Source organism: Aeromicrobium sp. CnD17-E (genome assembly GCF_024124745.1).
Classification (GTDB): Bacteria; Actinomycetota; Actinomycetes; order Propionibacteriales; family Nocardioidaceae; genus Aeromicrobium.
In genome coordinates this window covers 1-55,480 of the sequence record NZ_JAMXRU010000010.1, presented here as the reverse complement: position 1 = coordinate 55,480, position 55,480 = coordinate 1, and the positions used below count along the sequence as shown (strand labels likewise).

64 protein-coding genes and 1 tRNA gene (1 of these 65 cut by a window edge) are annotated in these 55,480 nt (G+C 70.8%); 50 read left to right on the top strand and 15 right to left on the bottom strand.

From position 1 onward, the window contains the following. From NH339_RS04185 to NH339_RS04115, 15 genes are all read left to right on the top strand, one after another. Positions 1–587, top strand: partial view of a copper transporter gene (locus NH339_RS04185; RefSeq protein WP_253022845.1) — the 3' portion only. The gene continues 262 nt to the left of window position 1, outside the view; only the last 587 of its 849 coding nucleotides appear in the window; its start codon lies beyond the left edge, outside the window; the stop codon is at positions 585–587. Between the two features lie 146 nt (positions 588–733). Next, entirely contained in the window at positions 734–2,440 is a 1,707-nt protein-coding gene (locus NH339_RS04180; protein ID WP_253022843.1) for a CTP synthase, read from the top strand. After that, on the top strand, positions 2,437–3,045 hold the full coding sequence (locus NH339_RS04175; protein WP_253022841.1) for an NUDIX hydrolase: 609 nt from the start codon (positions 2,437–2,439) through the stop codon (positions 3,043–3,045). Before NH339_RS04180 ends, NH339_RS04175 begins: the two co-directional genes overlap by 4 nt. A 10-nt stretch (positions 3,046–3,055) precedes the next feature. Beyond that, complete coding sequence (gene xerD / locus NH339_RS04170; RefSeq protein ID WP_253022839.1) at positions 3,056–3,991, top strand: site-specific tyrosine recombinase XerD; 936 nt, start codon at positions 3,056–3,058, stop codon at positions 3,989–3,991. Positions 3,992–4,111: 120 nt separating this feature from the next. Next, positions 4,112–4,960: a ParA family protein gene (locus NH339_RS04165; RefSeq protein ID WP_067859124.1), complete on the top strand. Its 849-nt coding sequence runs from the start codon at positions 4,112–4,114 to the stop codon at positions 4,958–4,960. Further along, positions 4,945–5,313, top strand: coding sequence for a hypothetical protein (locus tag NH339_RS04160; protein WP_253022837.1), 369 nt, complete (start codon positions 4,945–4,947; stop codon positions 5,311–5,313). The genes NH339_RS04165 and NH339_RS04160 overlap by 16 nt, the downstream gene beginning before the upstream one ends. After that, complete coding sequence (locus NH339_RS04155) at positions 5,310–6,170, top strand: ScpA family protein (RefSeq protein WP_253022835.1); 861 nt, start codon at positions 5,310–5,312, stop codon at positions 6,168–6,170. The genes NH339_RS04160 and NH339_RS04155 overlap by 4 nt, the downstream gene beginning before the upstream one ends. Then, positions 6,163–6,987 (top strand): SMC-Scp complex subunit ScpB, encoded by an 825-nt coding sequence (scpB, locus tag NH339_RS04150; RefSeq protein ID WP_308207027.1) that lies wholly within the window; start codon positions 6,163–6,165, stop codon positions 6,985–6,987. Before NH339_RS04155 ends, scpB begins: the two co-directional genes overlap by 8 nt. Further along, a complete protein-coding gene (locus NH339_RS04145) occupies positions 6,984–7,718 on the top strand; it encodes a pseudouridine synthase (RefSeq protein ID WP_253022832.1) in 735 nt (244 codons plus the stop codon). Before scpB ends, NH339_RS04145 begins: the two co-directional genes overlap by 4 nt. After that, a complete protein-coding gene (locus NH339_RS04140) occupies positions 7,715–8,767 on the top strand; it encodes a prephenate dehydrogenase (RefSeq protein WP_253022830.1) in 1,053 nt (350 codons plus the stop codon). The genes NH339_RS04145 and NH339_RS04140 overlap by 4 nt, the downstream gene beginning before the upstream one ends. Before the next feature lie 35 nt (positions 8,768–8,802). Further along, a complete protein-coding gene (cmk, locus tag NH339_RS04135) occupies positions 8,803–9,474 on the top strand; it encodes a (d)CMP kinase (RefSeq protein WP_253022828.1) in 672 nt (223 codons plus the stop codon). Next, on the top strand, positions 9,471–10,193 hold the full coding sequence (locus NH339_RS04130; protein WP_253022826.1) for a 1-acyl-sn-glycerol-3-phosphate acyltransferase: 723 nt from the start codon (positions 9,471–9,473) through the stop codon (positions 10,191–10,193). Before cmk ends, NH339_RS04130 begins: the two co-directional genes overlap by 4 nt. Then, complete coding sequence (der, locus tag NH339_RS04125) at positions 10,186–11,532, top strand: ribosome biogenesis GTPase Der (protein WP_067859104.1); 1,347 nt, start codon at positions 10,186–10,188, stop codon at positions 11,530–11,532. The genes NH339_RS04130 and der overlap by 8 nt, the downstream gene beginning before the upstream one ends. A 111-nt stretch (positions 11,533–11,643) precedes the next feature. Then, complete coding sequence (locus NH339_RS04120; RefSeq protein WP_253022878.1) at positions 11,644–12,465, top strand: pseudouridine synthase; 822 nt, start codon at positions 11,644–11,646, stop codon at positions 12,463–12,465. 50 nt (positions 12,466–12,515) lie between these two features. Further along, positions 12,516–12,592, top strand: a tRNA-Pro gene (locus NH339_RS04115). Positions 12,593–12,605: 13 nt separating this feature from the next. On the opposite strand, the gene xerC is transcribed toward NH339_RS04115, so the two are convergent. Then, positions 12,606–13,793: a tyrosine recombinase XerC gene (gene xerC / locus NH339_RS04110; protein ID WP_253022824.1), complete on the bottom strand. Its 1,188-nt coding sequence runs from the start codon at positions 13,791–13,793 to the stop codon at positions 12,606–12,608. A 98-nt stretch (positions 13,794–13,891) separates the two neighbouring features. Further along, positions 13,892–14,434, bottom strand: coding sequence for a helix-turn-helix domain-containing protein (locus NH339_RS04105; RefSeq protein ID WP_253022822.1), 543 nt, complete (start codon positions 14,432–14,434; stop codon positions 13,892–13,894). A gap of 109 nt (positions 14,435–14,543) precedes the next feature. Here NH339_RS04105 and NH339_RS18990 point away from each other — a divergent pair, with 109 nt between their 5' ends. From NH339_RS18990 to NH339_RS04080, 6 genes are all read left to right on the top strand, one after another. Further along, positions 14,544–14,741 carry a helix-turn-helix transcriptional regulator gene (locus NH339_RS18990; RefSeq protein WP_374208193.1) on the top strand — a complete coding sequence of 66 codons (198 nt, stop codon included), beginning with the start codon at positions 14,544–14,546 and terminating at the stop codon, positions 14,739–14,741. Positions 14,742–14,746: 5 nt separating this feature from the next. Beyond that, positions 14,747–15,046, top strand: coding sequence for a hypothetical protein (locus tag NH339_RS04100; RefSeq protein WP_253022820.1), 300 nt, complete (start codon positions 14,747–14,749; stop codon positions 15,044–15,046). Between the two features lie 225 nt (positions 15,047–15,271). After that, a complete protein-coding gene (locus tag NH339_RS04095; RefSeq protein WP_253022818.1) occupies positions 15,272–15,571 on the top strand; it encodes a hypothetical protein in 300 nt (99 codons plus the stop codon). Between the two features lie 113 nt (positions 15,572–15,684). After that, positions 15,685–16,887, top strand: a complete 1,203-nt coding sequence (locus NH339_RS04090) for an AAA family ATPase (protein ID WP_253022816.1) — start codon at positions 15,685–15,687, stop codon at positions 16,885–16,887. Positions 16,888–17,025: 138 nt separating this feature from the next. After that, entirely contained in the window at positions 17,026–17,607 is a 582-nt protein-coding gene (locus tag NH339_RS04085; protein ID WP_253022814.1) for a hypothetical protein, read from the top strand. A gap of 88 nt (positions 17,608–17,695) precedes the next feature. Continuing rightward, positions 17,696–17,998 (top strand): hypothetical protein, encoded by a 303-nt coding sequence (locus NH339_RS04080; protein WP_253022812.1) that lies wholly within the window; start codon positions 17,696–17,698, stop codon positions 17,996–17,998. A 13-nt stretch (positions 17,999–18,011) separates the two neighbouring features. Here the strand turns inward: NH339_RS04080 and NH339_RS04075 are convergent, their stop codons facing one another. Together NH339_RS04075 and NH339_RS04070 are read right to left on the bottom strand one after the other, a co-directional pair. Further along, positions 18,012–18,470 carry a hypothetical protein gene (locus tag NH339_RS04075; RefSeq protein WP_253022809.1) on the bottom strand — a complete coding sequence of 153 codons (459 nt, stop codon included), beginning with the start codon at positions 18,468–18,470 and terminating at the stop codon, positions 18,012–18,014. Continuing rightward, entirely contained in the window at positions 18,467–18,913 is a 447-nt protein-coding gene (locus NH339_RS04070) for a DUF4423 domain-containing protein (RefSeq protein ID WP_253022807.1), read from the bottom strand. The genes NH339_RS04075 and NH339_RS04070 overlap by 4 nt, the downstream gene beginning before the upstream one ends. Positions 18,914–18,949: 36 nt before the next feature. Here NH339_RS04070 and NH339_RS04065 point away from each other — a divergent pair, with 36 nt between their 5' ends. The 7 genes from NH339_RS04065 to NH339_RS04040 are packed head-to-tail and all read left to right on the top strand — an operon-like array spanning position 18,950 to position 24,673. Next, the gene (locus tag NH339_RS04065) at positions 18,950–19,498 is read left to right on the top strand and encodes a hypothetical protein (protein WP_253022805.1); all 549 of its coding nucleotides are present in this window, start codon (positions 18,950–18,952) and stop codon (positions 19,496–19,498) included. Continuing rightward, entirely contained in the window at positions 19,495–19,836 is a 342-nt protein-coding gene (locus tag NH339_RS04060; protein WP_253022803.1) for a hypothetical protein, read from the top strand. The genes NH339_RS04065 and NH339_RS04060 overlap by 4 nt, the downstream gene beginning before the upstream one ends. After that, a complete protein-coding gene (locus NH339_RS18985; protein WP_374208191.1) occupies positions 19,784–20,293 on the top strand; it encodes a helix-turn-helix domain-containing protein in 510 nt (169 codons plus the stop codon). Before NH339_RS04060 ends, NH339_RS18985 begins: the two co-directional genes overlap by 53 nt. Further along, positions 20,290–20,580: a hypothetical protein gene (locus NH339_RS04055; RefSeq protein ID WP_253022801.1), complete on the top strand. Its 291-nt coding sequence runs from the start codon at positions 20,290–20,292 to the stop codon at positions 20,578–20,580. Before NH339_RS18985 ends, NH339_RS04055 begins: the two co-directional genes overlap by 4 nt. Then, a complete protein-coding gene (locus tag NH339_RS04050; RefSeq protein ID WP_253022799.1) occupies positions 20,577–21,260 on the top strand; it encodes a hypothetical protein in 684 nt (227 codons plus the stop codon). Before NH339_RS04055 ends, NH339_RS04050 begins: the two co-directional genes overlap by 4 nt. Before the next feature lie 22 nt (positions 21,261–21,282). Beyond that, on the top strand, positions 21,283–21,567 hold the full coding sequence (locus tag NH339_RS04045) for a hypothetical protein (RefSeq protein ID WP_253022797.1): 285 nt from the start codon (positions 21,283–21,285) through the stop codon (positions 21,565–21,567). After that, positions 21,560–24,673 carry a phage tail tape measure protein gene (locus tag NH339_RS04040; protein ID WP_253022795.1) on the top strand — a complete coding sequence of 1,038 codons (3,114 nt, stop codon included), beginning with the start codon at positions 21,560–21,562 and terminating at the stop codon, positions 24,671–24,673. The genes NH339_RS04045 and NH339_RS04040 overlap by 8 nt, the downstream gene beginning before the upstream one ends. A gap of 108 nt (positions 24,674–24,781) precedes the next feature. Here NH339_RS04040 and NH339_RS04035 read toward each other — a convergent pair whose 3' ends face one another. Beyond that, positions 24,782–25,198 (bottom strand): hypothetical protein, encoded by a 417-nt coding sequence (locus NH339_RS04035; RefSeq protein ID WP_253022793.1) that lies wholly within the window; start codon positions 25,196–25,198, stop codon positions 24,782–24,784. Between the two features lie 59 nt (positions 25,199–25,257). On the opposite strand from NH339_RS04035, the gene NH339_RS04030 reads away from it, so the two are divergent. From NH339_RS04030 to NH339_RS04015, 4 genes are all read left to right on the top strand, one after another. Continuing rightward, positions 25,258–25,959, top strand: coding sequence for a hypothetical protein (locus tag NH339_RS04030; protein ID WP_253022791.1), 702 nt, complete (start codon positions 25,258–25,260; stop codon positions 25,957–25,959). Between the two features lie 59 nt (positions 25,960–26,018). Continuing rightward, positions 26,019–26,375, top strand: coding sequence for a hypothetical protein (locus tag NH339_RS04025; protein ID WP_253022789.1), 357 nt, complete (start codon positions 26,019–26,021; stop codon positions 26,373–26,375). 178 nt (positions 26,376–26,553) lie between these two features. After that, positions 26,554–27,042, top strand: coding sequence for an ImmA/IrrE family metallo-endopeptidase (locus NH339_RS04020; RefSeq protein ID WP_253022786.1), 489 nt, complete (start codon positions 26,554–26,556; stop codon positions 27,040–27,042). Beyond that, entirely contained in the window at positions 27,039–28,079 is a 1,041-nt protein-coding gene (locus NH339_RS04015; protein ID WP_253022784.1) for a hypothetical protein, read from the top strand. Before NH339_RS04020 ends, NH339_RS04015 begins: the two co-directional genes overlap by 4 nt. Positions 28,080–28,584: 505 nt before the next feature. Here the strand turns inward: NH339_RS04015 and NH339_RS04010 are convergent. The 4 genes from NH339_RS04010 to NH339_RS03995 form a co-directional block, all read right to left on the bottom strand. Then, the gene (locus NH339_RS04010; RefSeq protein ID WP_253022782.1) at positions 28,585–28,854 is read right to left on the bottom strand and encodes a hypothetical protein; all 270 of its coding nucleotides are present in this window, start codon (positions 28,852–28,854) and stop codon (positions 28,585–28,587) included. Continuing rightward, complete coding sequence (locus NH339_RS04005) at positions 28,851–29,144, bottom strand: hypothetical protein (RefSeq protein WP_253022780.1); 294 nt, start codon at positions 29,142–29,144, stop codon at positions 28,851–28,853. Before NH339_RS04005 ends, NH339_RS04010 begins: the two co-directional genes overlap by 4 nt. Before the next feature lie 83 nt (positions 29,145–29,227). Further along, complete coding sequence (locus tag NH339_RS04000; RefSeq protein ID WP_253022778.1) at positions 29,228–29,545, bottom strand: helix-turn-helix domain-containing protein; 318 nt, start codon at positions 29,543–29,545, stop codon at positions 29,228–29,230. 568 nt (positions 29,546–30,113) lie between these two features. Beyond that, positions 30,114–30,782 carry a dimethylsulfonioproprionate lyase family protein gene (locus tag NH339_RS03995; RefSeq protein ID WP_253022776.1) on the bottom strand — a complete coding sequence of 223 codons (669 nt, stop codon included), beginning with the start codon at positions 30,780–30,782 and terminating at the stop codon, positions 30,114–30,116. Between the two features lie 526 nt (positions 30,783–31,308). On the opposite strand from NH339_RS03995, the gene NH339_RS03990 reads away from it, so the two are divergent. Then, on the top strand, positions 31,309–31,848 hold the full coding sequence (locus NH339_RS03990; RefSeq protein WP_253022774.1) for a hypothetical protein: 540 nt from the start codon (positions 31,309–31,311) through the stop codon (positions 31,846–31,848). A 93-nt stretch (positions 31,849–31,941) separates the two neighbouring features. Here NH339_RS03990 and NH339_RS03985 read toward each other — a convergent pair whose 3' ends face one another. The 4 genes from NH339_RS03985 to NH339_RS03970 all read right to left on the bottom strand — a co-directional run bounded on the left by NH339_RS03985 (position 31,942) and on the right by NH339_RS03970 (position 34,758). Continuing rightward, positions 31,942–32,565, bottom strand: coding sequence for a TetR/AcrR family transcriptional regulator (locus tag NH339_RS03985; protein WP_253022772.1), 624 nt, complete (start codon positions 32,563–32,565; stop codon positions 31,942–31,944). 3 nt (positions 32,566–32,568) lie between these two features. Continuing rightward, positions 32,569–32,973: a hypothetical protein gene (locus tag NH339_RS03980; protein ID WP_253022770.1), complete on the bottom strand. Its 405-nt coding sequence runs from the start codon at positions 32,971–32,973 to the stop codon at positions 32,569–32,571. A 49-nt stretch (positions 32,974–33,022) separates the two neighbouring features. Then, a complete protein-coding gene (locus NH339_RS03975; RefSeq protein ID WP_253022768.1) occupies positions 33,023–33,715 on the bottom strand; it encodes an NADPH-dependent F420 reductase in 693 nt (230 codons plus the stop codon). Positions 33,716–33,792: 77 nt separating this feature from the next. Further along, positions 33,793–34,758, bottom strand: a complete 966-nt coding sequence (locus tag NH339_RS03970) for an MsnO8 family LLM class oxidoreductase (RefSeq protein ID WP_253022765.1) — start codon at positions 34,756–34,758, stop codon at positions 33,793–33,795. A 174-nt stretch (positions 34,759–34,932) separates the two neighbouring features. Between NH339_RS03970 and NH339_RS03965 the strand changes: the two genes are divergently transcribed. The 6 genes from NH339_RS03965 (at position 34,933) to NH339_RS03940 (ending at position 41,324) form a co-directional block, all read left to right on the top strand. Continuing rightward, positions 34,933–35,619 carry a hypothetical protein gene (locus NH339_RS03965; RefSeq protein WP_253022763.1) on the top strand — a complete coding sequence of 229 codons (687 nt, stop codon included), beginning with the start codon at positions 34,933–34,935 and terminating at the stop codon, positions 35,617–35,619. A 116-nt stretch (positions 35,620–35,735) separates the two neighbouring features. Beyond that, the gene (locus NH339_RS03960) at positions 35,736–37,376 is read left to right on the top strand and encodes an alkaline phosphatase (protein ID WP_253022761.1); all 1,641 of its coding nucleotides are present in this window, start codon (positions 35,736–35,738) and stop codon (positions 37,374–37,376) included. 153 nt (positions 37,377–37,529) lie between these two features. Further along, the gene (gene tig / locus NH339_RS03955; RefSeq protein WP_253022759.1) at positions 37,530–38,903 is read left to right on the top strand and encodes a trigger factor; all 1,374 of its coding nucleotides are present in this window, start codon (positions 37,530–37,532) and stop codon (positions 38,901–38,903) included. 155 nt (positions 38,904–39,058) lie between these two features. Beyond that, on the top strand, positions 39,059–40,315 hold the full coding sequence (locus NH339_RS03950) for an alpha/beta hydrolase (RefSeq protein ID WP_253022757.1): 1,257 nt from the start codon (positions 39,059–39,061) through the stop codon (positions 40,313–40,315). 51 nt (positions 40,316–40,366) lie between these two features. Next, positions 40,367–40,843, top strand: a complete 477-nt coding sequence (locus NH339_RS03945) for an SRPBCC family protein (protein WP_253022755.1) — start codon at positions 40,367–40,369, stop codon at positions 40,841–40,843. Continuing rightward, positions 40,833–41,324, top strand: a complete 492-nt coding sequence (locus NH339_RS03940; protein ID WP_067859075.1) for an SRPBCC family protein — start codon at positions 40,833–40,835, stop codon at positions 41,322–41,324. Before NH339_RS03945 ends, NH339_RS03940 begins: the two co-directional genes overlap by 11 nt. Before the next feature lie 537 nt (positions 41,325–41,861). On the opposite strand, the gene NH339_RS03935 is transcribed toward NH339_RS03940, so the two are convergent. Next, positions 41,862–42,602, bottom strand: coding sequence for a GntR family transcriptional regulator (locus NH339_RS03935; RefSeq protein WP_067859072.1), 741 nt, complete (start codon positions 42,600–42,602; stop codon positions 41,862–41,864). A gap of 141 nt (positions 42,603–42,743) precedes the next feature. Here NH339_RS03935 and NH339_RS03930 point away from each other — a divergent pair, with 141 nt between their 5' ends. The 11 genes from NH339_RS03930 (at position 42,744) to NH339_RS03880 (ending at position 55,102) form a co-directional block, all read left to right on the top strand. Further along, complete coding sequence (locus tag NH339_RS03930; protein ID WP_253022753.1) at positions 42,744–43,637, top strand: TIM barrel protein; 894 nt, start codon at positions 42,744–42,746, stop codon at positions 43,635–43,637. Further along, positions 43,634–44,599, top strand: a complete 966-nt coding sequence (gene iolC / locus NH339_RS03925) for a 5-dehydro-2-deoxygluconokinase (protein WP_067859066.1) — start codon at positions 43,634–43,636, stop codon at positions 44,597–44,599. Before NH339_RS03930 ends, iolC begins: the two co-directional genes overlap by 4 nt. Continuing rightward, positions 44,596–45,510 carry an aldolase gene (locus NH339_RS03920; protein ID WP_253022751.1) on the top strand — a complete coding sequence of 305 codons (915 nt, stop codon included), beginning with the start codon at positions 44,596–44,598 and terminating at the stop codon, positions 45,508–45,510. The genes iolC and NH339_RS03920 overlap by 4 nt, the downstream gene beginning before the upstream one ends. Beyond that, positions 45,507–46,421, top strand: coding sequence for a 5-deoxy-glucuronate isomerase (iolB, locus tag NH339_RS03915; protein WP_374208195.1), 915 nt, complete (start codon positions 45,507–45,509; stop codon positions 46,419–46,421). Before NH339_RS03920 ends, iolB begins: the two co-directional genes overlap by 4 nt. Next, entirely contained in the window at positions 46,418–48,391 is a 1,974-nt protein-coding gene (gene iolD, locus NH339_RS03910) for a 3D-(3,5/4)-trihydroxycyclohexane-1,2-dione acylhydrolase (decyclizing) (protein WP_253022746.1), read from the top strand. Before iolB ends, iolD begins: the two co-directional genes overlap by 4 nt. Beyond that, positions 48,388–49,893: a CoA-acylating methylmalonate-semialdehyde dehydrogenase gene (locus NH339_RS03905; RefSeq protein ID WP_253022744.1), complete on the top strand. Its 1,506-nt coding sequence runs from the start codon at positions 48,388–48,390 to the stop codon at positions 49,891–49,893. Before iolD ends, NH339_RS03905 begins: the two co-directional genes overlap by 4 nt. A 33-nt stretch (positions 49,894–49,926) precedes the next feature. Further along, a complete protein-coding gene (locus tag NH339_RS03900) occupies positions 49,927–50,889 on the top strand; it encodes a sugar ABC transporter substrate-binding protein (RefSeq protein ID WP_253022742.1) in 963 nt (320 codons plus the stop codon). A 136-nt stretch (positions 50,890–51,025) separates the two neighbouring features. Next, positions 51,026–52,063, top strand: a complete 1,038-nt coding sequence (locus NH339_RS03895) for an ABC transporter permease (RefSeq protein WP_253022740.1) — start codon at positions 51,026–51,028, stop codon at positions 52,061–52,063. Further along, a complete protein-coding gene (locus NH339_RS03890; RefSeq protein ID WP_253022738.1) occupies positions 52,060–52,938 on the top strand; it encodes an ATP-binding cassette domain-containing protein in 879 nt (292 codons plus the stop codon). The genes NH339_RS03895 and NH339_RS03890 overlap by 4 nt, the downstream gene beginning before the upstream one ends. Further along, positions 52,935–54,113, top strand: coding sequence for a Gfo/Idh/MocA family protein (locus NH339_RS03885; RefSeq protein WP_253022736.1), 1,179 nt, complete (start codon positions 52,935–52,937; stop codon positions 54,111–54,113). Before NH339_RS03890 ends, NH339_RS03885 begins: the two co-directional genes overlap by 4 nt. Continuing rightward, complete coding sequence (locus NH339_RS03880) at positions 54,110–55,102, top strand: Gfo/Idh/MocA family oxidoreductase (RefSeq protein ID WP_253022734.1); 993 nt, start codon at positions 54,110–54,112, stop codon at positions 55,100–55,102. The genes NH339_RS03885 and NH339_RS03880 overlap by 4 nt, the downstream gene beginning before the upstream one ends. Before the next feature lie 3 nt (positions 55,103–55,105). On the opposite strand, the gene NH339_RS03875 is transcribed toward NH339_RS03880, so the two are convergent. Continuing rightward, positions 55,106–55,480: substrate-binding domain-containing protein (locus tag NH339_RS03875; RefSeq protein ID WP_253022732.1), on the bottom strand; the 375-nt coding region annotated here is incomplete at its 5' end.

Below are 55,480 nucleotides of genomic sequence, written 5' to 3'. Positions count from 1 at the left end.
CCGGCGTCCGTCGCAACCTGGAGAGGGCAGGTGCGACGATCACCGGCACGGTCGCGCTGACCGCCAAGCTCGTCGACCCGGCCAACCGTCAGTTCGCCGAGAGCGTCACCGAGGAGGCGGCCCCCGACTCCTCCGGCGAGGGCTACGCGCGCGTCGGTGCGGCGCTGGGTCGTTCGCTGCTCGGCCGCGCCGGCCGCGAGCTCGACCAGACCGCACGCACGACGGCGTCCGCCTTCGAGGAGGGCGGTCTGACCTCGGCCAGCGCCGCACCCGAGCGGTTCGCCGGCCAGGCCGTCGTGGTCGCGGGCCCGTCGCGACTCGGCGACTCCGCCGAGGTCGTCACCGGTCTGCTGCGCGCGCTCGCCGGCACCGGCGACGGCACGCTGCTGGCCGGTCCGTCGGCGTCCAGCCTCGACGGTGGCGCGGTCGACGTCGTCCGCCGCGAGGCCTCCCAGGTCTCGACCGTCGACGTGACCGACTCGGCCGCCGGCCGGGCCGTCACGGCTCTCGCCCTCGCCCGCGTGGCCGCCGGCGAGACCGGTGCGTGGGGCACCTCGCGCAGCCAGGACGGCTCCGTCCCGCGCTAGTCCGGCGCGTGGTCGCCGCGCCGCCCCGGCTGGTCATGGCCGCCGCGGCGAGGGGCTACACTGGAATCCCGTGGAGCAGTGACGACCACGGCGCCCGCCGTCGGTCCCGCTGAGCCGCATCCAGGCCCACGACCACGGGAGTCACCTTGCAGGGCAGCGCCGTCACCAAGCACGTCTTCGTCACCGGAGGCGTCGCCTCCTCCCTCGGCAAGGGGCTCACCGCCTCCTCGCTCGGCCGGCTGCTGAAGTCCCGGGGACTGCGGGTCACGATGCAGAAGCTCGACCCGTACCTCAACGTCGACCCCGGCACCATGAACCCGTTCCAGCACGGCGAGGTCTTCGTCACCGACGACGGCGCCGAGACCGACCTCGACATCGGCCACTACGAGCGCTTCCTCGACGAGGACCTCGTCGGGCGTGCGAACGTCACCACCGGCCAGGTGTACTCCGACGTGATCGCCCGCGAGCGTCGCGGCGACTACCTCGGCGACACCGTCCAGGTGATCCCGCACATCACCAACGAGATCAAGGACCGGATGCTCGCGATGGGCGGGCCCGACGTCGACGTCGTCATCCACGAGATCGGCGGCACGGTCGGCGACATCGAGAGCCAGCCGTTCCTGGAGTCGGCGCGCCAGGTCCGCCACGAGATCGGCCGGGGGCACGTGTTCTTCCTGCACGTCTCGCTCGTGCCCTACATCGGCCCGTCCGGCGAGCTGAAGACGAAGCCGACGCAGCACTCGGTCGCCGCGCTGCGCTCGATCGGCATCCAGCCCGACGCGATCGTCTGCCGCTCCGACCGCGAGATCCCCGAGTCGGTCAAGCGCAAGATCTCGCTGATGTGCGACGTCGACACCGAGGCCGTCGTCACCGCCAGCGACGCCGCGTCGATCTACGACATCCCGAAGGTCGTGCACCGCGAGGGCCTCGACGCCTACGTCGTGCGCCGTCTCGACCTGCCGTTCCGCGACGTCGACTGGACCGAGTGGGACGCCCTGCTGCGTCGCGTGCACCAGCCGGCCGACGAGGTCACGATCGCGCTCGTCGGCAAGTACGTCGACCTGCCCGACGCCTACCTCTCGGTGGCCGAGGCCCTGCGCGCCGGCGGGTTCGCGAACGACACCAAGGTCCACCTGCGGTGGGTGCCCTCCGACGAGTGCGGCACCGAGTCGGGGGCCGCGCGCCACCTGGCCGACGTCGACGGCATCTGCGTGCCGGGCGGCTTCGGCATCCGCGGCATCGAGGGCAAGGTCGGCGCCCTGCAGCACGCCCGTACGCGCGGCATCCCGACGCTCGGACTCTGCCTCGGCCTGCAGTGCATGGTCATCGAGCACGCTCGCCACGTCGCCGGCATCCCGGGCGCGAGCTCCACGGAGTTCGACCCCGACGCGAGCGACCCCGTGATCGCGACGATGGCCGAGCAGCACGCCTTCGTCGAGGGCGCTGGCGACCTCGGCGGCACCATGCGTCTCGGTCTCTACGAGGCCGCGCTGGCTCCGGGCAGCGTCGTCGCCGGCGTCTACGGCGCCGACAAGGTCGAGGAGCGGCACCGTCACCGCTACGAGGTGAACAACGGCTACCGCGACCGCCTCGAGGCGGCAGGGCTGGTGTTCAGCGGCACGTCGCCCGACGGGACGCTCGTGGAGTTCGTCGAGCTGCCCGCCGACGTGCACCCGTTCTACGTGGCCACGCAGGCCCACCCGGAGCTGCGCTCGCGGCCGACGCGCCCGCACCCGCTGTTCGCCGGCCTGGTCAAGGCAGCGCTCAAGCGTCAGCGCGAGACGCGGCTGCCGGTCGAGGTCCCGGCGACCGGTGCCGACGTGGTCGAGGGCGCCGACGCGCCGACGTCGTGAGCCCGCACCCCACGCTGCCCGGCGTCCTGGTCGACGAGGTCGCCGACCGGGCCGAGTCCTGGCCCGTCGCGTCCCACGAGCAGGTCTTCACCAGCGGCTACCTCGACGTCGAGGTCGACGCGATCGTCGACCCGAGCGGCGACGAGCACCGACGCGTCGTGGTGCGTCCGCAGGGTGCCGTGGGCGTGCTCGCCCTCGACGAGGACGACCGGCTGCTCCTCGTCGTGCAGTACCGGCACCCGGTCGGGGCACGCCTGGTCGAGCTGCCCGCGGGCACCCTCGACGTCGCGGGGGAGGAGCCGCAGGAGGCCGCCGCCCGCGAGCTGGCCGAGGAGGCCGACGTCGTCGCTGCCGACTGGGCGCCGCTGCTGTCGATCGTCTCGAGCGGCGGGTACTCCAGCGAGGTGTGCCAGGTCTACCGGGCGACCGGCCTGCGCCCGGTCCCCGAGGACGAGCGCACCGAGCGCCACGCCGAGGAGGCCGACATGGAGCAGTGGTGGGTCCCCTTCGAGTCCGTCGTCGACGCGGTGCTCGACGGGCGGGTCCGCGACGCGACGATGTGCGCCGCGGTGCTCGCCGAGGCGGCCCGCCGCGCCCGCGGCTGAGCCGGCGACGATGAGCGACGCCGGCGACCTCGACCGCGCCGTCCAGGACTACCTGGGCCACCTCGGCGTGGAGCGGGGTCTCGCCGCCAACACGCTCGGCAGCTACCGGCGCGACCTGCGCCGCTACCGCGAGCACCTGCACGGTGCCGGCGTGCACGACGTGGCTGACGTGGCGGAGACCGACGTGCTGGCCTTCCTCGCGGCGCTGCGCACGGGCGACGAGGAGCACGCGCCCCTCGGCGCCTCGAGCGCCGCGCGGGCGGTCGTCGCGGTGCGGGGGTTCCACAAGTTCTGCCTGCGCGAGCAGCTCGTCGCGACCGACGTGACGGCGGCCGTGAAGCCGCCCCGTCCCGCCTCGCGGCTGCCGAAGGCGCTGCCGCTCGACCAGGTCGAGGCGATCCTCGAGGCTGCCGGCGCGGCGGGGACGAGCCTGGCCAAGCGCGACCGCGCGCTGCTGGAGGTGCTGTACGGCACGGGGTCGCGGATCTCCGAGGCGGTCGGTCTCGACGTCGACGACCTCGACCTGGAGGAGGGCACGGCCCTGCTGCGCGGCAAGGGCGGCAAGCAGCGCATCGTGCCGGTGGGCTCCTACGCGGCGGCCGCGCTGGGCGACTACCTGACCGTCGCCCGACCGGGGCTCGTGTCGGCCACCGGACGCGGTGGGGCGGCCCTGTTCCTGAACGCCCGCGGAGGACGGCTGAGCCGCCAGAGCGCGTGGACGGTGCTGTCCCGGGCAGCGCGTGCCGCCGGGGTCGATGCCGACGTCTCGCCGCACACCCTGCGGCACAGCTTCGCGACCCACCTCCTCGACGGCGGTGCCGACGTCCGCGTCGTGCAGGAGCTGCTCGGGCACGCCTCGGTCACCACGACGCAGATCTACACGCTCGTGACGGTCGACCGGTTGCGCGAGGTCTACGCGACGTCGCACCCCCGCGCCGTCGACTGAGCAGGAGCGCCGGGAGAGCGGTCCCGACCGGCGGGGCCAGGCGCGCCGGGACGCCCGTCGAGCGCGGTACAGTGGCCCGACGATCGCCGGGCGGCGACCGGCCGCGGCGTAAGGAGACTGATGAGCGACGAACTCGGACCCACCGGACGCCCCGCGCCCGACTTCCCCGAGCCGTCACCGCGCCAGGGCGGCCGACCCGCGCAGATCATCGCGATGTGCAACCAGAAGGGCGGCGTCGGCAAGACGACGACCACCATCAACCTGGGTGCGGCGCTGGTCGAGGCGGGACGGCGGGTGCTGCTGCTCGACTTCGACCCGCAGGGCTCGCTGACGGTCGGGCTGGGCTTCAACGCCCACGACCTCGAGCAGTCGATCTACCACGTGCTGATGGACCGCGAGCTGACGCTCAAGGACATCGTCCTCGAGACGTCGGTGCCGGGCCTCGACCTCGTGCCCGCCAACATCGACCTCTCCGCTGCCGAGATGCGTCTCGTGACCGAGGTCGGCCGCGAGCAGGTGCTCGCCCGCGCGCTGCACCCCGTGCTGCACGACTACGACGTCGTGCTCATCGACTGCCAGCCGTCGCTGGGCCTGCTCACCGTGAACGCCCTGACGGCTGCCGACGGCGTGATCATCCCGCTGGAGTGCGAGTACTTCGCGCTGCGCGGCGTGGCGCTGCTCAAGGAGACGATCGAGAAGGTCCGCGACCGCACCAACTTCGACCTGCGCATCATCGGCCTGCTCGGCACGATGTACGACGGTCGCACGCTGCACGGCCGTGAGGTGCTGCAGACGCTGGTGCAGGGCTGGGGCGACCTCGTCTTCCACACCGTCATCCGACGCACCGTCAAGTTCTCCGACGCGACGGTCGCCGGCGTGCCGATCACCGAGTACGCCGCCAGCTCGCCGGGAGCCGACGCGTACCGCCAGCTCGCCCGGGAGGTGCTGCACCGATGCCCCGACGCGTGAGCATGCCCGGGGCGGACGAGCTGTTCCGTCCCACGGCGCCCTCCGCCCGCTCGCGCCGCCCCGCACCCGACCCGAGCGTCGAGCCGGACCAGGCCGAGCAGGAGCCCGCCGGGTCCGCTGCTCCCGCGGCACCGCGCGACAGCGGACGCATCAAGCACGACGAGAAGATGACGGTCTACGTCACGAGCGAGGAGCTGCTGGCGATCGAGCAGGCCCGGCTCCAGCTGCGCAGCAGCGTGCGGCGCAACGTCGACCGCGGACGCCTGGTGCGGGCCGCGATCGCCCTGGCGCTGGAGGACCTCGAGACCCGCGGCGACGACAGCGACCTCGCCCGGCGGCTCGGCTCGGCATGAGCCTGTCGGCCGACGACACGCAGGCCACGGAGGCGGACGGCTTCCGCGTCGACGTCGGGGTCTTCGACGGCCCCTTCGACCTCCTGCTGTCGCTCATCTCCAAGCACCAGCTCGACATCACCGAGGTGGCGCTGTCGACCGTGACGACGGAGTTCATCGCCTACGTCCGCGAGCTCGGTGGCGACCTGGAGCAGACGACGCAGTTCCTCGTCGTCGCCGCCACGCTCCTCGACCTCAAGACGGCCCGGCTGCTGCCGCAGGCCGACGTCGAGGACGAGGAGGACCTCGCCCTGCTGGAGGCGCGCGACCTGCTGTTCGCCCGGCTCATGCAGTACCGCGCCTTCAAGCAGGTGGCGAGCTTCCTCGCCGACCGCCTCGCGACGGAGGGGAAGCGCTACCCGCGCCAGGTGGGGCTCGAGCCGCGGTTCGCCGCGCTGCTGCCCGAGGTGGTCTTCTCGATCGGCCCCGACGAGCTGGCGGCTCTCGCCGCCCGGGCGCTGCAGCCGAGGCCCGAGCCCGTGCTGTCGCTCGCGCACCTGCACGCCCCGACCGTGAGCGTGCGGGAGCAGGCGCACCTCGTCGTCGACCGGCTGCGCCGCGAGCGCACCACCACCTTCCGCGCGCTGACCGCCGACGCTGACCTCATGACGACCGTGGCGCGCTTCCTCGCCCTGCTCGAGCTGTTCCGGGAGGGTGTCGTCGGCTTCGACCAGGCCAGCCCGCTCGGCGACCTGCACCTGCGCTGGACCGGCGGTGACGACGACGTCGACATCGACGTCGGCGACGAGTTCGACGGTCACACCGCCGACGACGGGATCACCCCCGCCCTGACCATCCCGGAGGACGACGATGCCTGACGCCACGCCCGACGCGAGCACCACCGAGGCGCCCGTCGACGAGACGGCACCCCCTGAACAGGAGACGGGCGGGCAGGAGACGGGCGACAAGGAAGGGCCCACGGACGGGTCGCTCCGTGGCCCGCACGAGCTGGAGCTCGAGCTGCTCGCGCTGCGGCCGGCGCTGGAGGCGGTGCTGATGGTCGCCGACCAGCCCCTCGACCACCTGACCCTCGCCCAGGCCGTGGGCCACCCGCCCGTGGAGGTGCAGGCCGCCCTCTCCGAGCTGGCGGCGGAGTACGCCGAGCAGGGACGCGGCTTCGAGCTGCGCCACGTCGGTGGCGGCTGGCGCTACTTCACGCGCGAGGCCTTCGCGCCGGCCGTCGAGCGGTTCGTGCTCGACGGGCAGCAGGCCCGGCTCACCCAGGCGGCGCTCGAGACGCTGGCCGTGGTCGCGTACCGCCAGCCCGTGAGCCGTTCGCGGATCTCGGCGATCCGCGGGGTCAACGTCGACGGCGTGGTGCGCACGCTGGTCACGCGCGGACTCCTGGAGGAGGCCGGCACCGACCCCGAGAGCGGGGCGCACCTGTACCGGACCAGCAGCTACTTCCTCGAGCGGATGGGGCTCGCGTCGCTCGCGGAGCTGCCCGACATCGCACCCATGCTGCCGGACATCGAGGACATGGAGGACGACCTCGTGCCCCCGGGCGTCTCCGACGACGCGACGGCCGAGGTCGCCGACGGACTCGACACCGACGACCCAGGATCGTCCGCTCCCGGCTCGTCCACCCCAGACTCGCCCATCCCGGGTCCGACCGAGGGGGAGGGGACCGCGTGAGCGACGCCGAGGGCATCCGCCTGCAGAAGGTGCTCGCCCAGGCCGGGGTCGGCAGCCGTCGCCGCTGCGAGGAGCTGATGGCGACCGGCCGGGTCGAGGTCAACGGCGAGGTCGTCACCCAGATGGGCATCCGGGTCGACCCGCACACCGACCTCGTGCGGGTCGACGGTCGGCGCATCCCGCCACCGTCGGACCACGCCTACCTCGTGCTCAACAAGCCGCGCGGTGTCGTCTCGTCGATGGCCGACGAGCAGGGTCGCCGCGACCTGACGGAGTTCGTGGCCGGACGCGACGAGCGCCTGTTCCACGTGGGCCGTCTCGACACCGACACCTCGGGCCTGCTGCTGCTCACCAACGACGGCGACCTCGCCCACCGGCTCGCGCACCCGTCGTACGAGTTCACCAAGACCTACGTCGCCCTCGTCGACGGTGCGGTCGGCGACGCGGTGGGCCGTCGGCTGCGCGACGGCATCGAGCTCGAGGACGGCCCGGCCGCCGTCGACCGCTTCGTCGTGAAGGACCGTTCCCGAGGTCGCTCGTTGGTCGAGCTCGACCTGCACATGGGGCGCAACCGGATCGTGCGACGCATGCTCGCTGCGGTCGGCCACCCGGTCGTGGAGCTGACACGCACGACCTTCGGCCCGATCCACCTCGGCGGCCTCGGGGTGGGACGCTCGCGCGAGCTGACCCGCGAGGAGCTGGGGGACCTGTTCGATAGCGTGTCCGCATGACGTCGCTGCCCCCGACCCTCGTCGTCGGGTGCGGCCTCATCGGCACCTCGGTGGCGCTCGCGCTGCGCGAGCACGGCATCGACGTCCACCTGAGCGACCGCGACCCCGAGCACGTCGCCGCCGCCGTCGAGCGGGGGGCAGGCAGTGCCGAGCCGGTGCACGACCCGGCGCTCGTGGTCGTCGCGGTGCCCCCACGGGCCACCGCCGCCGCCGTGCGGGAGGCGCTCGAGACCTACCCCGCCGCCGTCGTCACCGACGTCGCGAGCGTCAAGGGCAGCGTCGCGCGCGAGGTCGCCGGGGGAGCCGGCCTCGACCGCTACGTGGGCAGCCACCCGATGGCCGGGAGCGAGCGCTCCGGACCGCTGGCGGCCTCGGCGCGGCTGTTCGAGGGACGACCCTGGGTCATCACGCCCGCGGCCGGCGCCACCGACGCGGCCGTGCGGCTGGTCGAGGAGGTCGCCGTGATGCTGGGCGCCGTGCCCACCGTGATGGACGCCGACACGCACGACCGTGCCGTCGCGCTCGTGTCGCACGTGCCGCAGGTGCTGTCGACGCTGACCGCCGCACGCCTCGTGGACGCACCGCCCGCGCACCTCGCCCTCGCGGGCCAGGGGCTGCGCGACGTCACCCGGGTGGCCGGCAGCGACCCCGCGCTCTGGCGCGACATCATCACCACGAACGCCGCCGAGATCGGCGCCGTCCTCACGGCCGTGCGCGACGACCTCGACACCCTGATCGACGCGCTGCGCGACCGCGACGTGGTCGGCGGCGTGCTCGAGGCCGGTCGCGTCGGCACCCGAGCCATCCCCGGCAAGCACGGCGGCGAGCCCGTCGAGCTGGTCGTCGTCAACGTGCAGGTGCCCGACACCCCCGGGGCGCTGTCCCGGCTGTTCGCCCACGTGGGCGAGTCGGGCGTCAACATCGAGGACCTGCGCATCGACCACGAGCTCGGTCGCCCGGTGGGACTCGTCGAGATCGCGGTCGCCGCCGACCGTGCCGACGAGCTCGTCGCCCGGCTCACCGAACGCGCCTGGTCGGCCTACCGTTGATCCGTCCGTCCACCCCCTCCGAGGAGCCAGCACCTGTGAGCACCCCCTTCGTCGTCGCCGTCGACGGTCCGTCCGGATCGGGCAAGTCCAGCACCGCGCGGGGCGTGGCCACGCGCCTGTCGCTGGCCTACCTCGACACGGGCGCGATGTACCGCGCGGTCACGTGGGCGCTGCTGCAGCGTGGCACCGACCTCGGCGACCCCGCCGCCATCGCGCGTGACGCGGTCGACCTGCGGCTGGAGTCGGGCACCGACCCGCAGGCGCCCACCATCGCCGTCGACGGCACCGACGTCTCCGAGGCCGTCCGGGAGGACGACGTGAACGCGCACGTGAGCCCGGTGGCGGCAGTGCCGGAGGTGCGCAGCATGCTCGTCGACCAGCAGCGCGCGATCATCACCGAGGCCGCGGACGGCATCGTCGTGGAGGGTCGCGACATCGGGTCGACGGTGGCCCCTGACGCCCCGGTGAAGGTGTTCCTCGTCGCCGACGCGCAGGCGCGTGCCGCACGTCGCGCCGCGGAGCGGGGCGGGGCCGACGAGGCCGCGACCGCCGCGTCGCTGGCCGCCCGCGACGCCATCGACTCCACCCGCGCCACGTCGCCGCTGACCCGCGCCGACGGCGCCGTGCAGATCGACGGCACCCACCTGACCCTCGACGAGGTCGTCGACGCGGTGGTGCAGCTGGTCGAGGAGGCCCGGACGACGTGACCGAGCCCCTGGTCGGCGCCGGAGCCCCGGCGTACGCGCCGCGTGCCCTGCCGGAGGCAGGACTGCGGTCGCTGCGCCCGGCCGTGCGCCGCTACGTCGACCGACAGTGGGACGTGCGTCAGCGCGGCGCGCACCACGTGCCCGTCGCGGGCCCGGTCATCCTCGCCAGCAACCACGTGGGGTGGCTCGACGGCCCGCTGCTCATCCTGTGCGCCCCGCGCCACGCGCACGCGCTCGTCAAGCGGGAGGCCTTCGAGGGTCGCACGGCCCGGGTCCTGCGCCTCGCCGGACAGATCCCGGTGCGGCGGGAGGAGCGCGACGTCGGTGCCCTGCGCACGGCGGCCGGTGCGCTCGCGGCCGGCCAGTGCGTCGTCGTGTACCCGGAGGGCCAGCGCGGCGCGGGTGACGTGCGGCGGACCAAGGACGGCGTCGCCTGGCTCGCGATGGTCTCCGGCGCGCCCGTCGTGCCGGTGGCGCTGTTCGGCACGCGGGCACCGGGCGGGCACCCGGAGAGCAGGCCCGCGCGGGGCGCGCGCATCGACGTCGTCTACGGTGAACCCTTACGGATCGCGCCCGTTCCGTGGCCCCGCACCCGGGCCCACGTGGCCGAGGTCGGGCGCCGGATCACCGATCACCTGCGGCACCACGTCGAGTGGGCCGCGGACACCGGGCACCTGCAGCTGCCCGGCCCCCTGCCCGAAGGAACTGCCGATGTCTGAGTCCACCGCGCCGCGCGGCGACGCGCCCCTGCCCGTCCTGGCGGTCATCGGACGGCCCAACGTCGGCAAGTCGACGCTCGTCAACCGCATCATCGGCCGCCGCGAGGCCGTCGTCGAGGACGTCCCCGGCGTCACCCGCGACCGCGTGCCCTACGACGCGGAGTGGAACGGCAAGGCCTTCACCGTGGTCGACACCGGCGGCTGGGACCCCGACGCGCGCGGGCTCGCGGAGCGGATCGCCGCGCAGGCCGAGGTGGCCGTGCAGGCTGCCGACGCCGTCCTGTTCGTCGTCGACGCCACGGTCGGCATCACCGACGCCGACGAGGCGGTCGTGCGGATCCTGCGCGCGGCGAAGAAGCCCGTGGTCCTCGCGGCCAACAAGGTCGACGACCAACGGGGCGAGCTCGAGGCGGCGTCGCTCTGGAACCTGGGGCTCGGCGAGCCGTACCCCGTGTCCGCGCTGCACGGTCGCGGCAGCGGCGACATGCTCGACGCCGTCCTCGCCGCCCTGCCCGACGCGCCCGAGGAGCGGGAGTCCGAGATCGGCGGTCCGCGCCGGGTCGCCATCGTCGGCAAGCCCAACGTGGGCAAGTCGAGCCTGCTGAACCAGCTTGCGGGGGAGTACCGGGTCGTCGTCGACGACGCGTCCGGCACGACCGTCGACCCCGTCGACGAGCTCGTGGAGCTGGGCGGACGCGAGTGGCGGTTCATCGACACCGCCGGCATCCGCCGCCGGGTCCGCGAGGCCTCGGGGCACGAGTACTACGCGAGCCTGCGCACGTCGACGGCCATCGAGAGGGCCGAGGTGGCCGTCGTCATCGTCGACGCGAGCATGCCGTTCACCGAGCAGGACATCCGCATCGTGTCCTCGGTCGCCGAGACCGGCCGCGCCCTCGTCGTCGCGTTCAACAAGTGGGACAAGGTCGACGAGGAGCGCCGCTACTACCTGGAGCGCGAGATCGAGCGCGAGCTCGTGCAGGTGCAGTGGGCGCCGCGCATCAACATCGCCGCCCGCACCGGCTGGCACGTCGACCGGCTCGTGCGCGCGCTCGACGCCGCCCTCGAGGGCTGGGAGACGCGCATCGGCACGGGCGCGCTGAACTCCTTCCTCGGTCGGCTCGTCGCCGAGCACCCGCACCCCGTGCGGGGCGGCAAGCAGGCCAAGATCCTCTTCGGCACGCAGGCCTCGACCGCTCCGCCGACGTTCATCCTCTTCACGTCGGGGAAGCTGGAGGCGGGCTACGTGCGCTTCGTCGAGCGTCGGCTGCGCGAGGAGTTCGGCTTCGTCGGCACGCCGATCCACATCCAGCAGCGTCCGCGCGAGAAGCGCAAGCGCTGACGGGACGGGCTCGTGCCGCCGCGTTCGCCCCTGCCGCCCCGCCACGGGCTCGGCGCGGCCTGGGTGCGCACGCCCGACCACGACCGCACGCGGCCGTCGCCCGCCCCGACCATGGGCGCGTGGCTGCGCCAGAAGCTGCCCGAGCGGGTCGGCGTCGAGGAGCTGCTCGCCGAGGGTCGGTTCGTGCTCGACGACGGGACGCCGCTCACGGGTGAGGAGCCCTACCGTCCGCACACGTTCGTGTGGTTCCACCGCGCGCTGCGTGACGAGCCGGAGGTCCCGGGCACGATCGACGTGCTGCACGAGGACGAGCGGCTGCTGGTGGTCGACAAGCCGCCGTTCCTGGCCACGATCCCGCGCGGACGGCACGTGCGCCAGAGCGTCACCGTGCGGCTGCGCGACAGCCTCGACCTGCCCGAGCTGACGCCCGCGCACCGTCTGGACCGCGTGACGTCGGGCGTGCTGGTGCTGGTGAAGGAACGGCGGTGGCGCGGCGCCTACCAGCAGCTGTTCGCCGAGCGCGCGATGCGCAAGACGTACCTGGCGCTCGCGCCGTTCGACCCGTCCCTGGAGCTGCCGAGGACCGTGCGCGACCACGTGCGCAAGGACCGGGGGACCCTGCGCGCCGAGGTCGTGCCGGACGCCCCCGTGAACGCGGTGACGCACGTGGAGCTGCAGGAGGTCCGGGGCGACGAGGCCGTGTACCGGCTGCGCCCCGAGACCGGCCGCACCCACCAGCTGCGCCTGCACCTCTGCGGGCTCGGCGTGCCGATCGTCGGGGACCCGCTGTACCCCGACGTGCTCGACGTCGCGGTCGACGACATGACCACCCCGTTGCAGCTCCTGGCCCACGAGCTCGCCTTCACCGACCCCGTCGACGACGCTCCGCGTCGCTTCACGAGCCGCCGGACCCTGCCCCTCGCGAGCGCCTGAGGCCAGGTGGGGCCGCGGCGAGCGCGTACGGTAGGCTGGCTCAGGTTGTTCGGGCTGTAGCGCAGCTTGGTAGCGCACCTGACTGGGGGTCAGGGGGTCGCAGGTTCAAATCCTGTCAGCCCGACCAGAGAAATAGCAGGTCAGGGGCCGTTTCCGCTTGATGCGGAAGCGGCCTCTTCCTCGTTCTCACCCCCTTGTGCGTGCACTGTGCGTGCAGCGGCCCTCCTAGGCGGCACCAGAGCAGCCGCAGCATTCGCCGCGTCGTGCTCGGTGGACTGCAGCAGGTGGGAGTAGACGTCAGCTGTGACGGCGGTCGAGGAGTGACCCAGTCGCTTCGACACCACAGCGAGCGGTGTGCCGGCGGCGAGCTGCAGCGAGGCCTGCTGGTGCCGCTGCCCGTGGAACGTCATCTCAGGCAGACCAGCGCTCTTGCGGATCTTCTGGAAAAGGCGGGTGACGTACTGCAGCTTGAGCGGCCGGCCGTCCTCCATGGTGAACACGTGGCGGGAGTCGACGTACGCCTCGCCCCAGCTGGCCTTCTCGGCAGCCTGAGCGATCTGCCACGCGACCAGCGCGCCGACCGCCCGGTCGTCGAGGGCTACGCGGCGACGTCCGGCGTCGGTCTTGGTCGTCTCACGCCGCACCCGGATCTCCCGGCGCGGGAGGTCGACGTCGTCCCAGAGGAGTCCGCAGATCTCCGCCCGCCGGGCGCCCGTGAAGATCGCGAGCTCGAATAGGGCACCGAGGCGGTGCTCGCCGGCGACGTCGAGGAAGTGACCGACCTGCTCCGGCTCCCACGGCTGGAAGGCGTCCTTCTCGATTGCTGGGAGCTCGAGCAGGCGGGCTGGTGTCTCCTCGATGAGTTCGTCTCGCACGGCGGACGTCATGGCCCCCTGGATGACCGCGACGATGCGGCGCACGGTCGTGGGGCCGCGGTCGGCGGCGACGAGCTCGTCGATGAACGACTGCACGTGGCCGCGGCGAATGTCGCGGATACGCATGCGGCCGAGGAACGAGGGCCCGATGTCGTGGGCTGCGTAGCGGCGGTAGTTGTCCAGCGTGGCCGGCGCGAGCGGCTTGCCGCCCTTCGGTCCGATCTTTGAGCGGCGCTCAAGCCACTTCTCGAGGTACTCGGCGAGCGTCTCCCTCGTCGGCGCGAGGTACCTGCCCTGGTCGATCTTCACTGCGGCGGCGTTGCGCGCCTGCTGCGCCTCGCGCTTCGTGCCATAGGTGCCGCCGTTGACCTGGCGACGCTTCTTCGTGACTGGGTCGAAGCCGGCGCTCAGGCGGAACGACCAGCGTCCGTGCTTGGCGTCCTCGAGCATCATCGGGCAAGCCTTCGCCCGCTGCTGGGCGGTGGGTGAGTCGGGAAGGGGGCTGTACTGCCGGCCCTCATCTGTGCGGCAGCCGCACCGGCGGAACAGACTCATGCTGTGCCTCCGAGAGCGCGATAGCGAGCTTCGACCTCGTCCATGAACCCGAGCTTCGAGATCTCCTCGTTGCCCTCGAAGGTGATCCGCTCGTCTGCTCGTGCGATGTCGAATGCCGCATAGTGCATCGAGTCCTCGAGCAATAGCTCGGCCACGCGTTCGACGGCATCCGCGTACGCCTGCTGGGAAGCACGCAGCTGTTGGGCGACGTGGCCGCCGTGTCGCAGCAACTGGAGCAGCAACACTGAGCCCTGAGCGCCTGGCGGCAGGAGAAGCTCGATGAGCGGGACGCCGAAGACTTTGGCGAAAGAGATGGCCTCGTCCACGGTGATGTCACGTCTCGCTGTCGCATTCTCAATGCGGGAGATCGCCGACTGAGGGATTGGGCAGCCTGCAGCCGCCATCTCGGCCGCGAGCCGATCTTGGCTCCAGCCGCGGCTCTGACGCAACGCGGTGACGCGGTCAGCTAGATGACGCTCCGCGCCGAACTCTTCGACAAGATGCGCGAGCTCATCGACTGACTTGGGGGTGCGGGCCACTTCAACTCCTTCATCCGAATGGGATGAGGTTACACCGCGTTTTGGGTGGACGGCAACCGTTTCGGGGAGCCATCCTGAATCGAGTCGGATCGTACCCCTGGAGGATTGAATGGAACGCTTGATGGGTACCGCGGAGGTCGCGGACCTCCTTGGCGTCTCCCCGGAAGCACTTCGCGTGTGGCGTCACCGGGGGGAGGGGCCACGGGCGTTCAAGTACGCGCGGCGCGTGATGTACCGAGCCGCTGACGTCGAGCAGTGGCTCGAGACTAAGGCTGTACCCGGTCCCGTCGAGTCGGAGTCTGCGTGAGCGCGATGACACGCGCCGAGCTTGAGCACCTCTGCGCCACTGACCTCACCACCGACCTCGTGACCGCCGGCCGCGCCTATGGCATGTCGAGGAACTTGGCCTACGCCGGAGCGCGCCAGGGGAGCTTCCCCGTGCCCGTGCTTCGGGTCGGATCCAAGTACCGCGTTCGCACGGCCCACCTTGCCGCGGACCTGCTCCAGACAGACGAAACCGCTGAAGACGCCACCTCGACGGCTACAACGACCACCCCCTTCGGCCCAAAGGACGGGGGTCACGATGAGCTCAACCCGCTCCGCGTCGACTGACGACAACCTCCCCACGGCACGTGTCACCGCCAACCATGGCCCCGTCGTGATGGTTGCTTGCCCGATCTGCGCCAGCACGCACGTGCACATCTGGCGTTTGGGCGACGACCTCGCGCCTGTACGGCCCGCGCACTGCGCGCCCCATCGGCTCTACCGACTCGCAGCACGAGAGCTCCCTGCCGCATGAACCCTCAGAATCGGACCGCAGCGTTCATCGCTCTGTGCTTGCTCGAGCAGCCCAACCGGATCGTGCAGGACGCCCTTGCCGGTGCCACAGCCGCCCACTGGCGGAAGCGGGCGGACCGTCTCGACGCCGCCCGCCCGAAGCCCGGCGACTACTTCGGCAAGCGCTGGGGCCGACTCGACCACATCCCCGACGACCCACACATCCTCGAACTCGACCGCAGACTCGCCACCCTGGCTGAGGTCTACAGGATGCGCGCGTACGTCTGCGACGTGAATGAGATCAGCCCGACGCTCGTGGACGAGATCGCGCGCCACCTCGGAGCGGAGGCCGCCGCGTGACCGCACAACCGATGCCCGGCCCCTGGGACGGCGTCGACCCCGACCACCACTCTGAACCACCCGTGGACCCGTGGGCAGGGGACGTCCCTCCGGAAGATGGCGACGAGGCAGCGGTGCGTCGCATCGTCCTCACGCCCGCCTCCGCGATCAAACCGCGCCGCGTCGCCTGGTGCTGGGACGGCCGCATCGCCCTCGGAACGCTCGCACTACTCGCCGGCCCCGAAGGCCGCGGCAAGTCCACCCTCTCCGCCTGGATCACCGCCCGCATCACCCGCGGCGACCTCCCCGGCGAACACCTAGGCCGAGGCAAAGCCGTCCTGATCTGCGCGGCCGAAGACTCCTGGGAACACACCATCGTGCCACGCCTCATGGCCGCCGACGCAGACCTCGACCAGGTGTTCCGAGTCGACGTCCGCACCGCCGACGACATCGCTGTCGGCCTCAGCCTCCCCAGAGACCTCCACGCCCTCGAACGCGCCGCGGCCGACACCGGCGCCGCCCTCCTCATCCTGGACCCCCTCATGTCCCGCATCAGCGAGAACCTCGACACTCACCGCGACGGCGACGTCCGCCGAGCCCTCGAACCGCTCGTCGCCATCGCCGACCGAGCCCACCTATCCATCCTCGGCCTCATCCACCACAACAAGTCCGGCAGCGCCGACCCCCTCCAGCTCGTCATGGCCTCCAAAGCCTTCACCGCCGTCGCCCGCTCCGTCCACTCCGTCATCGACGACCCCGACGACGAAGACGGCCAACGCCGCCTCTTCGGCACCCCCAAGAACAACCTCGGCCGCGGCGACCTCCCCACCCTCGGCTTCACCGTCGCCGGACACCCCATCGAAACCGACGACGGCACCGCATGGACCGGACGCCTGCACTGGACCGGCGAAGTCGACGGCACCATCGCCGAAGCCATGCGACGCGCCGGAACAGACCCCGACGACCGTTCAGCAGCCACCGAAGCTGGCACCTGGCTCACCGACTACCTCGAAGGCAGCGGCGGCACCGCCCGCAGCGCCGACATCAAAAAGCACGGCGCCGCAGCGGGCCACAGTCAAGACGCACTCAAGCGTGCTCGCCGCAGGCTCAAACTCACCACCGAGAACGTCGGCTTCCCCCGAGTCACCTACTGGTCGCTCCCCGGAACCCAGTTGGAGCACCAGTCGGAGCAACCGCCTAGGGGAGACGCTCCAACTGCACTAACTGCACCAACTGGAAGCGCAGGCCCGCAGTTGGAGCAGTCGGAGCGGTCGGAGCAAGGCGCCGAGACAGCTGCTCCAACAGACGCACCCATTGCAAAGGAGACACCTCGATGAACGCCCGTAGCCGACCAGTCACCGCCCGGCAAGCACAGCGCCAGACCATCGACCGAATCCTCGCGAGAGCTCGTGAGCGGAGGTCCCGAGGTCGGCGACCTCTTGAGTCCGGAGACCAGTTGAGTGGGGATGGTCGTCGTGACTGAGCGGAGCCCACTGGGCGAGCAGTGTCCGGCGACGTCGAAGCGGACAGGGGAGCGGTGTCAGCTGCGCGTCATCGGTGGTGGCCCATGTCGATGGCATGGCGGCAACGCGCCGCAGGTGCGTGCTGCTCGGGAAGCGCGGATCTTCGCGGCAGAGGCCCTGGCTGCTGAGCGGCTTGAGGTGGGCCCAGTGCCTGACGTCGGTGCCGTGCTTGAGCTGGCGATGGGCGATGCCCACCTGATCAAGGAGCGGCTCATGGAGCAACTGGTCGGGGAAGGCTACTCGAACGTGGCGGCCCAGCGCGCGGCGTCTGAGGCGATCGATCGTGCTTCACGGACTGCCAAAGCCTATGCGGACGCGGGGGTGGACGAGCGTCGCGCTCGAGTCGCGGAGAGCCAGGTGCGGTTGGCTGAGTCTCAGGGGCAGTTGTTGGCGCGGGTGGTGCAGATCGTGCTGGCTGGGTTGCAGCTTACGGCGGAGCAGCAGGCCTTGGTTCCGACGGTGGTGCCGGCAGCGTTTCGCGAGATCGGGCGCCAACAGGATGTTGCTGCCATCGAGGGCAGGACTGCGGAGTGAGGGCGCTGGGTGCACACACAGTGCACGCACTGGGCGCATCGTCGCAGGTCAGCGGCTGGCCTCTTGACTCATGGACAGGGGCAGCTCCGTGAGCGCCACCTCCCAGGTAGTCGTCGCCCGCGCCCTCGGTCTGCTGACGACCGCGCTTGAGGCGTCGTCGCAGGCAGCCGCTGTGCAGGCCGTTCGGACGGCTGCCGTCGACCTCGAGGCCGAGCAGGCGCGACGCGTAGCCGCCTATCTCGCCGTGCAGCTGGTGTGGCGGCGCATGCCGCAGCGGTCTCGGGCTGCGATGCGGGAGTGGGTCGAGCAGGAGTGGGTGCGGGTTATGCAGTCGCCCGTCGTCGTCTCAGCGGGCTCGATCCAGCAGGGAGGTGTCGACGATGGGGCGTGAGTGTGCTGCCTGGTCACGGCTGTTCGGCGAGAGCCTTCGCCAATTGGTCGGTCCGTCCGCGGACCTCCATCGACAAGTTGCCGAACTCGTCCGTTCCGTCGCGCGGCGCATCTGCCCTGGGCGCTTCGGCGGCAAGAAGCAGAAGATCCTCACAGGCTTCCATCAAATCGATGATGTCTTGGCGGAGTCGAGGCGTCAGGAGCGCAAGTTCGTGGCCGGATCGACGAAGAGGGTCGAGCGCCGATGTGGTGGCGTCGAACCAGGAGCGAGCGGTTTCGACATCGGTCCACTCGTTGCGGGAGCTGGCCTTGATGGTGACGATCAAGAACGCGTTGACGTCGGCGAGAAACGAGGCCGCGATAGTGGAGCGTCGAGACCGGCGGGCTTGTCTGCCCCCCAACCACTGCACCCCGAAGCCGCCGAGCAGGGCAAGCACACCACCACCGAGCCCGGCCAGGAGTGTCTCGCTCATTGCATCGCCACGCCGGCTGCGGCGCCCGCGACGGAGACGAGCAGGTCGCGGCTGAATCCACCAAGTGCGTCGAGCGCCTTGCGGGCCTTGGCCTTCTCGACCGGGTCGGAGCCGTGCTCTGCGAGCTCCTGGAGCGTGATGAGCAGACGGTCTGCAATCGTTTCGGGCGACGGCCACTGGCCGCTGAGGGTGAGAGCCTCCCGTGACACGTTGGTGACCCACAGGACTCCTGCGTCTTCGAAGTCGTTCGAGATGGTCGCTTCGATGAGCCCTGCTCGATGCAGGTTGAGCAAGGCCGCTCGAGTCTCATCTTCGCTGACGTGTGCCTCGCCGGCGATCTCTTGGTATCCGGGCGGTCGCGTGTTGCCGTCCATGAGCGCCACCGTTGTGCGGAGCACGGGCAGGTCTCGGGCGTGCCAGGTGTCGTGCAGTGGTTCGGTCATGGCGGCTCCTTTGGGTTTGGGTTGGGGTGGACGGTAGTGGTCGGCGGCGACAGTGTGGCCGAATTCGGCGCGCAGCTCCTGGAGCGGTTCGTTGCGCATCATGTGGTGGGGCCGGTGTTGGGGTTGCTGCTGGACGAGATTCATCGGCGGGGAGCGCTTGGGGAGGCGGCCCGGGCGTTGGTTCCTCGAGCGTTTGACTCGTGTCCGCGTCCGTCCGAGGTGCTGGAGGTCGAGGCGTGGGTGTCGCTGTTCAGGGCGTCGGGCTTCTCGCGCGACTGGCGGCCCGCGCCTCGTCCCGACGGGGCGCGGCGGCTCTTCCGTGGAGCGACGCCGGCCGGCGTAGCGGGCATGTGCTGGTCGACGGACGTGGCGGTTGCGCGCTGGTATGCCGCGAAACGTCCGGGCGGGATGGTGGTGTCGGCAGAGGTCGAGCCGGAGCGTCAGCTCGCAGAGCTTGGGCTTGACTGGGAGCGGTTGGTTGTCGTCGATCCGATCGGGTTGGACGTCGAGGTGATCGAGCCGCGGGTTGAGTTGCTGGTCGCGGAGCGCGAGGCGTTGGCCCGACGCCTGGGAGTGTGGACGTGAGGGCGCGCGTGGCCGGGTGGTTGCGTCGCCGTGCCGATCAGCTCGATGCACCGGCGTGCGCCGAGCCAGGGCTCGAGGAGCCGTTGCAGGTCGCCCTGCGGATGGTGATCGCAGCGACGCGTGAGCATGACCCTGGTCAGTCGCTGATGGCCGCTCACGGGGTGCTTTCGCGGACGACCGACCGGGTGGCGATGCGTGCGGCACTGCATCTCGCGGTGATCGCCGCAGCCACGGGTGGAACGTCGAGAGAGGCACTTCGCCGGTCTCTTACCCGTCTGCTGACCGATGAGGTGTGGGCGGAGCTCGTGGCGGCTCTGGAGGGCGGCAGCGATGAGTGAGGCCACTCGATTCGCGGTGGTGTCGCCCTACCTTGCGAACTGGCTGCTGTCGCAGGTGCCAGCCGAGGCGTGGCGGAGAGCGGTCGAAGGGGGGCGGCTGTCCGGCAGTGAGGTGACGGTGCGGGATCTGGTTCAAGGGCGTGCTCAGTTGCAGGCGGCTGCGGAGCAGTGGCGGTCGGTCTTGGAGGGCGGCGGCGGAAGTAGTTTCGCTGCCGAAACCGAGGGCGCGAAACACGGTCCTGATGAGAGACGGTCTGTGTGTTCTCCTCTGGAACCGGCGAGTACGGGTTGGGTTGGCAGCTCGCAGGCTGGCCGGCTCTTGGGGGCATCGCCGCAGTGGGCCGGGAGGCTTGCCAAGCAGGGTGTCCTCAAGGGCCGGCTAGAAGGAGGGCGATGGCTGATCGAGAAGGACTCGGTCGTCGAGTATCTCCACAGGAAGGGTCGGCAGGCCGGATGAGCAGCAGAGCTGAGAACGACGCGCAGCGGGCACGGATCTTCGGTCGTGTGCGTGACATGCGGGAGTCGGGGGGCCAACGGGACGTGGCGGACTTTCGCCGCATCGGGCTTTCCGAGGCTGATGCGAAGCGGGCTGCTCTTTCCCTGGCTCGCGGGACGTACGGCAGCTTCCGGGAGGCGGGGCTGGCCCGCAGCATGTTCGGATCCTCGAGGGTCCGGTTCGACCTGTTGAACGTGGTCGAGCAGGAGCGGGCGAAGCTCGATTCGTCGACAGAAGGTGCCCGATGACTGCTCAGGACCGTGCTGCAGTCGGGGACCGTGTTCGTTCGCTCCTGGCGTCGCGGGAGTCATGGGAGAGGGCGGCGGAGGACGGTCGTCTCGCTCTCGCAGCCACTCGCGCCGAGATGGGATCTGCGGTCGTTGACGATCCGTCCCAAGCGGAGAGCTACGCGGAAAAGATCGCCAGTCTGTCGTACGCCGTGGAGGTCGCTGACGCTGCAGCGGAGGCTGTCGCCCCGAAGGTGCTGGCGGCTCGCCGGCACGTCCTTCGACTAGAGGCGGATCACTACGACGACACGGCAGCAGCCGCGCGAGCTGTGCTCGCAAAGCACCAGGAGAAGACGAACGGCCTGTTGCAGCGTCTTGCGGCTCATGAAGGTGAGTTCGCGCCCGCGTTCGAAGAACAGCGCAGTGAGTTCACTGGGGAGATTCGTCGACTCAAGAAGCCGATGGTGTCAGACCGTTTGACGCTTCCGGTGAAGATCGCAGAGCTGCGAGCGCGTTCCTTGCGCATGCTGCTGGCCGGTGAGGATCCGCGGCCCCTCGTTCGTTCGCAGGCGTCGATCCAGGATGGTTCCGTCTTCGGACTGCCGGAGCGTGAGTTTTGGCCAGACTGCCTGGTTGGCGAGTCGGCTGTCTGGTCAGTCGAAGCGGCGCTAGCTTCCAGTCCCTTGAGCCAGGGAGTCTGACGTGCGTGGCCGGTATGCGCCGATGCGGGTCATCGGTGTGGAGCGGGACGAGGTAGACCGCGTCTCGCAGGTGCTGCTGCGGATGACGGGTGATGGCGGCACTCCGACCCTCGAGGAGCTCTTCAGCGACGCCGTCGTCGACGACGGTGCCCCAGAGATGGCCTTCGTTCTCGCGGGGATGGCGTCGGCGGCGGTCTCTGAACTTTCGCGACTCTCCGGACAGCCAGAGGCTGCCGTCGTTGGTGCGCTTCGCGCCCGAATCATCCTCGGCGCGTGCAGGCCTACGGAAGGAGCTGCTCGTGGCTGACCGGTCCGTCAGGGTCGTTCTGACGCTCGATGCTGGGCAGTACAAGACCGCCTTGCAGCAGGCGTCCCGCGACACTGTCGCGCTGGGTTCGCAGGGACAGCGGTCGGGATTCCAGATCCGCAACGCGATGCAGGTCGCAGCCGGGTCGGTCGCGACGGTCGGCATCGCGAAGCTCGTCAAGGACTCGGTGCAGCTGGAGGCCGCGTACTCGCGGACCATGCGTCAGGTCGCGCAGCAGACGAAGGCGCCCAAGGCTGCGATGTCCGAATTGGACGACTTGGCGATGAAGCTCGGTGCTGACACGGTGTTCTCTGCTCAGGAGTCCGCGTCGGCGATGCTCGAGCTGGCGAAGGGTGGTCTGTCGCCGGCGCAGATCCAGGCTGGCGCGTTGAAGAACTCGCTCACCCTGGCGGCGGCGGGCAGCCTGGACCTGGACGTGGCGGCGAACTCGGTCGTCAACACGATGGGCGCGTTCCGGTTGGAGGCGTCGCAGACCGACGAGGCGGTGTCGGCTCTCGCGGGCGCCGCGAACGCCTCGAGCGCGGACGTCTCGGACATCACGCAGGCGCTCGCTCAGGCCGGCACGGAGGCCAACTCGGCGGGCCTGTCAGTGCAGGAGACCACGGGCATCCTGGCGGCGTTTTCGAACGCGGGCATCCAGGGTTCGGACGCGGGCACGTCGCTGCGGACGATGTTGACGCGTCTGGTGCCGCAGACGAAGGAACAGGCTCAGGCGATGGCCGAGCTGGGTCTGACGTTCACCGACAGTAACGGCGAGTTCGTGTCCGCGACGCAGATCGCCGAGCGGCTGCAGCGGACTTTCGGTGGCATGTCCGCGAAGGAGCGGACGGCCGCGTTGACGACCATCTTTGGTGCTGATGCCCGCCGCGCGGCGAACGTCCTCATCCAGGAGGGCGCCGAGGGGCTTGAGGGCTACATTCGGCAGACGTCGGACCTGGGCGCGGCGCAGCGTCTCGCGGACGCGTCGATGTCGGGCACTTCGGGAGCGCTCGAGAACCTTTCCGGGCAGATTGAGACCGCGAAGATCCAGTTCGGCAAGGGTCTGGCGCCCGCGATCGTTGAGGTCGCGGACCGGCTCTCGGATGTGGCCGCCGACGGCGACTTCGAGGAGTGGGGTCGCAAGGCAGGGGACGCTGCGGTCTGGCTCGTTGACACGCTCGGACCGGCCGCGGAGTCCACCCTGCCCGCTGTCGCCACGACGATGGGCATCGCAGCCGACGCAGCTGAAGCCCTCGCCCCAGCGATCAAGGCCGTAGCCGATGCGTTCAACGCGATGCCGGAGTGGGCTCAGACCGCCCTCGTGACCGGGGCGTTCGCGCGCTACGCCGTGCCGAAGGTCCTGCCGGGAGCCGCCGGCGCTGCAGCCGCCGGAGCCGGCGCCAGCGCCGCCGGGTCGGCCGCAGGAGGCGCAGCGCGAGGGACGGCACTGGGCGCCGTCTCCAAGACCGCACTGGGCCGGTCCGCCGGGGTGATCGGCATCGCCGGCATCCTGGGCGAGATCTACAACGACAAGCTCCTCGAGTCCCTGCCGAAGCGGTACGAGGATCTGCGCCAGTCGGCGATGACGGCGAACGAGAAGCAGCGCGAGACGCTCGAGCTCCGCAATCAGATCTTCGGTGAGGACCTCGGCGGTGGTGGAGGCACCCGCGGAGCGTTGTGGCAGTTCGAGGACCTCGGTGAGCGGACCAGGCTCGCCTCCGCTGGCCTGGGGAAGTACGCCGACGAACTGATCAAGCTGCCGGCCGAAGTCACGACCAGGATCGCCACGCCAGGCGCCGTGAAGTCGATCGAGGACGTGGTCGCCCTATCACGGCAGTACGGTCTGACGCCCGAAGAGGTCGAGACGATCATGCGGGCGAAGGACTTCGCCACGCGCGACATCCAAGAGGCCGTCGGCTACCTCTACTCCGTCGACGGCGACTCGGCCACGCTCAAGGTCGACGCGAACACGCAAGCCGCGCGGCAGGCCATCGGCGGGCTGCTGTCCTTCGCGAACAGCCTGCCCGGGATCAGCATCCCCATCCAGCCGGCCGCAGCCACCGGCGGAGTCGTGCCGCAGGGGTACGCATCCGGTGGCGTGGTGCCCGGGCGGCCCCCGTCGAACCCGATGCTGGACAACGTCATCGCGCGAGGCCCCGCCGGGAAGACGCTCATGGTGCGTTCCGGTGAGTGGATCATCAACGAACGCTCCTCGCGCGAGAACGACCAGTGGCTGGCCGCAATCAACGCTGGCCTCAACCTGTCGGACCTGCTGGGCGACGTCCCCGGGTTCGCGTCGGGTGGACAGGTCGACGCGGTCTCCTCGCTCGAGCTGACCCGGCTGCGGATCCGAATGCGGGACCTGCAGCGGTCGTTGAACGAGCGGGAGAAGTACGGCAAGAAACCGAAGGGCAAGGACACCCGCCCGACGCGGTACGTGCTGCGTGGCCTGGACCGGGTTGAGGCGCGGCAGGATCTGATCGAGACCCGCCGCGAGTACGCGGGCACGCTGCGCGCGTCGCGGGATGCCCGCCGCCGTGGCATGAGCCCGGACCAGTACAACGAGTACCGCGACAACCGCGCCGAGCAGCGCCGCCAGCTGCGCGAGGACCGCCGCCAGGCGACCGACTCGTTCATCAGCAGCAACACGTCAATCGAGGGACTGTCCACGCCTGAGCAGGTGGAGCGGGCGTTGGACCGGTCGATCGCGGACATGGCGACGCTGACGAGTCTGCTGTTCCAGTTGAAGAAGCGTGGCGCGGCCCCGTGGCTGCTGCAGCAGCTGCAGGCGGCCGGCCCGTCGAAGTCGGCGATCAAGCTGGCCCGGCACTACCTGTCCGACGCGAACGCGTTGCGGCGCGTGAACGCCCAGGTCGCGACCCTGCAGGGGGTGGCTGGCGCCTACGGCCAGTTGACGACTGACCCAGCGTGGATGGCCGCCCGGGGCTGGTCGGGGAATCTGTCGGCCGCGCAGCGTCAGCAGGTCACGAAGCTCGAGCAGACGGTCACGATGAAGTTCGACGAGACGTCCCTGGCTCGCGAGGTCGCCCGCCTGGTCCAGCACAACCTGGACGCCGGCCAGCAGAAGGTGGGGGTGCTCGGATGACGGCCTACGGTCTCGGGCACTACGGCATCGGCCTCTACGGGATCGCGGTTCGTGAGCGATTCAACGACAGCAACCGAAGGGCGGGTCGCGGATGAGCACGGTTCGCGCTCAGTCGTCGATAACACCGACGCCTTCATCACCGATCGCTTCGATGAAGAGTCGAGCTAGGTGGCGCCAGTCGGCTTCAATCGCCCGCTCATCTGAGTGAATCTCCACGGCATCCTGAAGCGTGATGCCTTCCATGGGCGAGTAGGCGATCCACCAACCGCGCTGCGAGCCGTCCCAGGCCGCGAACGCCATCTGCCTGTTGGCGGACTTGCTGAGTCCACCCCAGATGAAGTCGCCGGGAAAAGGACCCGAGATCCCTCGAAAGTTGTTGGCTTTGGGCCATGCGCTCCAGGCACGGTTGAAGGCGAATGCGAACTTCATCTTGTCGGACGACACTGCGTCGACGCCCTCGAGCAGCACCCCGAGAGCGAGCCCGATGACGACGTGCTTCCGCTGAGCGTCGCGAGATGGGGGCATGAGTCGATCGTAGGGTTCGGACCCGACAATTCGTCAGATCTTCGCTCTAGCCTGGACCAGTGAGCCAGTATCCGTGTGCAATCACCCCTGGCGCCGAGGACAAGTCCGGCGCGGTGCGTCTTGGGGTCCGATGGATCCTGCGGCAACTGCGAGAACTCGGTGGGGAGATCTTGCTCGACGTTCCGAACGCCTATGTGTTGAGCGAATGGCAGGGGATCTCCGCTCTAGCGAAGATGCCGAATGTCAGAGTTTCGAAGCGTGGGCGCGGTTTCCCGAACGGACCGGTGCTGGCCGTGTGGCCCACGGCGGAGGCTTTCACAGAGCTCTTGTCGCACGATCGCGACATCCGAGCGATGTGCCTGCTGCCCTGGCAGGCCCCCACGTCGCCATTGCCGTGGGTGACGGCATGGGCGAACGGATCCAAGGCGGAACTGCTGGGAGAGGCGTTCGTGCCGTCCGGAAACGTAGGCCTAGACAGAACGGTCAGAGCTGGCTTGGAGAGTCTCGTCGGCAATCTAGGTGGAACGCTGGGCTACGGCATGGTGAAGTCCACCATCAAGATCCTGGCCGATGCGCGCCTCGTGCTGCCGCCTGAGCAAGTGCGGGCCCACATGTTGGAGAAGGGATGCCGTCCAGAGGACGCAGCTGAGGCGTACAAGCTCTGCCAGCGCGTCGCCGCGGGAGTGAAGCTGCGGTGGCCCGAGGTCGGCCGAATGGACCCCGCGATACTTCGAGAGTGGTCGCAGCGGAATCGGATTTGACCAAGGTGCCGGCTGCGCCTCGTAGAGGAAGAGTCGGTGGGACTCCGTAGGTTGCCGCCATGGCCCGCCAACGACTCAGCCCCGACCGGCACCTCGAGATCCGGCTCACGACCGCCGCGCGTCGCCTCGCTCGTGAAGGCGTCGACCGAGAGTCGGCTGTCGCGGAGCTCCGCGAGATCGCTCAGGGACGGACGGACATCCTCGCGGAAGCGTGCGGGATGGCCCTGGGAGGCTTTCTGGCACACCCGGGCATTCAGCAGCCACGGGACCTGCACGCCCCGGCGCTCCTGTTTGAAGCTGGCGCTGACCCCGACCTTGCGACGCAGCGTGCTGAAGCGACCTGGAACTTCGGCCGTAGCGCCCACCACACCACGTCGACCACGGGCGGCCTGCCCAACGGCGGAGTCTGGCGCTAGGGGTCGGCCACTCCGCCACTCCTTGGGAGTTATGTTAATCGCACGGGCTGCCGAATGATGGCGGAAATGGACTGGGATGCTGTGACGAAACACGCCCGCGCGTCACAGCCCCAACGGCACGGGTGCGCGCTAGAGTGTGAGTCGAGGACTCTCCAACAGTCCTCGAGGCGGAGGAACTGTGAGTACAAAGGCGTCGAACCTGACCAACGCGACGATCGCGAACTACGCGGAGCGCGTCGGTCAAGTCTACGAGGTCTACGACGAGGATGGCCGCGCTGACCTCGATGCTCTGCTGAAGAAGCTCGGCGGCACGGTCGAGTACGAGAGTGACGGCGAGTCCTTGCACGTGGACAAGGTGGGTCGCTTTACCGTCTTCATCCCTCGATTCACCTCGCAGCGCCGAGACCGGTTTACGATCGCGCATGAACTTGGGCACTATTTTCTGCATTACGTCGTGGCGAAGGAAGCTGCCAGCAAAGCTTTCGCACGTGGAGGCAGGAATAGGGCGGAAACCGAGGCGAACGTCTTTGCATCGGCTCTGCTCATGCCGGCCAATGAGTTCCGTCGTGCCTTTCATGAGTTCGGCGGAGACGCGTGGGCGTTGGCGGAGCGTTTTGAGGTTTCCCCCGCTGCTGCGGAGGTGCGGGCCCAGGTGTTGGGTCTGTGACGGCCGCTGCGGGTCAGTCGACGTTGTTCCTGTCCTGCGACCTGACTGGGTCGACGCACTTCAAACAGCAAGCATCTGCCCGCGATCGAGACCCTTGGCAGAAGGTCTTCCTTCAGTTCTATAGGGAGTTCCCCCAGGAACTTCGCTCCGCGCAAACCCGCCAGAAGACCACAAACCTGACGTTCCATCTATGGAAGCCGGTTGGGGATGAGTTGATCTTTACGTGCGACGTTTCGCGAGAACAGGACATCCACGACGCCATCATCACTTGGCTGGATGCCATGGCTGGATACTCGACCAACAGCCTTGACGATACGACGCTCGGCACAAAAGGTGGGGCGTTCATCGCGACTTTTCCGGGGCCCGACAGCATGTCGACTATCCCGAGAAATCCCGGGAGTGAGACCTCGGGAAAAGATGTCGTAATGCTGAATCAGGAAGCTCTCCGCGGACACCGTAGGCATACGAAGTTTCTGTACGACTACTTCGGGCCGAGTATCGACACCGGCTTCAGAGTCTTCAGCAAGTGCGATGAGCGATACTTCACCATGTCGGTGGAAGTGTCCTTTGCCCTTGCTTGTTTCGAAAAAACTCCCGGACCCCAAGCGGAGTACAGGCTGCCTCCGATGCGACTTCTACATTCGGATGGTCTCAAGGGGGTGTGGCGCAACCAGAGGTACCCGGTGTTCGCGCTCGACCTTGAACACGACTCGCCAGTTCACAAGGCGTTTGCTCCGTTCGACGATCCCGCCACGGCTCTCGAGCAAATTCACGAGCTTTGCGAAGCGTGCTACACAAGCCCTCAGTGGCCTTTTAAACTCTACCTCCCGGAATCGGGCAACGGCCACTTCACAGGAAAGCCGATCGACCCCCTGCAGGGTTATCTGGACCGGCTGGAGTACGAGGATCGCGGGGAGAGCCCCCCGGAGGACGACGGCGTCGTGACCGTACCGGTTGACGAGCTGCCAACTGCGCAGTCTTCGAGCCCCGCGGTGGGGTCGGGCGCTATCGCGGTTCAGGAAAGTTCTCCGGAGTGAGCCCGCCCTTCGGCATCTGCAGCTTGATTCTGGTCTCGCCGGCTCGGTGCGCGTTCCAGGCGTAGATGACGAGAGCGAGGGCTTCGGTCTCGTTGACCCTGCCGCCGGAGACGCGCATCTTGATGACGCGGTTGCGAAGGACGGCGACGGGGGAGTTGCTCGGGACGCCGTCTCCGTCTGCGATGCGGGCGAGGAAGGCGAGGAGCCGGTCGAACGGACCCCCCCCGCCTCGCCACACCCCTGACCTGCTAGTCGAGCCAGTCGTCTCCCCAGACAGACATCGGATGCAGTCCAAGCATCTTGATCGCGAGGGTGTCAGCAGTGCGGAAAGACAGATGCCCTCGGACGATGCCGCGGTTCAACGTCCGCTCCAGACGAACCCGGTCGAGGTCCGGCTCCCGCTCGAGACAGGCCCCGATGCCGCCTCGTGCCGCAATTCGCGCGACGAGAGGACCGACAGGGAGCTGCCCCCTTCCCGTTGCGGACGTCTCGGTCGCCTGGACGCTCATCGTGCGGCCCGCATGGCGACCCCGACCGCGTCCCGGATCGCATCGATGATCCGCTGCCCGTCTCCGGGTCGCAGCAGCACTGATCGTCCGTCGATGTCGAACTCAAGCTCCGCCGCGGCCCTCCGCTCGTGCTGCAAGAGCACTACCGCGAGCGACCCGCCCTCGAGCCCGTCCAGCACCGTTCGCATGCCCTCATGAGGCCGGTCGGCGAGAGTGACACCGTCGCCGTGCACGAGGCACCAGAACGGGCACGTCAACGCGCTCACGACACTGTCCTGGCGTAGGCGCGGTCGAGGATCTTGAAGCGCTTCTCGAGGTCGGTCGTCGAGGCGACGAGCGTGGCCTCCTCTTCGGTCAAGTGCTCCTGGGCGGCGAGGCGGTACTCGAGGAACGCCAGCAGGGGCGCCGGCGGCTCACCGCTGCGGTCGCCGCGATGCCAGGCGAGCGCCGCCTTGAGCTCGTCGATCGTAAAGTCGGCGAAGGGGTCCGACGGCGTCGACGGCTTCCCCACCGTCGCGTCGTCGTGCTGTCGGGTGTTGCGGGTACGGTCCTTCATGGATCCGTCCTCCTTCTAGTGCAAGGTTGGTTGGGTCAAGGCCTCGCCGTTGTGCTGGAACACGCGGCGGGGCCGTCCTGCGTTTAGTACTTCCCACCTCCGTTCGAACGCTGCTTCTGGTCCGCGGTCAGGAAAATGGATGGCTGGGATGCAGCGCCACCCCGACGCTGCGCCTCACGCTTCTGGATCGTGGAGCGGTGGACCGGCTTCTCGGTGCCAGCTGCCGGCGTGTTGGTGGCTCGCATGTAGCGGTCGAGGTCGGCGCGGAGGATCCACCAGGAGCGGCCGTGCTTGGCTGCGGGCAGGACGCCGTCGCGGCACCGCTTGCGGATCGTGAACGCGGACTCACGAGTGATGGCCGCAACTTCCTCAACGGTGAGACGTTCCGGCAAGTCGGTCATTCCTCCGCCCCCACCCGAGCGTGGATCGGCGCAAGCCCGCGATCCGCTCGGATCTGGTCTTCAAGTTCGGCGACTGTGAAGCGTGAGGTCGGCGACCACGCCGCCTCGGCCTGTTCGCGCGGAGTCATGCGCGAGATGGCGAAGGACGCAGCTGCGAGCACTTCGCCGGCGGCGTCGATCGCAGCCTGGGAGGGTCTTCCGTTGACCATGTTGCTCCTTCGTGTGCGTGCAGTTGTGTGTGCACACTGCCTTGGACGGGCTGGTACTCGATGGGAGAGGCCTTCTCGCCAACCACTGGTAACGCAGCAAATCGGTGAGCATCTGACCCTCGATGGGACGGCCTGGGATGCGGGGCAAGTTTCTGGGGGTCAGGGGGTCGCAGGTTCAAATCCTGTCAGCCCGACCGTGTGATGTCTCGGGACATCGGGAACCTCCGAACCCTCAGGGGTTCGGAGGTTCCATCGTTCTCTGGGCTGGTCGTCGTGCCCGGCATCGACGCCGAGGTCGTGCAGCGGCCACCGTGAGACGGCGAAGCGTGGGGGCGGGTCCACGCCGGTCCGCCGCGGTGTCAGGGTCTGGTCGGGCGGCGACGCGGCGAGAAGCGCATCGCGGGATCGATGAGCCGGTCAGCGGGACCCAGCCAGGAGTACGCCAGGAGGCAGGGGGACTGACGTCCGGTCGTGATGCGGTGCTCGTGGCCCGCCTCGTTGAGGATCAGGGACCCGGGTGCGTGCACGGCACCGTCGTTCTCCGACCACTCGCCGGCTATCGCCACGTACGACTCCTGGATGCCGCGGTGGTGGTGCTGCGGGTAGACGGCCTCGGGCGCGAACAGCACGAGCCCGAGGACGATGCGGTCGGTCACGACCGGCCCTCGCGGTCCGACGATCTCGCAGTACCCGTACTTCTTCGCCAGGCCGCGCGGCACCTTCTCGTAGCCGTGCTCCCAGGTCAGCCGATCGGAGATCCTGCGGATGGAGTCGCTGAGAGTGCTCAAGTCACCCCGGGACCCCAGGTCCAGCGCCCGCCCGAGGTGGTTCACGACGGGGAGCCGCGCGGGTTCGCGGTCGATGACCTCCGGGTTGTCCTCGAAGACGTCGGCGATGGTCTCCCGCACGCGGCGCATGTGGCTGCGGATCGGACGGCTGCCGCCCGCGGACCCGAACCGGTAGAGGGCGTCGAAGTCGCCGATGGTGTAGAGGAGGTCGGGATGATCGCGCAGGCGGGGACTGGACATACGTGTTCCTCCGGTCAGCCGAGACGGGGCACGACGGCGGTCCGTCTCGTCCTCATCTGCTGGATCACGATCCTCCGTGTGGCCACGACGACTCCTCCGTTCCATCCCCGGGCGGTGCCCACCTGCGTCTGTGCTTCGGTCGGCCCACCACCTCGGTCAGTCTGCACCGTGCGGGTCGGCCGATCAAACCAGGCCTCGCAGGGCTCGCGGTCAGTCGTGCGGGGCCGCGACCTGGACCCACGGGTCCGTGCTGCGTGGCACTGACGCGGCTCGCGGTCGCGCTCGCGAGCGTCTCGAGGCGGCCCGCCGTCCGATCTCACCGCTGTGCCGAGATGTCCCCGAGGCGCGACGCGGCGACACCTGCATCCTGACCGTGGACACCGGCGCGAGGGGATGGCGTTACGGAGTTCCGGGCGCGACGCCACGGAGATCTTCCGGTCCGGAGGGAGCCGCGTCCGTGGCGGCGATGGTGAGACCACGCGGCCCGTCCGGGCCGCGTACCTCCACCTCGTGTACAGGAGTCATCATGACCGTTTCCCGTACGTTTGCGGTCGGCCTGGTCGCCGCCGTCCTCTGCTCGCTCGTCGGGACCGCCTCCGTGGCGAACGCCGCCGAGACGAAGACCGCCCAGGCGACGGCATCCGCAGCGCCGGCGCCCGTCCGGCATCCCGAGATCGTCGTCAGCGCGCAGACCGGCGTCGGCCAGCGCGGCTTCGTCGTGCGCAACCAGGGCAACACGACGATCCCGGCCGGCACGCAGTTCACCTTCCACTCGAACCGCGCGGTCGGGATCGGGCTGTTCGGCGACCCGCAGATCCAGGAGGACTGGGCCATCGGCGTCCTCGGATCGGGCTACGACGGCGACGTGTACCTCAAGGAGCCGCTGCTGCCCGGGCAGAGCAGGACCTTCCTGCTCTCGACGGTCGAGGTCTCGGCCTTCAGCCAGTGGAGCTTCGAGCTGTCCGACCCGCGGACGGCGGCGCTGGACACGAACTACGCCAACAACAAGGCCGGCATCCGCTGCGCCCTCGTCGTCCTGGGGCTGCCCGCCTGCAGCATCTCCTGACCCCGAGGCCGCTCTCGGCTGGCGAGGCTCCCGGACCACAGGGTCCGGGAGCCTCGTCACGTGCGCGCCGGGGGACGCCGCCGTCGGGGTGGTTCAGCGCAGTGCCGCTCCGTGCAGGAACAGGTCGGCGACGCCGTCCGCGTAGGTCGGAGGATCGACGTCGGGGTGGGCCTGGAGGTGGGCGATCATGCCGTCGATCAGGGCCTGGTAGCTCGAGGCGAGCGTGCTGAGGTCGCCGGCGCGGATCGTGCCGTCGCGCTGCCCGCGGGCGAGCAGCGCGGCGTGGTCGGCGTGGACCTCTTCGTAGTCGAGCAGGGTGATGCGACGGCGCCCGTCGGGCGTCCGGAGGTTGTGCACGATCTCGTCGAGCGCCCGGAGCTCCCGCTGGTGCGTCCGGGTGAACAGCGCCGTGCGGGCGAAGACCGCGCGGACCACCTCGGGCACCGGCGCGCCGAGGTCGACGTCGGAGACGAGTGCCGCCCGCAGGCGTCCGGCGAGGTGGGTGACCGCGTGCTGCATGACGTCGTCACGGTCGTCGAAGTAGTGCCACAGCAGCCCCTTCGACACGCCTGCCCGTCGCGTGATCTCGGTGAGCGTGGCGTTCGCGTAGCCGAGCTCAGCGACCACGGCCGTGGCAGCCTCGACGATCTCCTCTCGCCGTTCGGCGGGCGTCCGCCGGCGGCTGCGCGTCGGAGAGCTCTCTGAGGTGGGGGGCACGGGTCAAGGGTGGCGCACGGCCCACCGGACGACGTCGAGCGCCACGCCGAGCACGACGACCGCGGTGATGAGCATGTCCACACGCATCCAGAGCGGGAACGCCGGCAGCATGGCCTCGACCACGTTGACCAGGAAGAGCACGGCGGCGACGATCCCGACGGCCCGCACCGCTACTCGGTCTCCCGCGCGCGCCCGACGCAGGCGCAGCGGCAGGACGACGGCGAACACTGCGACGACGACGGCGTGGCCCCATGCATGCGCGGTGGCCTGCCCGGGCGCTGTCAGGCTCAGGACCACCAGCGCGGCGAGGGTCAGGACGACGATCCCGACGTACACCCGCACGAGGGCGGCGGCCAGTCTCAGTGCCCCGTGGCGCTGCGGCGTGGGGCGCGACAAGTTCTTGACCATGTGGTCAACATAAGCACTGTTGACCACACGGTCAAGAATGGTTGGCGGGTCACATGTCGCGGTAGCGCTGCGCCGCGTCGAGCTTTTCCTGCAGCAGCTCGGGCGTGACCTGGCGGCCCGACTCGGGCGTGAAGTCGGCGTCCGGCGTCTGGTAGAGCCCGGCGTATGCGGCGGTGTCGCGCTGGTAGCGCCAGCCCTCGGCGAGCGGGCCGACGTCGTGGGCGTCGTAGCCGATCGCGTCGAGGAACTCGGCGACGACCTGCTTGGCGTCGGCGTCGTCACCGGCGATCGCGAGCACCGACCGCTCGGGGTCGCCGTGGGGGCGAGCGAGGCGGGCGAGGTGCTCGAAGTAGATGTTGTTGAACGTCTTGACGACCTTCGACTCCGGCAGGTGCTCCTGCGTGAGCTCGCTGGTGGTCGTCGACTCGTCGTCGAGGCGTGCCACCTGCCCGTCGCGCTCGGGGTAGTAGTTGTTGGTGTCGATGACGACCTTGCCGCGCAGCGGGTCGACGGGGACGTCGGGCAGTGCCTTGAGCGGCACCGTCACGACCGCGAGGTCCGCCGCCTCCGCCGCCTCGGCCGGGGTCGCCGCGCGCGCCCGCGGGCCGAGCTGCTCGACGAGGTCGCGCAAGGTGTCCGGTCCGCGCCGGTTGCTGAGCACGACGTCGTAGCCCGCGTCGACGGCCAGACGCGCGACCGTGCTGCCGATGTTTCCGCTGCCGATGAGTCCGATGGTGGTCATGGAGTCCTCAACGCAGCCACCGCGCTGGACCTTCCCGGCACGACCTCAGACCAGCCCGACCTCAGACCAGCCCGACCTCAGACCAGGGCGCGCAGGGCGGCGTCGGCGGCGCGCAGCGCGTCGCGGTCCCACGTCGACGTCGACGCCAACAGCTCGTCGGCGCCGGTGCGCTCCGCGAGCTCCTCGAGTGTCCGGCGGACCGTGCCGGCGTCGCCGGCGACGGCCTGCTCGAGCGACGCCTCGACCCTGCGGCGCACCTGCTCGGGCCACTCCTGCGCGCGGATGGCTGCGGGGGACTCCAAGGGCTCGAAGACGCCGGTGCGCCGGGACTGCGCCATCGCCCACGCCTCCGGGAGCGCGAGCTCGCGGGCGGTCGCGACGTCGTCGGCGACGAGCACGTCGAGCGAGACCAGCACCTGCGGCGTGTCGGCGTCGGGCGAGGGTCGGAAGTCGCGGCGGTACGCGGCGAGCGCCGGCGGCAGCGCGTCGGACCACAGCGCCGGCCCGCCGACGACGACCGGCAGACCCAGCTCGGCCGCCAGGGTCACGCCGCGTCCCGTGGCCAGCAGGTACACCGGGACCGGGCCGCCCGCGGGACGCACCGTCACCGCACCGCGACCAGCCAGCAGGCCGCGCAGCTCGCGGACGTCGTCGGCGAACCGGTCGGCGGCGTCGGGGGTCTCCCGCAACGCCTCGCGCACCGGCGGGGTGAACCCCGACGACCGGCCGAGCCCGACGTCGACGCGGCCCGGATGCAGCGCCTCGAGCATGCGCACCTGCTCCGCGACGACGATCGGCTGGTGGTGCGGGAGCATGATGCCGCCGGACCCGATGCGGATGCGCGACGTCGCCGCACCCACCGCGGCCATCAGGACGGGAGGCGCGCCGCTCGCGATGCCGGGCACGGCGTGGTGCTCCGCCACCCAGAACCGGTCGTAGCCGAGCTCCTCCGCCCAGACGGCACGCGCGACGCTGCCCGTGAGCCCCTCGGCGTCGGGGTGTCCGGCGCGGGTGCGGGAGCGGTCGAGCAGAGAGAGCCTCACCTCCGGCTCAACGCCGAGGACCGGTCGCGTCATCCCGTCGGACCGTCGGCGCAGGCCTGACCCCGAGGGTGAACCGTCGGTGAACGCTCCGGCGTTCGCATGCCCGCGGGACCGGGCTCGTCCTAGCGTGACCGGCACGTCGGACCCAGGCCGACGCCCGACGACAGGAGCACCATGCGGAACCCCCTCGGCGTGCTGCTGCTCGCCGTCCTGCTCGTGCCGGCCGCCTGCACGGCACCGCCCGTCGGGAACGCCGGCCTGGGCGTCCAGGCCGGTGCGGACGGCACCGTGGACGAGGTGGCCTCCGCCTCCGCCCCTGACCCCGCCCCCGCCGACCAGGGCACGGCAGGGTCGTCGCAGGCCGCCCCGTCCGCCCCGCCGACGACGCAGGCCCCCGCCGCGGCGGCGCGTTGTCGTGCGAGCCAGCTCGGGCAGGTCCGGCGGGCCAAGGGCAGGACGTTCGGGGGCCCGGTCGTCTCGGCCGACGTCGTCCTGACGAACGTCTCCGACTCCGCCTGCTTCGTCTCCGGGTGGGTCGGTCTCGTGTTCGTGGGCAGCACGACACGCACGGCGTGCGTGGCAGGGCAGCCCCAGGACGGCTGCGGCGAGCTGGTCGACACGACGTCGACAGTGCGGGGGCCCCGCGTCCAGCACCTCGCCGGTTCGAGCGACGCGGTCGTCGTCGAGCCGGGGGCCGACGTCGCCTTCAGCATGGTCTTCGGCACCGACGACTGCTTCGAGCAGCCCTACCGCGTGCGCATCCGGATCCCGCAGAGCGACGGCGACCTCACGCTGGAGGATCCCGGGATCTGCCTCAGCCGGGACTTCTCCGTCACGCCCCTCGGCAGCACGGCCGGGTAGCCGCGGCGCGGCGCGTCAGGGAGCCGGTGCGACCCGTCGGCAGCCGTTCCCCGACCGACTCCTGACGTTCACCCCGACCTCGCCGTCCCGTACCCCGACCCTGCCTGACTGGCCGGGTGAGGACCGGGACGCCCCGAGCACCCCTGACCCGCCGCGACGTGGTCGTGAGCGGCGTCGGCTTCACCGTCGGCGCCGGCGCCGTCGTCGCGACCCTGCGACCGTCGCCTGCCCCCGCCAGCCGCCACCGTCACTTCCAGCACGGTGCGGCGTCGGGCGACCCGGTCGCCGACGGAGTGGTGCTCTGGACGCGGGTGACGCCGACGCCCGACGCGAGCCCGGGGTCGGGGCGGGGAGCCCCGACCGAGGTCGACTGGGAGGTCGCCGCCGACGAGGACTTCACCGACGTCGTCGCCGCCGGCGTGGCGCGCACCGACGCCCGCCGCGACCACACCGTCAAGCTCGACGTCCGCGCCCTGCAGCCCGCGACGACCTACTGGTACCGCTTCCGGCACGGACCGGACACCGTCGGCGGCCGCACGCGCACGGCGCCGGCCGAGGACGACGACGTGCAGCGGCTCCGCCTCGGCGTCGTCTGCTGCGCCAACTGGCAGGCCGGCTACTTCGCCGCCTACCGCCACCTGCTCGACCACGACCTCGACGCCGTCGTCCACCTCGGCGACTACCTGTACGAGTACCAGCCGGGCAAGTACTCCCACGGACCCGACTGGACCGACGTGCGACGTCACGACCCGCCGCACGAGACCGTGTCGCTCGAGGACTACCGACGTCGGCACGCGCAGTACAAGACCGACCCCGACCTGCAGCGTCTGCATGCCGCGCTGCCGATGGTCGCCACGTGGGACGACCACGAGATCGCCGACGGCTGGTACCCCGGCGGGGCCTTCGAGCACCAGCGCTTCACCGAGGGGCCCTGGGACCGCCGCAAGCGCGCCGCGATGCGGGCGTACGACGAGTGGATGCCGGTCCGCCTCGGCGGCACCGCCCGCGTGGGTGACGGCACCCGCATCTACCGGCGGTTCCGGTTCGGCCGGCTGGCGGACCTCTCGATGCTCGACCTGCGCGGCTACCGCGACGAGCGCGTCGAGGCCGACGACCCGCGCCTGGCCGACGCCGCCCGCTCCCTCACCGGAGCCGACCAGGAGGCGTGGCTGGTGGAGGGACTCGCCACGTCCGGTGCCCGGTGGCGGCTCGTCGGGAACCCTGTGATGGTCGCGCCGATGCTCATGCCGCCGCGTCCGCGCGGCCAGGAGCTCGCCCTGCGTCGCACCACCGACCCGATGACCTGGGGGCCCGCGGAACCGAACACCGACACGTGGGACGGCTACCCCGTGGAGCGCCGACGGGTGCTCGAGCGGATCAAGGAGGCGGGCGTCAACGACGTCGTCTTCCTCAGCGGCGACGTGCACACCGCCTGGGCCAACGAGGTCGAGCTCGACGGTGCCCCCGTCGCGACCGAGCTCGTGTGCAGCTCCGTCACCAGCAACAACGTCGACGACTTCATGGGCACCAAGCCCCGTACGGTCTCGCTGGCGATGGAGGAGGCGATCGTGCGCATGAACCCGCACGTGCGCTTCGTCAACCTCGACGACCACGGCTACAGCGTGCTCGAGCTGACGCCCGATGAGGCGCGCATGGAGTGGCACGCGGTCAGCGACCGTACCGACCCCGACGCCTCCTCTCGGCTCCTCGCGACCCGCCGCGTCCCGGCCGGGACGAACCGCGTCCTGCCCACCTGACCGTGCTGGTTCGCCTGCACCAGGGGCAGCGTGAGAGACTGCACGGAGGTCCTGCCGCGGGCTGCTGAGCCCGCGCGACCTCCCGCGTCCGCGCCACGTCCCGAGCGGTTGCGGCACGCACCCCGACCACCACCACCGCAGGAGCAGCACGACGTGAAGAGCACCACCGAGACCCTGAGCCCCACGCGGGTCAAGCTCACCATCGAGGTGCCGTTCGAGGAGTTCAAGCCGAGCCTCGACAAGGCGTACAAGACGATCGGTTCGCAGATCACCATCCCCGGCTTCCGCAAGGGGAAGGTGCCGGCCGCCATCGTCGACCAGCGCATCGGCCGCAGCGCCGTGCTGGACGAGGCCATCAACGGCGCCCTGCCCGGCTGGTACAACGAGGCCCTGCAGCAGGCGGAGATCCAGCCGCTGAGCCAGCCCGACATCGACCTCACCAAGTTCGTCGACGGCGAGGACATCGAGATCACCGCCGAGCTCGACGTGCGTCCCACGATCGAGCTGCCCGACCTGGCCAGCGTCGAGGTGCAGGTCGCCGACGCCGAGGTCACCGACGCCGACGTCGACGAGCAGATCGACGCCCTGCGCGACCGCTTCGCCGTCACCACCGACGTCGACCGCGCGGCCGCCGACGGCGACGCCGTCACCATCGATCTCGTCGCGCGCGACAAGGACGGCGCCGACATCGAGGGCGCCGACGCCAAGGGCCTGCCCTACACGATCGGCTCCGGCACCCTGCTCGACGGCCTCGACGAGGCGCTCATCGGCCTCGAGAAGGGCGCGACGACCACGTTCGCGACCGAGCTGGTCGGCGGCGAGCTCAAGGGCACGCCCGTCGACGTCACCGTGACCCTCAACGAGGTCAAGGAGCGCCAGGTCGCCGAGCTCGACGAGGAGTTCGTCCAGACCGCCTCGGAGTTCGACACCGTCGAGGAGCTCAAGGCCGACGTGCGCGAGCGGCTCGTCCGCGGCAAGCGCATGGAGCAGGCCGCCGAGGCCCGCGACCTCGTCCTCGACGAGATCGTCGGCAAGGTCGAGGCGCCGCTGCCCGACGCCGTCGTCGCCGAGGAGCTGCAGGGTCGCCGCGAGCAGATCCAGCAGCAGCTGTCCTACGCCGGCATCCCGTTCGAGACCTACCTCGAGGACGAGGGCCAGACCGAGGAGGAGTTCGAGGCCGAGCTCGAGCGCCGCGTGCGCGACTCCATCGTCGCCCAGTTCGTGCTCGACCAGGTGGTCGCCGACAACGAGATCGGCATCCAGGACGACGAGCTGAGCCAGCACATCTTCCGCCGGGCGCAGGAGTCGGGCCAGGACCCGAACTCCTACATCCAGCACATCATGGAGCACAACCACGTGCCCGAGATGGTGAGCGAGGTGCTGCGCGGCAAGGCGCTCGCCGAGCTGATGCAGCAGGCCACCGTCAAGGACGCGTCGGGCACGGTGCTCGAGCTCGGCAAGCTGCGCGCCGACGGCTCGCTCGCCGACGACGAGGAGTCCGACGAGGCTGGCGCCGCCCAGGCCTGACCGGACCCGTCACCGACGGCCCGACACCCGCACGGGTGTCGGGCCGTCGTGCGTCGCCGGGCGCTGGGGGTCGTGCGAGGCGTGAGGCTGTGCGAAGGCTGAGAACCTCGCCACGTGCGGTTCACATCGCGCTCGGATACCGGCAGTATGTAGGCATGCCCGGCTCACCCGCACGCACCACCGACGTGGCCGCGCTCGCGCTCGACCACCTCGACCGGCTGGTGGTCGGCACGGTGCGCGAGGTGCACGAGGCCGTGGCGGCGCGGGCCTTCCGCGCCACCCGTCTGGTCGGCGGTCGTGTGCCCGAGTCGCTGCACGACGCCGTCGTCACCTCGGTCTACGGCGCGGTCTCCGGCGTCCTGCGGGTCGGGAGCGGCTCGGTCCGCGCCCTGTCGGCCCGGGGGATCGGCGCACCGGTCGAGTCGACGCGCCTCGGCCGCAGCGTCGTGGCCGCCGTCAACGGCCTGATCGGCGACGAGCTGCGCCTGCTGGACGACCCGCAGGCGATCGTCATGTCGGTGCGGGTCGACGGCGAGGACCTCCCGCCCACCGGCTGGCAGGTGGCCGAGGCCTTCCGCGACGCCGGCAGCCACCTGGTCGTCTTCCTGCACGGCCTCTGCGAGGACGACGAGTCGTGGACGCTCGGCTCCAAGGTGTCGGGCACCTCCTACGCGACGCGGATCGCGAGCGAGACCGACGCGACACCCGTGATGATCCGCTACAACACGGGGCTGCACATCTCCGAGAACGGCAAGCACCTCGACGCGCTCCTCACCCAGCTCGTCGACGTGTGGCCGACCCCCGTCTCCCGCATCACCCTCGTCGGTCACTCGATGGGCGGTCTCGTCGTGCGCGCCGCCACCAACCACGCGACCGCCGGCGGCAAGACGTGGCAGCACCTCGTGCGCGACGTCGTGTGCCTGGGGACGCCGCACGCCGGAGCGAACCTGGAGAAGGTCGCGCACCTCGGCTCCTCCGTGCTGCGCTTCCTGCCCGAGTCGCGGCCCTTCAGCACGATCCTCGACACCCGCTCTGCCGGCATCGTCGACCTGCGGCACGGCTACATCTCGGCCGACGAGTGGGAGGGCCAGGACCTCACCCGTGCGTGGGGCCTCGACCGGATCGCCGCCGCGCCGCTCCCGCACGCCGAGTACCACTTCGTCGCCGGCACGCTCGGCGCGTCGCAGCGCCACCCGCTCAGCACCGTCCTCGGCGACCTGCTCGTGCACTTCTCGTCCGCGACCGGCGTCGGGCGTACCGGCCCGGTGGTCGAAGGTGCCCGCTTCGAGTACGTGCCGAGCGCCCACCACTTCGCCCTGCTCAACCACCCGACGGTCGCCGACTGGCTCGTCGAGTGGGTGCGCGCGGCGCACCGTCCCGTCCGGGCGCTGAGCGCGTCCGGCCAGGACTGAGCCCGTCCCACCCCGCCCCGAACCGTCCCCGACACCCTGGGAGTCAGCACCGTGCCGAACCGCAGCCTGATCGAGAGCTCCGTCGAGATCGACGCCCCGCCGTCCGTCGTCTGGAGCATCGTCTCCGACCTCAAGCGGATGGGGGAGTGGAGCCCCCAGTGCCGCCGCATGATCATCCGCGGCGGCGTGGTCCGCCAGGGCGCGCGCACGATCAACGTCAACCGGCAGGGCTGGAAGGTCTGGCCCACCCGCTCGTACGTCAAGGTCTTCGAGCCGGAGCACGAGCTGGCGCTCAAGGTCGCCGAGAACGGCACCGTGTGGACCTACCGGCTCGAGGCCCTCGACGGCGACCGGACCCGGCTCACCGAGTCGCGCACCGCGCCGAACGGTGTCTCGAGCCTGTCGAACCTGCTCACGAAGCACGTGCTCGGCGGGACCGAGGCGTTCGAGGACGAGCTCGAGCAGGGCATCCAGCAGACCCTGCAGCGGATCAAGGCCGAGGCCGAGGCCGGGGTCCGTGCCGCCTGAGTTCCCCGCCGGGGGCCTGCCGGCCCTCGAGGCGGAGACGTCGATCGACGCGTCCGTCGACGTCGTGTGGAGCCTGCTGTCGGACCTGCGCTCGATGAGCGAGCGCAGCCCCGAGACCGTGCGCATGGTGATCGCCGACGCGCCCCGCGTCGGGTCGCGCGGCGTCAACCTCAACCGCAAGGGTGCGGTGCTGTGGCCGACGACCACCCGCATCACCCGCTGGAAGCCACCCACCCACGACGGCTCCGCCGCCCTCGCGTTCCGCATCTGGCCCGTCGACGTCGAGTGGTCTTACGAGCTGACCCCCGAGGACGGCGGCACCCACGTCGTCGAACGTCGCAGCGCCCTCCCGTCCGCCGGCCTCTCCACCCGTCTCGTCGGGAAGTGGCTCATGGGCGGCGCCGAGAACCACGACGTCGAGCTCCTCGACGGCATGCGTCGCACCCTCGCCGCCCTGAAGGCGGAGGCGGAGGGGCGCTGAGGGGCGGGCCTGTTCGGTGGCTGCGGGGGTCGTGGCCTGCTGGTGCGCGGCCTGCGGGTGTCGTGACGTTGGCGGTGCGCTGCCGCAGCGGGTCCGGGGCTGGCTTCGGGTCTCGGGGTCTGGTCTGGGCTCTCGGGTGACGCACGATTCTTCGTTTCTGCGTTCTTGACCCACCGTTCTGCGTTGGCGCCTCCTATCGGTGGATCTGCAACCTCAGAAGCCGTTCTGCGGTTGCAGATCGACCGATAGTGGGCTGTCGGCGCGAAAGTCTCTGCGTTCATGACGGGATCCCGGAGGAAACGCAGAACCGTTGGACCCTCAGCGCATCACCGCAGATTCTTGTGTCCATCCTCAGCACCAACCCGCAGCCGGAGACCCCGAACCAGCGCCGTCGCCAGCCGCCCGGTCGAGGCCTTTTCGGAGGTCAGGCCCAGCGCCAGCGGAGGCAGCGCACCAGCACGCCCGGACCTCCGCAGGCAGCGCACCGCAAGGCCCCGGCGACCGCGACCAGCCCACCGGCGCGGTCGCGGCGCGACGTCAGCGGTCGACGAGGGTGACGTCGAAGCTGTACAGGCCGGGGCGGTAGGCGTGGCGGCCGAACTCGACGGCGCGGCCGAGGTTGTCGTAGGCGGTGCGCTGCATGGTGAGCAGGGGCGCGTCGACCTCCTCGCGGAGCAGGCGCGCCTCGACGGGGCGGACGCCGCGGGCGCCGATGCTCTGGCGGGCGACGCGGATGACGAACCCGGCGTCACGCAGGTAGGAGTACAGGCCCTGCGCCTCGAGGTCGACGTCGCCGAGGTCGACGATGGAGGAGGGCAGGTAGTTGTGCATGACGGCGAGCGGCTCGCCGCCGGCGATGAAGCGCAGACGTCGCAGTGACCAGACGGGCTCGCCGAGGTCGACCTGCAGCTGCTCGGCCACCTGCTCGTCCGCGGGGACGAGCAGCTGCTCGAGGACCGTGGTGCGGGGGTGCTGGCCGGCGGCGGCGAGGTCGTCGAACAGGCTGGTCAGCTCGACCTGGCGCCGCACCTGCCCGTGCACGACCTGGGTGCCGACGCCGCGGCGCCGCACGAGCATGCCCTTGTCGACGAGCACCTGGATGGCCTGGCGCATGGTCGGCCGCGACAGGCCGAGGTCCTGAGCCATCGTGATCTCGTTCTCGAGCCGTTCCCCGGCGCCGATCTCGCCGGACACGATGGCGCGCTCGAGCTGCTCGGCGACCTGGAAGTACAGGGGCACGGGGCTCGAGCGGTCCAGGGTGATCCGTGGGCTCGACATGCACGCAACCTAGCAGTCGAGGTTCAGACGTCAAGATGTCCTGACAAATGCTTGACAGTGACCCAGGACACGGTCCAGAGTTTTCCACGGACGTCATGTCCTGACATTCGAAACCGCCGCTCTTCCCACTCGAGGACCCCCATGTCGCAGATCGCCTCCCGTTCCCGCATCGCCGGTGCCCCCATCTCCTGGGGCGTGTGCGAGGTGCCGGGCTGGGGTTACCAGCTGCCCGCCGACCGCGTCCTCCCCGAGATGCGCGAGCTGGGCCTTGCCGCCACCGAGTTCGGCCCGGAGGGCTTCCTGCCCGACGCGCCGCAGGCGAAGGCGGAGCTGCTCGAGTCCTACGGTCTCTCCGCGGTCGGCGGCTTCCTGCCGCTCGTGCTGCACACCGACCACGACCCGATGCCCGAGGTCGACGCGTTCATCGACGACTGCCTCGCCGCCGGCGCCGGTGTCGTCGTCATCGCGGTCGCCACCGGCCAGGACGGCTACGACGAGCGTCCCGCGCTCAGTGACGTCGAGTGGAAGACGCTCCTCGGCCACCTCGACCGCATCGCCGACCGCGCCACCGAGCGTGGCGTGGTCGCGGCCGTCCACCCCCACGTCGGCACGCTCGTCGAGAACGCCGAGGAGACCCAGCGGGTCCTCGACGGCTCGCACGTCGGCCTCTGCGTCGACACCGGCCACCTGGTCGCCGCGGGCGCCGACCCGGTCGCGATCACCCTCGCCAACCTCGAGCGGGTCGTGCACGTCCACCTCAAGGACGTCGACGCGGACCTCGCCGCGCGCGTCCAGTCCGGCGACCTCGCCTTCTCCGACGCCGTCTCGCAGGGCCTGTGGACGGTGCTCGGACGCGGCAGCGTCGACGTCGCCGCGATGATCTCCGCGCTCGAGGGCCACGGCTACACCGGCTGGTACGTCCTCGAGCAGGACCTCAAGCTCACGGGCGAGCCGGAGGGCGAGGGCCCGAAGGTCGACGTCGCCGCCTGCCTCGCGTACGTCGAGGGCGCGCTCGCCACGGAGACCGTGGCATGACGTACGAGGTCATCACGCTCGGCCGCTGCGGCGTCGACGTCTACCCCGAGCAGGTGGGCGTGGGCCTGGAGGACGTCGCGACGTTCGCGAAGTTCCTCGGCGGCTCGCCCACCAACGTCGCCGTCGCCGCCTCGCGGCTCGGCCACCGCAGCGCCGTCGTCACCAAGACCGGCGACGACCCGTTCGGCCGCTTCGTGCGCCGCGCGCTCGAGGGCTTCGGCGTCGACACCGCGTTCGTCGGCACCGACCCCGACCTGCCCACGCCGGTCACGTTCTGCGAGATCTTCCCGCCGGACGACTTCCCGCTCTACTTCTACCGCCGGCCCTCCGCGCCGGACCTGCAGCTGCGCGCCGAGGAGCTCGCCCCCTCCACCGACCTGTACCGCAGCGTCCAGGAGGCCGACATCCTCTGGTTCACGGTGACGGGCCTCAGCGAGGAGCCGAGCCGCGAGGCCCACCTCGCCGCGCTCGAGGCGCGTGGCAAGGACCGGCTGACGGTCATCGACCTCGACTACCGGCCCATGTTCTGGTCCGACCCCGCCGACGCCACCGCCGCGATCGCCGAGGTGCTGCCCTACGTCTCGGTCGCCGTCGGCAACCGCGAGGAGTGCGAGGTCGCGATCGGCGAGACCGAGCCGCAGGCGGCCGCCAAGGCCCTGCGCGCCGCCGGCGTGGAGACCGCGATCGTCAAGCAGGGCCCGGCCGGCGTGCTGGGCGTGCGTGGCGACGAGTCCGTCGTGGTGCCGCCGGTGCCGGTCGACGTCGTCAACGGTCTCGGTGCGGGCGACGCGTTCGGCGGGTCGCTCGTCCACGGACTGCTCTCGGGGTGGAACCTGGAGCGGACGCTCCGCTTCGCGAACGCGGCCGGCGCCTACGTGGCGGGCCAGCTCTCGTGCGCGGACGCCATGCCCACGCCCGACGTGGTCGAACAGGTCCTGAGCAACGGGAAGGTCGTCGCATGAGCATCGCCGAGCAGGACCAGAAGGGTCGCGCCACGGTCGACCAGGCCGCGATCGGCCGCATCATCGAGCAGCGCGTCAGCGACCCGGCCTCCATCGCCCGGGCGTGGGCCGAGCGCCGCCGCCCGACGTCGCTCGTCGGCAGCACGGGACGCCTCATGCTCGTGGCCGCCGACCACCCTGCCCGCGGTGCGCTGCGCGCCGGCGACGACGCCTTCGCCATGGGCGACCGCGCGCGTCTGCTGGACCGCATGGTCCGTGCGCTCGCCCGACCGGGCGTCGACGGTGTCCTCGGCACGGCCGACGTGCTCGACGACCTGCTGCTCCTCGGTGCTCTGGAGGGCAAGGTCGTCATCGGATCGATGAACCGCGGTGGTCTCGCGGGCACGGCCTTCGAGATCGACGACCGCTTCACCGGCCACGACGCCGCGACGATCCAGCGCGACGGCATGCAGGGCGGCAAGATGCTGTTCCGCATCGAGCCCGACGACGCCGGCACCGTCGCCACGATGCAGGCGTGCGCCGAGGCGGTGCGCGACCTCGCCGAGGCGCAGGTCATGGCCATGGTCGAGCCGTTCATCTCCCACCGCCGCGACGGACGGGTCGTCAACGACCTGTCGACCGCCGCCGTCGTGCGCTCCGCCACCGTCGCCGCCGGCCTCGCGCCGACGTCGGCCTACACGTGGCTGAAGCTGCCCGTCGTCGACGACATGGACGCCGTCCTCTCGGCCACCGGCCTGCCGGTGCTGCTGCTCGGCGGCGAGGTCTCCAGCGACCAGGAGGCGCAGTTCGCGGCCTGGTCGAAGGCCCTCTCGCACCCGGCCGTCCGCGGCATGGTCGTGGGTCGCAGCCTGCTCTTCCCGCCCGACGGCGACGTCGAGGCCGCGGTCGACGCCACGGTGGCGATGCTCTGATGTCCCACGTCGTACGCAAGGGCGAGGGTGCGGTCGCACCCTTCGTCCTCGACGTCACCCCGAAGAGCGCGGGCTGGGACCACACCGGCCTCAAGGTGCTCGAGCTGGCGCCCGGTGCCTCGCAGACCGTCACCGAGGACGGCCACGAGCTGCTCGTGCTCGCCCTGTCGGGCTCGGCCACCGTGGTGGTCGACGTCGACGGCACGCCGACCTCCTTCGACCTGGCCGGACGTCCCGACGTCTGGTCCGGGCCGAGCGACGTGGTGTACGCACCGCTGGGCTCGGCCGTCACCGTCACGTCGGCCGCCGGCGGCCGGTTCGCGATCCCGACCGCCGCTGCCACGGCGCGCCTGGAGCCTGCGTACCTGCCCGCGGCCGACGTGCCGGTCGAGATGCGCGGAGCGGGCCAGGCGAGCCGTCAGGTCAACAACTTCGGCGTCCCCGGCGTGCTCGAGGCCGACCGCATCATCGCGTGCGAGGTGCTGACGCCCGGCGGCAACTGGTCGTCCTACCCGCCCCACAAGCACGACGAGGAGCGCGAGGGCGAGACCCGGCTGGAGGAGATCTACTACTACGAGGTCGCTGCCGGACCGGCCCCGGCGGGGGTGCGGGGCGACGGGCCGCAGACGGAGCGCCCTGGCATCGGGTACCAGCGCGTCTACGGGCACGAGAAGGCCGAGATCGACGTGCTCGCGGAGGTGCGCGACGGCGACGTCGTCCTCATCCCGCACGGCTGGCACGGACCGTCGATGGCCGCCCCGGGCTACGACCTCTACTACCTCAACGTGATGGCCGGCCCCGGCGACGAGCGGGCGTGGCTGATCTGCGACGACCCCGCCCACACCTGGGTCCGCGACACCTGGGCCGACCAGCCGGTCGACCCCCGACTTCCGTTCGGAGGACACCGATGAGCAGCACCCCCGCCGCCCGCACCGTGCGACTGACCGTCGCCCAGGCGACGGTCCGCTTCCTCGAGGCGCAGCACGTCGAGCGCGACGGCCACACGCACGCCTTCTTCGCCGGGTGCTGGGGCATCTTCGGACACGGCAACGTCGCCGGCGTGGGTCAGGCGCTGCTGGAGCGCTCGCAGTCCGACGACCCGTCGCGCCTGGAGTTCTTCCACGGCCGCAACGAGCAGGCCATGGTGCACGCCGCCGTCGCCTACGCCCGCCAGTACGACCGCCTGCGGGCGATGGCGGTCACCGCCTCGGTCGGCCCGGGCTCCACGAACATGGTCACGGGCGCCGCGCTCGCGACCATCAACCGTCTGCCGGTGCTCCTGCTGCCCGGCGACGTCTTCGCCACGCGTCCGGCCAACCCCGTGCTCCAGGAGCTCGAGGACCCGTCGAGCATGGACACGACGGTCAACGACTCCTTCCGCTCCGTCTCGCGCTACTGGGACCGCGTGGCCCGCCCGGAGCAGCTGCCGTCGGCGCTGCTGCAGGCCATGCGCGTGCTCACGGACCCCGCCGACACCGGCGCCGTCACCCTCTGCCTCCCGCAGGACGTGCAGGCCGAGGCGCACGACTGGCCGGTCGAGCTGTTCGAGACCCGCGTCTGGCACGTCGGTCGCCCGGTGCCGCAGCCGGCCGAGCTCGAGCGCGCGGTCGCGGCCATCAAGGCCAGCCGACGTCCGCTCGTCGTCGCCGGCGGCGGCGTGATCTACGCCGGCGCCGACGCCGCGCTCGCCGCCTTCGCGGAGGCCACCGGGATCCCGGTGGGGGAGACGCAGGCCGGCAAGGGCTCGCTCCCGTACGACCACCCGCAGGCGCTCGGCGCGATCGGGGCCACCGGCACCACCGCCGCCGACGCGGTGGCCGCGGAGGCCGACCTCGTCATCGGCGTCGGCACCCGGTACAGCGACTTCACGACCGCCTCGCGCACCGTGTTCGCCGCCGAGGGCGTCCGCTTCGTGAACGTCAACGTCGCCCGCATCGACGCGCTCAAGCTGTCGGCGGCCACGCTCGTGGCCGACGCCCGCGAGGCGCTCGAGGCGCTCACCGAGGCCCTCGACGGCTGGTGCGTCGACGACGCCTACGTCGAGCGCAACACCGCCCTGGCGCAGGAGTGGGACGCGGTCGTCGAGGCGTCGCACCAGGCCACCTCCGACGACACGCGACTCGTCCAGTCCGCCGTCCTCGGCGTCGTCAACGAGACGTCCGACCCGCGCGACGTCGTGCTCTGCGCGGCGGGCTCGATGCCGGGCGACCTGCACAAGCTGTGGCGCACGCGCGACCGCAAGGGCTACCACGTCGAGTACGGCTTCTCCTGCATGGGCTACGAGATCGCCGGCGGTCTCGGCGTCAAGATGGCCGCACTCGACCAGGCCCGCGAGGGCACCGACGACGACCGCGACGTGTTCGTCATGGTCGGCGACGGGTCGTACCTGATGATGAACACCGAGCTGGTCACCGCGGTGGCCGAGGGCGTGAAGATCATCGTCGTGCTGGTGCAGAACCACGGCTACGCCTCGATCGGTGCGCTGTCGCAGAGCCTCGGCTCGCAGCGCTTCGGCACCCGCTACCGCTACCGCACCGACACCGGCCTCGACGGCGACGTCCTGCCGGTCGACCTCGCGGCGAACGCGGCGAGCCTCGGTGCCGACGTGGTCGTCGCGAGCAGCATCGACGACCTGCGCTCGGCGGTGGTGAAGGCCAAGGAGTCCACGCGGACGACCGTGATCCACGTCGAGACCGACCCGCTCGTGCCCGCCCCGTCCAGCCCGGCCTGGTGGGACGTGCCGGTCGCCGAGGTCTCCGCCCTCGACTCCACCCGCGAGGCCCGCACCACCTACGAGCAGCACAAGGCCGACCAGCGCCACCACCTGGCGCCCACCGACACCCCTTCCACCGCACAGCAGAGCGAGGACACCCCCCGATGACGTACGAGACCACCTACGACCACTGGATCGGCGGACAGAGCGTCGCCGGCACCTCCGAGCGCGTCGGCGACGTGTTCGACCCGGCCCTCGGCACGCCGCAGAAGGGCGTCCGTCTGGCCTCCGTCGAGGACGTCGACGCCGCCGTCCAGTCCGCGCGCACCGCGTTCACGACCTGGAGCGAGACGTCCGTGACGGCGCGCTCGCGCGTCATGTTCGCCTTCCGCCAGCTGCTCGTGGAGCGTGAGGAGGAGCTCGCGCAGGTCATCAGCGCCGAGCACGGCAAGACCCTCGACGACGCACGCGGCGAGGTCGTCCGCGGTCGCGAGGTCGTCGAGTTCGCCTGCGGCATCCCGCAGCTGCTCAAGGGCGAGTACAACGACCAGGTCTCCGGCTCGGTCGACTCCTACTCCTTCCGCCAGCCGCTCGGCGTGGTCGCCGGCATCACGCCGTTCAACTTCCCGATCATGGTGCCGCTGTGGATGCACCCGATCGCCATCGCCACGGGCAACACGTTCGTGCTCAAGCCGTCCGAGCGCGTGCCCGGCGCGTCGGCCCTGGTCGCGCGCCTGTACCAGGAGGCCGGTCTGCCCGACGGCGTCTTCAACGTCGTGCACGGCGACAAGGTGGCCGTCGACGCGCTCCTCGACCACGCCGACGTCGACGGCGTCTCCTTCGTCGGCTCCACGCCGATCGCGCAGTACGTGCACGAGCGTGCCTCCGCCTCCGGCAAGCGCGTCCAGGCCCTCGGCGGTGCCAAGAACCACGCGGTGGTCATGCCCGACGCCGACCTCGACTTCGCCGCCGACCACATCGTCGCCGCCGGCTACGGCTCGGCCGGCCAGCGGTGCATGGCCATCTCGGCCGTCGTCGCCGTCGGGCCGGCCGCCGACACCCTCGTCGACAAGATCCGCGAGCGTACGCACGAGATCAAGGTGGGCGTCGGCACCGACCCCGACGCCGGCATGGGTCCTGTCGTCACCAAGGCCTCGCGCGACCGCATCGTCGACTACATCGGGCAGGGCGAGTCCGCCGGCGCGAAGGTCGTCGTCGACGGCCGCGACCTCGTCGTCGAGGACCACGAGGAGGGCTTCTTCGTCGGCCCGACGCTCATCGACCACGTCACGACCGACATGAGCGTCTACACCGACGAGATCTTCGGACCCGTCCTCGCGGTCCTGCGGGTCGACAGCCTCGACGAGGCGCTCGACCTCATCAACAGCAACCCCTACGGCAACGGGACGGCGGTGTTCACCTCCTCGGGAGAGGTGGCCCGCACGTTCCAGCGTCGGGTGCAGGTGGGCATGATCGGGATCAACGTCCCCGTCCCCGTGCCCATGGCCTTCCACTCCTTCGGAGGCTGGAAGGACTCGCTCTTCGGTGACCACCACGTCCACGGTCCCGAGGGCATCCGCTTCTACACCCGCGCGAAGGTGGTCACCGCCAGGTGGCCGCACGTGAGCGAGGAGTCCCTCGCCGCCCTCCATTTCCCGACGGCTCACTGACGCCGGGCCCAGAAAGAGAAGGAAACCCCCACCATGAAGAAGCTCAAGGTCATCGGCGCGGTGATCCTCGCCGGATCGCTGCTCGCCGCCTGCTCGGGCACCGGCAAGGAGGACACCGGAGCGTCCAGCGACACGAAGGACCTCACCTACGCGGTCATCACGCACTCCGGCCCCGGCGACGCGTTCTGGGACCGCGTCAAGTCCGGTGCCGAGCGCGCCGGTGACGACTACGGCGTCAAGGTCGACTACAACGCCGACCCCGACCCGGCCAAGCAGTCACAGCTCATCGACAACGCCGTCGCGCAGAAGGTCGACGGCATCGTCGTCTCGATGGCCAACCCCGACGGCCTCGAGTCGAGCATCAAGAAGGCCGTCGCGGCGGGCATCCCCGTCGTGACGATCAACTCCGGTGTCGACCGCTTCAAGGAGTTCGGCGCGATCACGCACATCGGCCAGTCCGAGACGATCGCCGGCGAGGCCGTCGGCGAGAAGCTCAAGGAGGCCGGTCTGAAGAACGGCATCTGCGTCATCCAGGAGGCCGGCAACGTCGGTCTGGAGGAGCGCTGCAAGGCCGCCGCCTCGACCTTCGGTGGGAAGATGAGCAACATCCAGGTCGACGGCACGAACGACGCCGAGGTCAAGGCCACCATCAAGTCCAAGCTGCAGTCCGACGACAGCATCGACGCCGTGCTCACGCTCGGTGGCCAGTACGCGATCGACGCCGTCGGCGCCGTGGACGAGTCCGGCTCGAAGGCCAAGGTCGCCACGTTCGACCTCTCCGAGGACGTCGTCAAGGACATCGAGGCCGGCAGCATCCTGTTCGCGGTCGACCAGCAGCCCTACGTCCAGGGCTTCCTGGGTGTCACGACGCTGTACCTGAAGTCGATCAACGGCAACGACGTGGGCGGTGGCCAGCCGATCAACTCCGGCCCCGCGTTCGTCACGAAGGACAACGCGGCCGACGTGGCGAAGTTCGCCTCGCAGGGCACGCGCTGACCCCGCGGGACGGGGACGATCCGGGGGATCGTCCCCGTCCCACCCCGGCGGCCCCGCCCGCCGACCAGCACCCCGCGCACCGCCCCACCCGTACGATCCCGCTCGGCCCCCGCCGGGCCCCACGAAAGGAGCTGTCATGACGACAGCCACGGCAGCACCAGACGAGAGACTGGCGACCACGTCGACGGTGTCGCGTCTCCTGACCCGCCCGGAGATGGGCGCCGCCGTCGCGGCCATCGCCGTCATGATCTTCTTCTCGCTCAACAGCGACCGCTTCCTCACCACGGCCGGTGCCGGCGTGTGGCTGGAGTCCGCCTCGACCTTCGGCATCATGGCCGTCGCGGTGGCCCTGCTCATGATCGGCGGCGAGTTCGACCTCTCCGCCGGCGTCATGACCGGCTTCACCGCCCTCGTGGTCGGCATCCTGACCACGAACTACGGACTCAACATCTGGGCCGCGGTGCTCATCGCGCTCCTCCTCGCGCTCGCCGTGGGCGCCTTCAACGGCTACATGGTCATGCGCACCGGCCTGCCGAGCTTCATCATCACGCTCGGCACGTTCTTCATCCTGCAGGGCATCGACCTCGCGGTGACGAAGCTGATCATCGGCCAGGTGACCATCCAGGGCATGACCGACGTGCCCTTCTACGACAGCATCCAGCCGGTCTTCGGCGCGTCGTTCACGATCGCGGGCGGCACGTTCTACGTCTCGGTGCTGTGGTGGCTCGCGGTCACCGCGATCGCCACCTGGGTCCTGCTGCGCACCAAGGCCGGCAACTGGATCTTCGCGGTCGGCGGCGCCCAGCAGTCCGCGCGCCAGGTCGGCGTGCCGGTGCTCAAGACCAAGATCGGGCTCTTCATGACGACGGCCGCGGCCGGCTGGCTCGTCGGCATGATCTCGCTGTTCCGCACCTCCACGGTGCAGGCGAACACCGGCGTCGGCCAGGAGTTCATCTACATCATCTGCGCCGTCGTCGGCGGCTGCCTCCTCACCGGTGGCTACGGCTCGGCGATCGGGGCGGCCCTCGGCGCGCTGATCTACGGCATGACCTTCCAGGGCATCACCTTCGCGCAGTGGGACACCAACTGGCTGCGCACCTTCCTCGGCGCCATGCTGCTGGCCGCCGTGCTCCTCAACAACTGGGTCCGGACCCGAGCGGAGACCTCACGATGACGAACGACACCCCGAAGCACGCCACGACCGCCCCGGAGGGCGCCGCTCCCGGCACCCCCCTCATCGAGGTCGTCGACATCGGCAAGCGGTACGGCAGCATCATCGCGCTGTCCGACGTCACCACGTCGGTGAAGGCCGGCGAGGTCACCTGCGTCCTCGGCGACAACGGCGCCGGCAAGTCGACCTTCATCAAGATCCTCGCCGGTGCGCACGAGCACACCGACGGCGAGCTGCGGGTCGACGGCAAGGCGACGACGTTCTCCAACCCTCGCGAGGCGCTCGACGCGGGCATCGCGACCGTGTACCAGGACCTCGCGGTCGTCCCGCTCATGCCGGTCTGGCGCAACTTCTTCCTCGGCTCGGAGCCGAGCAAGGGGTTCGGCCCGTTCAAGCACATGGACGTCGACTTCATGAAGCGCACGACGAAGTCCGAGCTGGCCGCCATGGGGATCGACCTGCGTGACGTCGACCAGCCGATCGGCACGCTGTCCGGTGGTGAGCGTCAGTGCGTCGCCATCGCCCGTGCCGTCTACTTCGGTGCTCGGGTGCTGATCCTCGACGAGCCGACCGCGGCGCTCGGCGTCAAGCAGTCCGGCGTCGTGCTCAAGTACATCGCGAAGGCCCGCGAGCGCGGCCTCGGCGTCGTGTTCATCACGCACAACCCCCACCACGCCTACCCGGTCGGCGACCGCTTCATGCTGCTGCGTCGCGGCAAGAGCATGGGCGACTTCCCGAAGAGCGAGATGACGCTCGACGACCTGACGTCGATGATGGCCGGCGGCGCCGAGCTGGAGTCGCTGGCGCACGAGCTGGAGCGCACCATGGGCACCGACTCGGCCGTGGCGCAGCAGCTGAAGGACGAGGTGGGGGCGTGACGCAGGAGACCACGCGGCGCCCGGAGCTGCGCGTCGGCGTCGTCGGGCTGGGCTGGATGGGGCAGGTGCACGCCCGGGCGATGACCCGGCTGCTGCACCACTACCCGGACGCACCGCTGCGGCCGCGGCTCGTCGCCGTGGCCGAGCCCGTCGACGACGAGCGGACGCGGCGGGCGGTGGACGCGCTCGGCTTCGAGCACGTCCACACCGACTGGCAGTCGCTCGTCGAGCGTGACGACCTCGACGTCGTGTGCGTGACCGGTCCGAACTTCATCCACCGCGACGTCGCGGTGGCTGCGGCGCAGGCGGGCAAGCACCTGTGGGTCGAGAAGCCCGCCGGACGCGACGCGTCCGAGACGGCCGAGATCGTCGCCGCCGTCGAGGCGGCCGGCGTGCAGGCCGCAGCCGGGTTCAACTACCGCAACGTGCCTGCGGTCGAGCTCGCGAAGGAGCTCGTCGCGTCGGGCCGCATCGGTCGCGTGGAGCACTCCACCGTGCGCTTCCTCGCCGACTACTCCGCCGACCCGGACGCGGCGCTGTCGTGGCGCTTCCGCACGGCGACGTCGGGCACGGGCGTGCTCGGTGACCTCGTGAGCCACGCCGCCGACCTGCTGCGCCACGTCGTGGCCGACGTCGAGGAGCTCGTCGTCGACCGCGCCACGTTCATCGCGCAGCGTCGCGAGGCCGTCGCCGGTGCGATGCACTACGAGAAGGGTGCCGGGGCGCTCGGCGACGTCGAGAACGAGGACTACGTGAGCGCGCTGCTGCGCCTCGCGGACGGCTCGCGCGCCGTGCTCGAGTCGAGCCGCGTGGCCGTGGGGGAGCAGAACCGGTACGGCCTGGAGGTGCACGGCACCGAGGGGTCGCTGTCGTGGGACTTCCGTCGCATGAACGAGCTCCAGGTGAGCATGCGGGGCGCCGACGGTGCCTACCTCAACGCGTTCTCCACGACGCGCTACGCCACCCCCGGCGACGGCGAGCTGGGCGTCTTCCAGCCCGGCGCCAACAACCCCATGGGCTTCGACGACCTCAAGGTCGTGGAGGCCCGCCGGCTCGTGGAGTCGATCGCGACCGGCAAGCCCGTCGGCGCGACCGTCCACGACGCCCTGTCGGCGGCGCGGGTCGTCGACGCCATGATCACGTCCAGCGACGAGAAGAAGTGGGTACGACTGTGAGCACGAACCGTCTGCGCGTGGGCGTGATCGGGACCGGAGCGATGGGCCTGGCGCACGCGCGCACCCTCGCGGAGAGCGTCCCGGCGGCCGAGGTCGTCCGCGTCTTCGACATGGACACCGAGCGCGCCAAGGAGGTCGCGCACGGCGTCGGCGCCGAGGCCGCCGACAGCGCCGAGGCGCTGGTGGCCGACGTCGACGCGTTCGTCGTCGCCTCGCCCGACTTCACGCACGCCGACCTCGCGGTCGCCGGCATCGAGGCCGGCAAGCACGTGCTCTGCGAGAAGCCGCTGGCCGTCACCGCCGACGACGCGCGTCGCGTGGTCGACGCCGAGGTCGCCGCGGGCCGACGGTTCGTGCAGGTGGGCTTCAACCGCCGCTTCGACCCCGGCTTCGTCGACCTCAAGGCCGCGATCACCGACGGCTCGCTGGGCGACGTGCGCGTGCTGCACGGCATCCACCGCAACGCCTCGAACAGCACCAGCACCGACGACGCCACGCTCGTGACCGGCTCGATGATCCACGAGCTCGACACGTTCCGCTGGCTGCTCGACGGCGAGATCGTCGCGATCCGCGTCGAGTCGCCCGTCGTCGAGGGCTTCCGCGACCCGCAGGTCGCCACGCTGTGGACCGACGGCGGCCAGATGGCCACCGCCGAGGTCTTCGTGAACGCGGCGTACGGCTACGACGTGCGCGTCGAGGTCGTCGGCACGGGCGGGTCCGCGTCGCTCGAGCCCCGTCACCCCGTGCTGCGTCGCGTCTCGGGCCTGGGTGGCTCGGCGATCGGCAGCGACTTCGTGGAGCACTTCGCCGACTCCTACCGGATCGAGCTCGCCGCCTGGGCCGACGCGTCGCTGCGCGGCGAGGTCGTCGGCGCGAGCGCGTGGGACGGCTACCTGGCCAACGTCGTGGCCGCGGCCGGCGTCGACGCGCTGCGGTCGGGGCAGAAGCGCGACGTCGTGGTGCCCGAGCGTCCGTCGCTCTACGCCTGAGACTCAGGCGGGCGCCGGACCGGTGGTGCTGCGCGCCACGAGCTCCGGCGTGAGCACCACGTCGCGGGCGGGCTCACCGGCGAGGAGGCCGAGCGCACCGGCCACGGCGCGCTCGGCCATCTCCCGTGCGCTCTGCGAGACGGTGGTCATGAGGTCCTGTCGCGCGACCGCCAGGCGCGAGTCGTCGTACCCCGTGACCGAGACCTGACGAGGCACGTCACGACGAGCGCGCAGCAGCGCGTCGAGGACGCCCGACGCGCAGTGGTCGTTGAAGGCGACCACGCCCGTCGGGGGCGCGGCCGCCTCGAGCAGGGTGGCCGTGGCCCGGACGCCGTCGCGCTCGGTCGCGCCGCCGGCGAGCACCCACGGGTCGAGGCC

Bases quoted from the DNA above. Each gene is read 5' to 3' on its own strand.
- NH339_RS04045 (WP_253022797.1), top strand. From the start codon at position 21,283: ATGCGGGTCATCGGTGTGGAGCGGGACGAGGTAGACCGCGTCTCGCAG.
- NH339_RS03930 (WP_253022753.1), top strand. From the start codon at position 42,744: ATGTCGCAGATCGCCTCCCGTTCCCGCATCGCCGGTGCCCCCATCTCC.
- NH339_RS03920 (WP_253022751.1), top strand. From the start codon at position 44,596: ATGAGCATCGCCGAGCAGGACCAGAAGGGTCGCGCCACGGTCGACCAG.
- NH339_RS04165 (WP_067859124.1), top strand. From the start codon at position 4,112: ATGAGCGACGAACTCGGACCCACCGGACGCCCCGCGCCCGACTTCCCC.
- NH339_RS04055 (WP_253022801.1), top strand. From the start codon at position 20,290: ATGAGCAGCAGAGCTGAGAACGACGCGCAGCGGGCACGGATCTTCGGT.
- NH339_RS03980 (WP_253022770.1), bottom strand. From the start codon at position 32,973: ATGGTCAAGAACTTGTCGCGCCCCACGCCGCAGCGCCACGGGGCACTG.
- NH339_RS18990 (WP_374208193.1), top strand. From the start codon at position 14,544: ATGGAACGCTTGATGGGTACCGCGGAGGTCGCGGACCTCCTTGGCGTC.
- NH339_RS04050 (WP_253022799.1), top strand. From the start codon at position 20,577: ATGACTGCTCAGGACCGTGCTGCAGTCGGGGACCGTGTTCGTTCGCTC.
- NH339_RS03995 (WP_253022776.1), bottom strand. From the start codon at position 30,782: ATGTCCAGTCCCCGCCTGCGCGATCATCCCGACCTCCTCTACACCATC.
- NH339_RS03935 (WP_067859072.1), bottom strand. From the start codon at position 42,602: ATGTCGAGCCCACGGATCACCCTGGACCGCTCGAGCCCCGTGCCCCTG.
- NH339_RS04120 (WP_253022878.1), top strand. From the start codon at position 11,644: ATGGGCGCGTGGCTGCGCCAGAAGCTGCCCGAGCGGGTCGGCGTCGAG.
- NH339_RS04160 (WP_253022837.1), top strand. From the start codon at position 4,945: ATGCCCCGACGCGTGAGCATGCCCGGGGCGGACGAGCTGTTCCGTCCC.
- NH339_RS04140 (WP_253022830.1), top strand. From the start codon at position 7,715: ATGACGTCGCTGCCCCCGACCCTCGTCGTCGGGTGCGGCCTCATCGGC.
- NH339_RS03905 (WP_253022744.1), top strand. From the start codon at position 48,388: ATGACGTACGAGACCACCTACGACCACTGGATCGGCGGACAGAGCGTC.
- NH339_RS03990 (WP_253022774.1), top strand. From the start codon at position 31,309: ATGACCGTTTCCCGTACGTTTGCGGTCGGCCTGGTCGCCGCCGTCCTC.
- NH339_RS04155 (WP_253022835.1), top strand. From the start codon at position 5,310: ATGAGCCTGTCGGCCGACGACACGCAGGCCACGGAGGCGGACGGCTTC.
- der (WP_067859104.1), top strand. From the start codon at position 10,186: ATGTCTGAGTCCACCGCGCCGCGCGGCGACGCGCCCCTGCCCGTCCTG.
- NH339_RS03975 (WP_253022768.1), bottom strand. From the start codon at position 33,715: ATGACCACCATCGGACTCATCGGCAGCGGAAACATCGGCAGCACGGTC.
- iolD (WP_253022746.1), top strand. From the start codon at position 46,418: ATGAGCAGCACCCCCGCCGCCCGCACCGTGCGACTGACCGTCGCCCAG.
- NH339_RS04075 (WP_253022809.1), bottom strand. From the start codon at position 18,470: ATGAGCGAGACACTCCTGGCCGGGCTCGGTGGTGGTGTGCTTGCCCTG.
- NH339_RS04035 (WP_253022793.1), bottom strand. From the start codon at position 25,198: ATGCCCCCATCTCGCGACGCTCAGCGGAAGCACGTCGTCATCGGGCTC.
- NH339_RS03950 (WP_253022757.1), top strand. From the start codon at position 39,059: ATGCCCGGCTCACCCGCACGCACCACCGACGTGGCCGCGCTCGCGCTC.
- xerD (WP_253022839.1), top strand. From the start codon at position 3,056: ATGAGCGACGCCGGCGACCTCGACCGCGCCGTCCAGGACTACCTGGGC.
- NH339_RS03895 (WP_253022740.1), top strand. From the start codon at position 51,026: ATGACGACAGCCACGGCAGCACCAGACGAGAGACTGGCGACCACGTCG.
- scpB (WP_308207027.1), top strand. From the start codon at position 6,163: ATGCCTGACGCCACGCCCGACGCGAGCACCACCGAGGCGCCCGTCGAC.
- NH339_RS04005 (WP_253022780.1), bottom strand. From the start codon at position 29,144: ATGAAGGACCGTACCCGCAACACCCGACAGCACGACGACGCGACGGTG.
- NH339_RS18985 (WP_374208191.1), top strand. From the start codon at position 19,784: ATGAGGTGTGGGCGGAGCTCGTGGCGGCTCTGGAGGGCGGCAGCGATG.
- NH339_RS04100 (WP_253022820.1), top strand. From the start codon at position 14,747: ATGACACGCGCCGAGCTTGAGCACCTCTGCGCCACTGACCTCACCACC.
- NH339_RS04070 (WP_253022807.1), bottom strand. From the start codon at position 18,913: ATGACCGAACCACTGCACGACACCTGGCACGCCCGAGACCTGCCCGTG.
- NH339_RS04025 (WP_253022789.1), top strand. From the start codon at position 26,019: ATGGCCCGCCAACGACTCAGCCCCGACCGGCACCTCGAGATCCGGCTC.
- iolC (WP_067859066.1), top strand. From the start codon at position 43,634: ATGACGTACGAGGTCATCACGCTCGGCCGCTGCGGCGTCGACGTCTAC.
- xerC (WP_253022824.1), bottom strand. From the start codon at position 13,793: ATGATGCTCGAGGACGCCAAGCACGGACGCTGGTCGTTCCGCCTGAGC.
- NH339_RS03900 (WP_253022742.1), top strand. From the start codon at position 49,927: ATGAAGAAGCTCAAGGTCATCGGCGCGGTGATCCTCGCCGGATCGCTG.
- NH339_RS03890 (WP_253022738.1), top strand. From the start codon at position 52,060: ATGACGAACGACACCCCGAAGCACGCCACGACCGCCCCGGAGGGCGCC.
- NH339_RS04000 (WP_253022778.1), bottom strand. From the start codon at position 29,545: ATGACCGACTTGCCGGAACGTCTCACCGTTGAGGAAGTTGCGGCCATC.
- NH339_RS03965 (WP_253022763.1), top strand. From the start codon at position 34,933: ATGCGGAACCCCCTCGGCGTGCTGCTGCTCGCCGTCCTGCTCGTGCCG.